This is a genomic window from Bacillus cereus group sp. MG16 (genome assembly GCF_040459875.1).
In the GTDB taxonomy this organism is placed as follows: domain Bacteria; phylum Bacillota; class Bacilli; order Bacillales; family Bacillaceae_G; genus Bacillus_A; species Bacillus_A paranthracis.
On sequence record NZ_JARVHE010000001.1, the window covers coordinates 173014 to 230684 of the forward strand.

Sequence of the window (57671 nt, forward strand, 5' to 3'; positions counted from 1 at the left end):
CGATTACAATCCAGAGAGCAATACCTATTAATAAGAGAGGTAAGAAGAACATGAGTAAATTCCCTCCTTCACGGTCTTTTCACCATTTGTTTTTTATAAATCAAACATTCATTTTATCCGGTTATTTGTGGGCTAATAATTAGTAGGGAGTAAGTAACTTCTAATGATTAAAGTTTCACTTTATAGTTTCACCGAAATAAACAGCTTTATTAAAAAATATGTTGTTGTATAACAAAAAACTGTTGACTGAATGCTCACTCATTATATAATGAAGGTAGGGGATAAAATTCAGAAAATTATATGTTTTTGAAGATTCTAAAAAAGAAAGAGGGCTTACAAAGAGAGGGGTAGCATAAAAATGAATAGCTTACTGATCATGAATTGGCTGGCTGCCATTGCTGTTATTGCTTATGCGGGATATTTGTTTGTGTATCTTATACGAACGAGGATGGCCTACATACAGTTAGGAAAAAAGATTGAATTTGACCGTCGTTTTAAAGAGCGTTGGGATCTCCTTAAGGTCAATGTTTTCGGTCAGAAAAAGCTGCTGAAAGATAAAAAGAGCGGCATTATTCACGTTATGTTCTTTTACGGATTTATTCTTGTCCAATTTGGAGCAATTGACTTCGTTTGGAAAGGACTCGCACCAGGATCACATCTTCCACTTGGACCACTATACCCTGCATTTACATTCTTCCAGGAAATTGTCACACTTGTTATTTTAATTGCAGTCTTTTGGGCTTTTCATCGACGTTATGTTGAGAAGCTAGTTCGTTTAAAACGTAATTTCAAATCAGGACTTGTTCTTATCTTTATCGGTGGCTTAATGATTTCTGTGCTACTCGGTAATGGGATGGGAATTATATGGCATGGCGAGGAGCTTTCATGGAGTGAGCCAATCGCTTCTGCAATCGCTTACGTTTTCTCAGGGATAAATGAAACCGTAGCCATTTCTGTGTTCTATTTCTCTTGGTGGGTGCATTTACTAATTTTGTTAACATTTTTAGTTTATGTTCCACAATCGAAACACGCGCATTTAATTGCGGGACCAGCTAACGTTTTCTTCGGCCGCCTTTCAAATCCAGGGAAACTTGAAAAGATTGACTTTGAAGATGAAACACAAGAAACATTTGGTGTTGGTAAAATCGAAGATTTTAGACAAAATCAGCTTATTGACTTATACGCTTGCGTAGAGTGTGGTCGTTGTACAAATATGTGTCCGGCAACAGGAACAGGTAAAATGTTATCGCCGATGGATTTAATTTTAAAACTTCGCGATCATTTAACTGATAAAGGAGCTGCAGTGACATCAAAAGCACCGTGGGTTCCAGTAGTTGCTTTTAATAATACACAAGGAAATCAGTTAGCGATGATGGCAGCTGGGAAAGGACAACAAGAATCTGCAGCTACAACACTCGCTTACGATCCGAGTTTAATCGGAGATGTTATTACAGAAGAAGAGATTTGGGCTTGTACAACGTGTCGTAACTGTGAGGATCAGTGTCCGGTTATGAATGAGCACGTTGATAAAATTATTGATTTACGCCGCTATCTCGTTTTAACAGAAGGAAAGATGGATGCGGAAGCGCAACGTGCGATGACAAACATCGAGCGTCAAGGGAATCCGTGGGGTCTAAACCGTAAAGAGCGTGAAACTTGGCGCCAAGGTGATGATGAAGTAACGGTTCCAACTGTAAAAGAAAAATCGAAAGCTGGCGAGGAGTTCGAATATTTATTCTGGGTTGGTTCAATGGGATCATATGATAATCGTAGTCAGAAGATTGTGATATCGTTTGCGAAGTTGATGAACGAAGCAGGCATTTCATTTGCGATACTCGGTAATAAGGAAAAGAACTCTGGAGATACACCGCGCCGCCTTGGAAATGAATTTGTCTTCCAAGAGATGGCGACAAAAAATATCGAGGAATTTGAAAAAGCAGGAGTGAAGAAAATCGTTACGATTGACCCTCATGCTTATAACACATTTAAAAATGAGTATCCGGACTTTGGCTTGCAAGCAGAAGTCTATCATCATACAGAACTGTTAGCTCAGTGGGTGAAAGAAGGGCGCTTAAAACCGGTTCATGCTATTGAGGAAACAGTTACGTACCATGATTCCTGCTACTTAGGAAGATACAACGAAGTATACGAAGCCCCGCGTGACATTTTGAAAGCGATTCCTGGTGTGAATCTTGTAGAAATGGCACGTAACCGTGAAACGGGAATGTGCTGTGGAGCAGGTGGTGGCTTAATGTGGATGGAGGAAACAACAGGTTCACGCATTAACGTTGCTCGTACAGAACAAGCATTAGCTGTACAGCCATCCATTATCGGTACAGGATGTCCGTATTGCTTAACGATGATTAGTGATGGGACGAAAGCGAAAGAAGTTGAAGAGAAAGTTCAAACTCTCGATGTAACAGAGATTTTAGAACGCTCAGTGATTGGACAGAAGAAAGAAGCAATCTAGTTTGTAGGAATGCATACAACTTTAGAAAGAGGTGCAATGATTGCACCTCTTCTCAACGTAGGAACACCGAGCGCCCGCTCAGTGATAAAAGGAAATGGGGGAAAGAGGAATGAGTAAAACAGTTATTTTAAGTGCAGCAAGAACACCGGTTGGGAAATTTGGAGGATCTTTAAAAGATGTAAAAGCAACAGAACTTGGAGGGATTGCAATTAAAGCGGCGCTTGAAAGAGCAAATGTTTCTGCTAGTGATGTTGAGGAAGTTATATTCGGAACGGTTATTCAAGGTGGGCAAGGGCAAATTCCATCGCGCCAAGCGGCGAGGGCTGCTGGAATCCCTTGGGAAGTGCAGACGGAAACAGTGAATAAAGTTTGTGCATCTGGGCTTCGTGCGGTTACGTTAGCGGATCAAATTATTCGTACTGGCGATCAATCATTGATTGTAGCTGGTGGTATGGAGTCGATGAGTAACAGCCCTTACATTTTACGAGGAGCAAGATGGGGATACAGAATGGGCAACAACGAAGTCGTTGATTTAAACATTGCTGACGGTTTAACATGCGCATTTTCAGGTATACACATGGGTGTTTATGGCGGAGAAGTTGCGAAGGAAGATGGAATTTCTCGCGAAGCGCAAGATGAATGGGCATATCGTAGCCACCAGCGTGCGGTTTCAGCACATAATGAAGGACGTTTTGAAGAGGAAATCGTGCCAGTAACGATTCCGCAAAGAAAAGGCGATCCTATTGTCGTTGCAAAGGATGAGGCGCCACGCGCGGATACAACAATTGAAAAGTTAGCAAAATTAAAACCTGTATTTGATAAAACAGCGACAGTGACAGCTGGTAATGCACCAGGCTTAAACGATGGTGGTGCTGCACTTGTATTAATGAGCGAAGACAGAGCGAAGCAAGAAGGAAGAAAGCCGTTAGCGACAATTTTGGCACATACAGCAATTGCAGTGGAGTCTAAAGATTTCCCGAGAACGCCAGGTTATGCAATTAACGCATTGCTTGAAAAAACAGGCAAGACAATTGAAGACATTGATTTATTCGAGATTAATGAAGCATTTGCAGCAGTAGCAATTGCAAGTACAGAGATTGCGGGAATTGACCCAGAAAAATTGAATGTAAATGGCGGCGCAGTGGCGATGGGGCATCCGATTGGAGCAAGCGGAGCGCGCATTATCGTTACACTAATCCATGCACTGAAGCAACGCGGCGGCGGAATTGGAATTGCTTCGATTTGTAGCGGTGGTGGTCAAGGTGATGCAGTGATGATTGAAGTTCACTAATTAAGATTAGACGGTATATAGTTTATTGAAAATTAAGGGGGAAGAAGAAATGAGTGTACAAAAAATTGTTGTAATTGGTGCAGGACAAATGGGATCAGGAATCGCGCAAGTATGTGCAATGGCAGGATATGACGTGAAGGTACAAGATTTAAAACAAGAGCAATTAGATAGAGGATTGGCGATCATTACGAAAAACTTAGCACGCCAAGTAGAAAAGGGGCGCATGAAGGAAGAAGAAAAGGAAGCGACATTAAACCGTCTTGCAGTAACGCTTGATTTAGATTGTGTGAAGGAAGCGGATCTTATTATCGAAGCAGCTGTCGAGAAAATGGATATTAAAAAGAAAATCTTTGCAAATTTAGATGAAATTGCTCCAGAACACGCAATTTTAGCGACAAATACGTCATCTTTGCCAATTACAGAAATTGCCGCGGTAACGAAACGTCCGGAAAAAGTAATCGGTATGCACTTTATGAATCCGGTTCCGGTTATGAAACTTGTTGAAATTATTCGTGGTTTGGCTACAGATGATGCGGTATACGAAACAATTGAGGATATTACGAAGAAAATTGGCAAAGTACCAGTTGAAGTAAATGATTTCCCAGGATTTGTATCGAACCGTATTTTATTACCGATGATTAACGAAGCAATCTATGCGTTATATGAAGGTGTAGCGACGAAAGAAGCAATTGATGAAGTAATGAAACTTGGTATGAATCACCCGATGGGTCCTCTAACGCTCGCTGATTTTATCGGTTTAGACACGTGTTTATACATTATGGAAGTGTTGCATGAAGGTTTAGGTGATAGTAAATATCGCCCATGTCCATTGCTACGTAAGTACGTAAATGCAGGATGGTTAGGACGTAAAACAGGTCGTGGTTTCTACGTTTACGAATAAATCCCCCTTTGTTACAAAATAGTGGTCTTACCAAATTGTTAAAAGGTTATATAGCAAATGGAGGCGGAGTATATGAACTTTCGTTTTAATGAAGAGCAGCAAATGATGAGGAAAATGGTTCGAGATTTTGCACAGAAGGAAATTGCTCCCTTTGTTCCTAGTATGGAACAAGGGGTGTTCCCAAAAGAGATTTTGCAGAAGATGGGTGAGCTTGGATTAATGGGAATTCCAGCGCCTGCAAAATACGGTGGTGCAGAAATGGATTTTATTTCTTACATTTTAGCAATTGAAGAAATTTCAAAGGTAAGCGCAACAGTTGGTGTAATTTTAGCTGTACATACGTCAGTTGGAATGAACCCGATTTTATATTTCGGAACAGAAGAACAGAAAGAGAAATACGTTTCTAAACTTGCGACTGGTGAATATTTAGGTGCATTTGCATTAACAGAACCAAATGCAGGATCGGATGCAGGAAGTTTGAAATCAAGAGCTGTGAAGAAAGGCGATCATTACATTATTAATGGATCGAAGGTGTTCATTACAAATGGTGGTGAAGCAAGTACATATATTGTATTCGCTTCTACAAATCCAGAGGCAGGAAAGAGTGGGATTTCTGCATTCATAGTAGAGAAAGATACACCAGGCTTAATTATCGGTAAAGATGAGCATAAAATGGGACTGCTCGGTTCTCGCACTGTACAACTTACGTTCGAGGATATGAAGGTACCGGCTGAGAATTTACTTGGTGAAGAAGGACAAGGATTTAAGGTAGCGATGGCGAATTTAGATGTTGGACGAATTGGAATTGGGGCGCAAGCATTAGGTATTGCTGAAGCGGCGCTTGCATGTGCGATTGATTATGCGAAAGAACGTGAGCAATTCGGAAAGCCAATTGCGGCGCAGCAAGGGATTGGCTTCAAACTTGCAGATATGGCAACTAGCGTAGAAGCGGCGCGATTACTCGTATATAGGGCGGCATCGCTAAGAGCGCAAGGATTACCATGTGGTAAAGAAGCATCTATTGCGAAATTATTCGCTTCTAAAACGGCTGTTGAAGTTGCGATTGAAGCAGTGCAAGTATTTGGTGGCTACGGTTATACGAAAGATTATCCAGTAGAAAGATTTTTCCGTGATGCGAAAATCACGCAAATATATGAAGGAACGAGTGAAATACAGAAACTTGTTATTAGCCGGGCTTTATAAAAGCACAAGGGGGAGACGGGCATGCATTTTAAACTATCAGAAGAACATGAAATGATAAGAAAAATGGTTCGGGACTTTGCTAAGAACGAAGTAGCACCGACAGCAGCTGAACGTGATGAAGAAGAGAGGTTTGATCGTGCGCTATTTGATCAAATGGCAGAGCTTGGTTTAACCGGAATTCCGTGGCCTGAAGAATACGGCGGAATTGGAAGCGATTACTTGGCGTATGTAATTGCTATTGAAGAATTATCACGCGTATGTGCTTCTACAGGTGTAACATTGTCTGCACATACTTCACTTGCTGGTTGGCCAATTTTTAAATTTGGAACAGAAGAGCAAAAGCAAACATTTTTACGACCGATGGCTGAAGGAAAGAAAATTGGTGCGTACGGCTTAACGGAGCCAGGGTCTGGATCGGATGCTGGTGGAATGAAGACGATCGCCAAAAGAGATGGAGACCATTATGTATTAAATGGATCAAAAATATTTATCACTAATGGTGGTATTGCTGATATTTATGTTGTTTTCGCATTAACTGATCCTGAATCGAAGCAGCGTGGCACGAGTGCATTTATAGTGGAAAGTGATACACCAGGATTTTCAGTTGGGAAGAAGGAGAGTAAATTAGGGATTCGCTCTTCACCAACAACTGAAATTATGTTCGAAGATTGCCGTATTCCTGTAGAGAATTTACTAGGGGAAGAAGGACAAGGGTTTAAGATAGCGATGCAAACATTAGATGGTGGCCGTAACGGTATTGCGGCGCAAGCGGTTGGTATTGCACAAGGGGCTTTAGATGCTTCTGTAGAATATGCAAGAGAGCGTCATCAGTTTGGGAAGCCGATTGCGGCGCAGCAAGGGATTGGCTTTAAACTTGCAGATATGGCAACGGATGTGGAGGCGGCGCGTCTTCTAACATATCAAGCAGCTTGGCTGGAATCGGAAGGGCTTCCGTATGGGAAAGAGTCAGCGATGTCAAAAGTATTTGCAGGTGATGCAGCGATGAAGGTGACGACGGAAGCGGTACAAGTATTTGGTGGTTACGGTTATACGAAAGATTATCCAGTAGAGCGATACATGCGAGATGCAAAGATTACACAGATATATGAAGGAACACAAGAGATTCAAAGGCTCGTAATTTCTCGTATGTTAACGAAGTAGGATCAAAGGCGTAGGTATTTTCCTACGCTTTTTCCTTCCAAAAAATAATAGAGAGGTGAAGGGGATGGTTAAACATAATGTGCATGCATCAGTGAAAGATGAAAAATTAGTCGCGTTAAGGCGTGAACAAATGATTAAAGGTGCAGTGCAACTGTTTAAACAAAAAGGATTTCCGCGTACAACAACGAGAGAGATTGCAAAGGCAGCTGGATTTAGTATTGGAACGCTTTATGAATACATTCGTACAAAAGATGATGTTTTGTATTTAGTTTGTGATAGTATTTATGAACATGTAAAAGAAAGATTAGAGGAAGTAGTTTGTACGGAAAAAGGAAGTGTAGAAAGTTTAAAGATAGCAATAACGAATTATTTTAAAGTGATGGACGAATTGCAGGAAGAAGTATTAATAATGTATCAAGAGGTACGCTTTTTACCGAAAGAATCACTCCCATACGTATTAGAAAAGGAGTTTCAAATGGTAGGAATGTTTGAGAATATTTTGGAACAGTGTACGGAAAACGGAACATTTACATTAAATAAAAAAGAAATACAGCTTCTTGCGCATAATATTTTTATACAGGGACAGATGTGGGGATTTCGACGTTGGGCGCTGCAAAAGCTATATACGCTCGAAGAATATACAGACATGCAAATTAGGTATGTATTGCAAGGGGCTCATATGCTTCCGAAATAAGGAATGGACAAATTATAAATTTATTACCTTATAAAAGTTTCCCGTTTTTTTTTGTAGCATATTTGTGCGACTTTTGTTTATAATGAATAGTATGGATTTTTTTAAGCAGGCCGTTATATATAAGGTTATATTTGATGAAAGGAAGTGCCGCATAAGTGGATTTTAAGCAATATTCACCAGAAGAGCTAAAAGAATGTTCAATGATTGAAGTTGTACATAGCGTTTTAGGGGATAAAAAACAAGCAACGACATTCAACGAGTTGGTTCAAGAAATCGCTCAAGTGCTGGGACTATCTCAAGAGCAAGTTAATGCGAAAATCGCACAATTTTATACAGACTTAAACATCGATGGACGTTTCATTAATTTAGGAGAAAATCGTTGGGGGCTACGCAGCTGGTACCCATACGAGCAAATTGATGAAGAAATCTTGCCTCAACCAAAACCGAAGAAGAAACGTAAAGTTGAAGAAGACGGTTTTGACGACTACATTGAAGAAGATGAAGATGACTTTGATGATGTAGACGGAAATGAAGACGAAGATGATGATGTAGAAGATTTGGACAAGGTTCTTGAAGACGAAGACGGAGACGACGATGATCTTGATGATTTAGATGAAGATGAAGATGACTTCGCTGAAGAAGAACTTGAGTATGATGAAACTGAAGAAGAAGAGGAAGAACTGTAGTTCTTGACTTTTCATTATCGTCCATGTAGAATCATTTTTGGGCTCTTTAAAAAAGGACGATAATACTTTTAAAGTGTAAATATAAAAGAAAATTGCTCCCTACTTATTACTTTATGTGATGAGGGGAGCAATTTTCTTTTTTGTTTTTTGTTTAGAAAATAAAAAGAGTCTAACAATAAGATGGATACAGTGTTATCTACATACGTTGCGCTTTGCAACGGTGATTATATAACAGCAAAATAGAAGGGAGCTTTTTCATGACTAAGTATATTTTTGTAACAGGCGGTGTAGTATCGTCTCTAGGAAAAGGTATTACAGCAGCATCTCTTGGAAGACTTTTAAAAAATCGTGGTTTAAACGTAACAATTCAAAAGTTTGATCCATACATTAACGTAGACCCAGGGACTATGAGCCCATACCAACACGGTGAGGTATTCGTAACAGATGATGGTGCAGAAACAGACTTAGACCTTGGTCACTATGAGCGTTTCATCGACATCAACTTAAACAAATACAGCAACGTAACAACAGGTAAAATTTACTCTTCAGTTCTTCAAAAAGAGCGTCGTGGTGAATACCTAGGAGGAACAGTTCAAGTTATTCCTCACATTACTAACGAAATTAAAGAGCGCGTATACCGTTCTGGTCGCGAAACAAACGCGGACGTTGTTATTACAGAAATCGGTGGAACTGTTGGTGACATCGAGTCTCTACCATTCTTAGAAGCAATCCGTCAAATTAAGAGCGACATCGGTCGTGACAATGTAATGTACATTCACTGTACGTTAATCCCGTACTTAAAAGCAGCGGGTGAAATGAAAACAAAACCAACGCAACATAGCGTTAAAGAGCTTCGCAGTTTAGGTATTCAACCAAATATTATCGTTGTTCGTACAGAAATGCCTGTTTCTCAAGATATGAAAGACAAGCTTGCATTATTCTGTGACATTGATACAAAAGCAGTTATTGAAGCACGCGATGCAGATACTTTATATGCAGTTCCATTATCTCTTCAAGAGCAAAATATGGACCAAATCGTTTGCGATCACTTAAAATTAGACAATCCAGCTGCAGATATGACAGAGTGGACTGCGCTAGTTGAAAAAGTGCGTAACCTTTCTAAGAAAACAAAAATCGCTCTTGTTGGTAAATACGTAGAGCTTCAAGATGCATACATTTCTGTTGTAGAAGCACTTCGTCATGCGGGTTACTCTTTCGACACAGATGTAGAAGTGAAATGGGTAAATGCTGAGCACGTAACAGCAGAGAACGTACAAGAATTAGTAGGAGACACAGATGGTATCCTTGTACCAGGTGGCTTCGGTGATCGTGGTGTAGAAGGTAAAATCGTTGCAATTCAATATGCTCGTGAAAACAAAGTTCCATTCCTAGGAATTTGCTTAGGTATGCAACTTGCATCAATCGAATTCGCACGTAACGTATTAGGATTAGAAGGAGCTAACTCTTCTGAAATCAATCCTGACACACCTTATGCAATCATCGACTTATTACCAGAACAAAAAGATGTAGAAGACTTAGGTGGTACACTTCGTCTTGGTCTATACCCATGTAAGCTTGCTGAAGAAACAAATGCTTACAACGCGTACAATGAGCCGGTTGTATATGAGCGTCATCGTCATCGTTATGAGTTCAACAATCAATTCCGTCCGGATATGGAAAAAGCAGGATTTGTATTCTCTGGTACAAGCCCAGACGGCCGTTTAGTTGAAATCGTTGAATTAAAAGATCACCCTTGGTTCGTAGCAGCACAGTTCCACCCAGAACTTGTTTCTCGTCCAAACCGTCCACAACCATTGTTCCATGACTTCGTAAGAGCGTCTATTACGAATAAAGAGAGCAAGTAATAAAAAAGCGCCTGAAATAGGGCGCTTTTTTTAATATTCATTTAACATTTCATCGATTGTAAATTTGATTCCGTGATATGCAAATAAAGCTATCATTAAGCTTGGGAATCCGTAGCGATTACCTTCATCGTCTGGAATAAGCCCTTTTAACAGTTTTGTATCAATATGTACATCTGTATATTGTTCTAGTGATTCATTGCCTTCTTGAATAGCAGAAATGCCGACAATAGAGTGTCCATCTGCTTGAAGTTTTTTTGCTATTGCTACAACTTCTTCATCTGTTGAAAAACGGCTAATAAGAAGTACACGATCTGCAGAAGTTACTTCTACTTCCTTACCATTTTCAAATAATCGTTTTGCTTGCTTCATTGGTTCAGTACCGAATAGCGCTTCAGCAACAACTCCCTCCATTTCATTTGTACCATGTAAATAAATGAAACCTTCGCCAACTAATGCTTGAGCAAGTAGACGGGCGCTATCTTCTATATTCATTTCCTCTTTTTGAGAAACTCTGGAGAAATAACCGCTTAATTGGGTTGAAAAAATTTTTAACATAATGTTACTCCCTTCGTACGTGTTTACCGGCTTTCATTATAGTTTATTTTTTTAGAAAGGTGAAATCGAAGGTGGCATAACAAAATAGGAAACGGTAAAATAAGAAAGAAATAGGAAGGAATTTGGTAAAGAATAGCGAAAATTAATCGTTAAGATATAAGAAGCTTTAAATCTTGTACTTACACAGAAAGGTTGGGAGTTATGGAAGGGAAAATTTTAATCGTTGATGATCAATATGGCATTCGTGTGTTATTACATGAAGTGTTCCAAAAAGAAGGTTATCAGACATTCCAAGCAGCGAATGGATTTCAAGCTTTAGATATCGTGAAAAAAGATAATCCAGATTTAGTTGTGTTAGATATGAAAATTCCAGGTATGGATGGTATAGAGATTTTAAAGCATGTAAAAGAAATTGACGAGAGTATTAAAGTGATTTTAATGACTGCTTACGGAGAGCTTGATATGATCCAAGAAGCAAAAGATTTAGGTGCTTTAATGCATTTTGCTAAACCATTTGATATTGATGAAATTCGTCAAGCGGTGAGAAATGAGCTCGCTGTAGAGGCTTAAAAATGAATTTTTTATAAAAAATATGGAAAAAAGCGTTTACATGGACTATTGTGCAGGTGAATACGGTTGAGTTTTTGAGTACAAGTTGTTATCCTATTGAGTGTAGAAAAAAGTCCGGTATGTAGATATACATATTTTACCTTATTCTGGTCATACTACCAGCGATAAGAACTTATCGGATACAAAAAACGTTTTTTAGGAGGATTCACCATGCCTTTAGTTTCTATGAAAGAAATGCTAAACAAAGCACTAGAAGGAAAATACGCAGTTGGTCAATTCAACATGAACAACTTAGAGTGGACTCAAGCTATCTTAGCTGCTGCGGAAGAAGAAAAATCTCCTGTAATCCTAGGTGTATCTGAGGGTGCAGCTCGTCATATGACTGGTTTCAAAACAGTTGTAGCTATGGTTAAAGCTTTAATCGAAGAAATGAACATCACTGTTCCTGTAGCGATTCACCTTGACCATGGTTCAAGCTTCGAAAAATGTAAAGAAGCAATCGATGCAGGTTTCACATCTGTAATGATCGACGCTTCTCACCACCCATTCGAAGAAAACGTAGAAACTACTAAAAAAGTAGTAGAATACGCACACGCTCGTAACGTATCTGTTGAAGCTGAGCTTGGAACAGTTGGCGGACAAGAAGACGACGTAATCGCTGAAGGCGTAATTTACGCTGACCCAGCTGAGTGTAAGCACCTTGTTGAAGCAACAGGTATCGATTGCCTAGCTCCAGCTTTAGGTTCTGTACACGGTCCTTACAAAGGTGAGCCTAACTTAGGATTCGCTGAAATGGAACAAGTTCGTGACTTCACTGGCGTACCTTTAGTATTACACGGTGGTACTGGTATCCCAACTGCTGATATCGAAAAAGCTATCTCTTTAGGTACTTCAAAAATCAACGTAAACACTGAGAACCAAATTGAGTTTACAAAAGCTGTTCGTGAAGTATTAAACAAAGACCAAGAAGTTTACGATCCTCGTAAATTTATCGGACCTGGCCGCGACGCTATCAAAGCAACTGTTATTGGTAAAATTCGCGAATTCGGTTCTAACGGTAAAGCGTAAGAATAAAATTCCGTTTTGGAAACCGTCTACTCTTTTAGACGGTTTCCTTTCGTTGTATAATGAAAGCGTGAACAAGTCTAAAGATTTTATCATTTTGTTTTTGAAATAGAAAATAATGTGCATAGTCCTATTAATAAATGTGATAACGTATCTAAATTGATAAAGTAAATTCGATAAATAGTTAATCTTTATCTTTTTGTATTACAGGAGAAATGAAGATAATGGTTTCCTATTTATTGAGTTTTGGCATGGAAAAGTAATTGAGATTCTTAAGGGGGAGCTTTCTATAAAAATATAGAAAGTAAATACATTCACAAGAAGGGAGCTCAATATGGAAAAATTGCTAATTGAAGGCGGAAGAGCTTTAAATGGAACAATTCGCGTGAGTGGTGCAAAGAACAGCGCCGTTGCACTAATTCCAGCGACAATTTTAGCAGATACTCCAGTAACTATTGGTGGTGTCCCTAATATTTCGGACGTGAAAATGTTAGGAGACTTACTAGAGGAAATTGGAGGGAGAGTGACTTATGGACAGGAGGAAGAGATGGTAGTCGATCCTTCTAACATGGTTGCAATGCCTTTACCAAATGGAAAAGTGAAAAAATTGCGTGCTTCTTATTATTTAATGGGTGCGATGCTTGGCCGTTTTAAAAAAGCTGTTATTGGGCTTCCAGGTGGATGTCACTTAGGACCGAGGCCGATTGATCAGCACATTAAAGGATTTGAAGCGTTAGGTGCACATGTTACGAATGAACAAGGTGCTATCTATTTAAGAGCAGATGAACTACGAGGGGCACGTATTTATTTAGATGTTGTTAGTGTAGGAGCTACGATTAATATTATGCTAGCAGCTGTACGAGCGAAAGGTAGAACTGTTATTGAAAACGCAGCGAAAGAACCGGAGATTATTGATGTAGCTACACTGTTAACTAGCATGGGAGCACGCATTAAAGGTGCTGGTACAGATGTAATCCGAATTGATGGTGTGGATTCATTGCACGGTTGTCATCATACGATCATTCCAGATCGTATTGAAGCGGGTACGTATATGATCTTAGGTGCTGCGTCAGGAGGAGAAGTAACAGTTGATAATGTTATTCCTCAGCATTTGGAGTCAGTTACTGCAAAATTAAGAGAAGCTGGTGTCCAAGTTGAAACGAATGATGACCAGATTACAGTGAACGGTGATAGAAGATTAAAAGTAGTTGATATAAAAACGCTTGTATATCCAGGTTTCCCAACAGATTTACAACAGCCATTTACAACACTTTTAACAAAGGCGCATGGAACGGGTGTTGTAACGGATACGATTTATGGCGCACGTTTTAAACATATTGATGAATTACGTCGCATGAATGCGCAAATTAAAGTAGAAGGTCGGTCAGCTATCGTAACTGGTCCTGTTTTATTACAAGGTGCAAAAGTGAAAGCGAGTGATTTGCGAGCTGGAGCAGCCCTTGTTATTGCAGGATTGATGGCGGATGGAATTACAGAAGTAACCGGACTTGAGCATATTGATCGTGGCTATGAAAATATAGTAGACAAGCTTAAAGGGCTTGGTGCAAACATTTGGCGAGAACAAATGACAAAGCAAGAAATTGAAGAAATGAAGAACGCATAAGTGATACTTCCGCGAGGGGGAAGCGAAGCATCACTACTTGCGGAAGTACACTTTATAGAAAAACACGGTTCACAAAATACGGCAGAAATATAAAGACTTAAAGGAGAGGGATTATCGTGGAAAGAAGTTTATCTATGGAGTTAGTACGTGTAACAGAGGCTGCAGCTTTATCATCAGCGCGTTGGATGGGACGCGGGAAAAAGGATGAGGCAGACGGTGCAGCAACATCAGCTATGCGTGATGTATTTGATACAATTCCGATGAAAGGTACAGTTGTAATTGGTGAAGGTGAAATGGATGAAGCACCAATGCTATATATCGGAGAAAAATTAGGTACAGGATATGGTCCGCGTGTAGACGTTGCAGTTGATCCTTTAGAAGGGACAAACATTGTAGCAGCTGGTGGATGGAATGCTCTTGCTGTTATTGCAATTGCAGATCATGGTAATTTGTTACATGCTCCTGACATGTACATGGATAAAATCGCGGTTGGCCCAGAAGCAGTTGGGGCGGTCGATATTGATGCGCCTATTATCGATAACTTACGTGCAGTTGCGAAAGCGAAAAACAAAGATATTGAAGATGTTGTAGCGACAGTTTTAAACCGTCCACGTCATCAAGCAATTATTGAAGAAATTCGTAAAGCTGGTGCTCGCATTAAATTGATTAATGATGGAGACGTAGCTGGCGCAATCAACACCGCATTTGATCGTACAGGTGTAGATATTTTATTCGGCTCTGGTGGCGCGCCTGAGGGTGTGTTAGCAGCAGTTGCATTAAAATGTTTAGGTGGAGAAATTCACGGGAAATTATTACCACAAAACGACGCTGAATTGGCGCGTTGCAAAAAGATGGGAATAGACGACATCAACCGCATCCTTCGCATGGAGGACTTGGTAAAAGGTGACGATGCAATCTTCGCAGCAACAGGTGTAACAGACGGAGAACTATTACGCGGCGTTCAATTTAAAGGTAGCGTAGGAACAACACAATCCCTTGTTATGCGCGCAAAATCAGGCACAGTACGCTTCGTAGACGGACGTCACAGCTTAAATAAAAAACCGAACTTGGTTATTAAATAAAAAGTGTAAGCGGCTCGTTCAGAATCGCAGGCTATTTAGAACTCTCGACCTTGAAGCGCTCTTTGCTTCGAGTGAGAGAGTGAAATGACCGGAGATTCTAGCCGCTGGAACTGGATTAAGTAAAAAGCGTAAGCAGTTCGTTCAGAATGGGAGGGGGATGGAGCTTCTTCCTACGAGGCGCTTTTTGCCTCGTAGGAAGAAGTGAAGCCACCGAACATTCTAGCTGTTGGAGCTGGATTAAATAAAAAGCGAAGACAAATTTTCTTGTCTTCGCTTCTTGTATTTGTGTTTCAACGTATTGATTAAAACTAGATAAAAGGGTTACAATAGTGAATATTACCCTACTTGAACTTATTGCCTTTCATTATTAATTATTTGCCTTCCGTATTTTTTCCCTTTACCCATGTGAAAAGAGAATAACGTTAAAGTGTGGTGTCTGAATGAATTTGTCAATTGCAGCATTAGAAAACATGAAATTAAAAGAGTTATACGAGCTTGCGAAAGAATTTAAAATTTCGTATTATAGCAAATTAACGAAAAAAGAGTTAATCTTCGCCATTTTAAAAGCTCGAGCAGAAAAAGAAGGTTTCTTCTTCATGGAAGGCGTATTAGAAATTATTCAATCAGAAGGATTTGGATTCCTACGTCCTATCAACTACTCTCCAAGCTCAGAAGATATTTATATCTCAGCTTCGCAAATTCGTCGTTTCGATTTACGTAATGGAGATAAGGTTTCTGGTAAAGTACGACCTCCGAAAGAAAATGAACGCTACTTTGGGTTATTACAAGTTGAAGCTGTAAACGGAGATGATCCAGAGTCAGCAAAAGAGCGTGTGCATTTCCCTGCATTAACACCATTATACCCAGATCGCCAAATGAAATTGGAAACGGAACCGAAAAAGTTACCGACACGCATCATGGATTTAATTGCACCAGTTGGATTTGGACAACGTGGTTTAATTGTCGCGCCTCCAAAGGCTGGTAAAACTAGTCTATTAAAAGAAATCGCACACAGTGTTACAACCAATCATCCGGAAGCTGAATTAATTGTCCTTTTAATTGATGAGCGTCCAGAGGAAGTAACAGATATTGAACGTTCTGTTAAAGGAGATGTTGTAAGCTCTACTTTTGATGAAGTACCGGAAAATCATATTAAAGTAGCAGAACTTGTGTTAGAACGTGCAATGCGTCTTGTAGAGCACAAAAAAGATGTTATCATTTTAATGGATAGTATTACCCGTTTAGCGCGAGCTTACAACCTTGTTATTCCGCCAAGTGGTAGAACATTATCGGGTGGTATCGACCCAGCTGCCTTCCATAGACCGAAGCGTTTCTTTGGAGCTGCACGTAATATCGAAGAAGGCGGTAGCTTAACAATTTTAGCAACAGCTCTTGTTGATACAGGATCTCGTATGGACGATGTAATTTACGAAGAATTTAAAGGAACTGGAAATATGGAACTTCATTTAGATCGTTCATTAGCTGAGCGTCGTATCTTCCCGGCAATTGATATTCGCCGTTCTGGTACACGTAAAGAGGATCTATTAATTCCGAAAGAACATTTAGACAAGCTATGGGGTATTCGTAAAACAATGCGTGATACACCAGACTTTGTTGAAGGTTTCTTACGTAAACTTCGTCAAACAAAGACAAATGAAGAATTTTTACAAAACATTGTTGCAGATTCGAAAAGATATGTAACAACGAAGTAAAGGGAAAAGATTGGGACTCGCTTATTTTATGGTAAGCGAGTTTTTTATGTTTTTTAGGTGATCTTAAAGAGAGATGAGTGGAAGGGCATTAGTTGGTTCTAGTTGGATGAGCGGCCTCCATTTTAAGATAATATCCAGCTCCATCCCCCTCCCATTCTGAACGAACCGCTTGTGCTTTTAAATGATATCCAGTTCCGGTGGCTAGCTCTTCGCATCTAAGAACCTTCCGCCCGAAAGGTAAAAAGCACCTTTAGGGCGGAAAAACCTTAGCTGGTCAGAGCTGAGCGAGCCCCCTCCACTTTTAAGATAATATCCAGCTCCAGCGGCTAGAATCTCCGGTCATTTCACTCTCTCGCTCGAAGCAAAGAGCGCTTCAAGGTCGAGAGTTCTAAATGCCCTGCGATTCTGAACGAGCCGCTTCTGCTTTTAAATGATATCCAGTTCCGGTGGCTAGCTCTTCGCATCTAAGAACCTTCCGCCCGAAAGGTAAAAAGCACCTTTAGGGCGGAAAAACCTTAGCTGGTCAGAGCTGAGCGAGCCCCCTCCACTTTTAAGATAATATCCAGCTCCAGTGGCTAGAATCTCCGGTCATTTCACTCTCTCGCTCGAAGCAAAGAGCGCTTCAAGGTCGAGAGTTCCAATGCCCTGCGATTCTGAACGAGCCGCTTCTGCTTTTAAAATTAAAAAGACAAAAACAGGTAGTTGCAAAATGAAGTTAGCCTTGTTATAATTTCATCATATGTGTTTCATCAATATAGTTGTGTATGCAGCTGAAGATGAAAAACTCTGTTTCGAAAATGATTCAGGGCGGAAGGAGATGAAAAGAATGAAAGCAGGAATTCACCCAGATTACAAGAAAGTTGTATTCATGGACACAAACACAGGCTTCAAATTCTTAAGCGGATCTACTAGAGGATCTAACGAAACTGTTGAGTGGGAAGATGGTAACACTTATCCATTACTAAAAGTTGAGATCAGTTCTGATTCTCACCCATTCTACACTGGACGTCAGAAGTTTGCTACTGCAGACGGACGCGTTGACCGCTTCAATAAGAAATACGGTCTTAAGTAATAAAAACATAAAACAGGCAAGTGTATCTATTCGCTTGTCTGTTTTTTTTGCGAAAATATTATACCTTTACCCTACTTTTAATTAAAAAGTAGATGAAAGGAGAGCTTCATGTACTTAATAAATCAGAACGGTTGGATTGAAGTGATTTGCGGTAGTATGTTTTCTGGTAAATCAGAAGAGCTTATCCGCCGTGTGCGTCGTACGCAATTTGCGAAACAACATGCAATTGTATTTAAACCATGTATTGATAATCGCTATAGTGAAGAAGACGTTGTATCACATAACGGATTAAAGGTAAAAGCAGTTCCTGTTTCAGCTTCAAAAGATATATTTGAACATATCACTGAAGAAATGGATGTAATTGCAATCGATGAGGTGCAATTCTTTGATGGGGACATTGTGGAAGTGGTGCAAGTATTGGCAAATCGTGGCTATCGTGTCATTGTAGCTGGTTTAGACCAAGATTTCCGTGGTCTACCATTTGGACAAGTTCCTCAGCTGATGGCGATTGCTGAACATGTAACAAAACTACAAGCAGTATGTTCTGCATGTGGATCTCCGGCAAGTCGTACACAACGATTAATTGATGGAGAACCAGCGGCATTTGATGATCCGATTATTTTAGTTGGTGCTTCAGAATCGTATGAACCACGCTGTCGTCATTGTCATGCAGTTCCTGCAAACAAAGATAAGTAAAACTCGCTGCGCAAGGCGGGTTTTTTTCAGAATAGAGAGTGTGAGTGGTGTGAGCTGCCTACGCTTTAAGTTGTGATATCTAGCTCCAGCGGCTAGCTCTTCGCAGGTTTTAAATATATTATCTAGCTTCAGCGGCTAGAATCTCCGGCCATTTCACTCTCTCGCTTGAAGCAAAAAGCGCTTCAAGGTCGAGAGTTGAAAGTGGCCTGCGATTCTGAGCAAGCCGCTTACGCTTTTAAATATAATTTGCGTTTTTTTGAGTAAGTACCATATACTATTTGTATTAGATACTAGGATGTAGAGGTGAATGATGTGTTAGATCGTTTGCAAGCTGTAGAAAATCGTTATGAGAAGTTAAATGAATTGCTAAGCGACCCAGCAATTATTAGTGATTCAAATAAGCTTCGTGAATATTCAAAGGAACAGTCTGATATACAGGAAACGGTAGAGGTATATCGTGAGTATAAGGATGTTCGTGAGCAATTAAAAGATGCGAAAGCAATGTTAGAAGATAAGTTAGACGCAGAAATGCGTGAAATGGTAAAAGAAGAGGTTTCTGAGTTAGAATCACAAGAAAAAACTTTATCAGAGCGTCTGAAAATTTTACTTGTACCAAAAGACCCTAACGATGATAAGAACGTTATCGTTGAGGTTCGTGGAGCTGCTGGTGGCGATGAGGCCGCTTTATTTGCTGGTGACTTATACCGTATGTATAGCCGTTACGCTGAGGTACAAGGTTGGAAAACGGAGATTATCGAGGCTAGCTATACAGAGTTAGGTGGATATAAAGAGATTATCTTTATGATTAACGGTAAAGGTGCTTTCGCGAAGCTGAAATTCGAGAATGGAGCTCACCGTGTACAACGTGTTCCTGAAACGGAATCTGGTGGACGTATCCATACATCTACAGCAACTGTAGCTGTATTACCAGAGGCAGAAGAAGTAGAAATTGATATTCATGAGAAAGATGTTCGTGTTGATACATTCGCTTCTAGTGGACCTGGTGGACAAAGCGTTAATACAACGATGTCAGCGGTACGTTTAACGCATTTACCGACTGGTGTAGTTGTATCATGTCAGGATGAGAAATCACAAATTAAGAATAAAGAAAAAGCGATGAAAGTATTACGCGCACGTGTTTATGATAAGTTTAGACAAGAAGCGCAAGCTGAGTATGATCAAAACCGTAAACAAGCTGTTGGTACGGGTGATCGTTCAGAGCGTATTCGTACGTATAACTTCCCGCAAAACCGTGTTACAGACCATCGAATCGGTTTAACGATTCAAAAGTTAGATCAAATCTTACAAGGTAAGTTAGATGATTTCATCAATGCCTTAGTAATGGAAGATCAGGCTCAAAGGATGGAGGCAGCTGAGTAATGCGTGTCTATGAAGCCCTGAAATGGGCTTCTTCTTTTTTACAGGAGAATGGACGAGATGAAAATGCGGGAGAAATTGTCCTTTGTCATGTATTAAAGACGAATAGAACAGGATTATTGATGAACATGCGTGAAGAAATAACTGCGGAACAAGAAAAAAGTTTTACAGAGTTTATCCACAAGCATGTAGAAGGTATTCCTATTCAATATATGATTGGTCATGAAATGTTTTATGGAAGATCGTTCTTTGTGAATGAAGAAGTATTAATACCAAGACCAGAAACAGAAGAGCTTATAGTAGGAGTGTTAGAAAGAATCGAGCGTCATTTTGGTGATGAGAAAATACATGTAGCAGATATTGGTACAGGTAGCGGAGCAATTTCGATTACACTTGCTTTAGAAAATAAAAATCTTCATGTGTATACGGTAGATATTGCGCAGGAGTCGATTGAAGTTGCAAAAGAAAATGCGAAAACTTTGGGCGCAGAAGTAACGTTCTATCATGGTGATTTATTATCACCATTTTATGAAACGGGTCAAAAGTTAGATGTTGTTGTTTCAAATCCTCCATATATACCGGAAGAAGATTGGCGTGGTCTTTCTCCCGTGGTGAAAGAGCATGAGCCAAAGAGAGCGCTTGTTGGTGGTGAAGACGGATTAGATTTCTATCGCCGCTTTATGGAAGAGTTGCCGAATGTGTTGCAGAAGAAAGCAATTGTCGCATTTGAAATTGGAGTAGGGCAAGGTGAGGACGTGAAAGGGCTGTTACAACAAGCATTTCCACATGCTCATGTTGAGGTTGTTTTTGATATTAATGGAAAAGATCGTATGGTATTTGCGGAGATGGAGTAAGGTTTACACCTTACTCTATTTTTTTGTGGAAAAATTCATATAGATTTTGAATTTAATAGTTTAGAAAGATGAAAGTCTGTCCACACTGTTTGTAGAAGGGACGGTGGAGGAAATGAAAAAACAAGTTATTGCTTATCTTCTTCTATTATTAATTGGTGCACAGTTACTTGTGCAGTTTGGATATATGAAAGCTGATGCGAAAGGGCCTTCAGTTATTCCGAAAGAGGCCGTTCGATTACGGATTTTAGCAAATAGTGATTCAGATAAAGACCAAGCGTTAAAGCGCAAAGTGCGTGATGAAGTAAAAGCACAAATTGATGGATGGGTAGCTGATTTAACTTCATTTGAAGAAGCGCGCAAAGTCATTCAAAGTCATATTCCAGAAATCGAAAAAACAGTAGCAAATACGTTGAAAAAAGAAGGAAGTAAAGATTCATTTCAAGTGAATTTCAGTAAAAATGTAAAGTTTCCTACAAAGGTATATGGGAATTTTATTTATCCGGCAGGGGAATATGAAGCAGTCTTAATTACAATTGGGGAAGGTGAAGGGGCAAACTGGTGGTGTGTACTATTTCCACCGATGTGTTTCTTAGATTTTTCAAGTGGTACAGCTGTAAGGAAAGAAGAACATGTTGTGAAGGCTGAATCTCCTGAAGAGGAGCAAGTGAAACAAATAGATGATGAAGAAGTAGTAAATGTAGAAGAGAAAAAAGGGGATGAGGTGAAGGAAAAGAAAGTTGTAAAGCAGGAAGTCGCAAAAAAAGTAACAGCTTCTGAAAAGAAAGTAGTAAAAAATGAAACGAAAGTAGAAGAACAACCTGTAAGTAAAGAGGAAACAAAAACTGTGGAAAAAGTGGAGAAACCTGTGGAACAAAAACAAGAAAAGCGAAATGAGTATGTAAAAGTAGAGGAGGAAGAAGAAAAGCCGGAAGTTAAGTTATTTATTGTAGAAGCTTTTACATCTTTATTCTCTAAATAGTACTATTCGTAAATCCCTTCTCATATATAAAAAAGAGGAGGGATTTATTATGAAGAAGGTATATTTTGCGACGAAGGCAGATGTGGAAAGATTGCATTCTTTTTTCGGACAAGCTAATAAAAAAGATGATAAAATAAATGAGTTGTACGCACAGTTTATGATTTTGGAAGAGGCGGAAGAAATACGGGCAGTCATTGGATATGAACAAAGTGAAGAAAACGCACTTATTCGTTCTTGTTTATTCACACCTAATGTGGATAAACAGACTTTCTTATATTTTTTTGAAATGTTTTTGCAGTATATGAAAGAAAAAAATATTCGACAATTGTACTTACTAACAAATCATCCACAATCTATAACGATCTTTCAGTTTTTTGACTTTGTTACGATAGAGAAAGAGGACGTACCAGAGGGAATTCGACAGTTAGAACACTTTTGTAAAAATATAAAAGAGCCAAATGCAATAATACTAAATTGTCAGCTATTCACAAAGTTATCCACGGATTAATTAGGTTTATCCACATTTTGTGGATAAACCTTGTTTGTCTTTTGGATAAATCTCATAGTAAACTAAAAATAGACAAGTATTTCAGGGTAGAAAAGGACGTGGGAAAAAATGCATACAAATATGTGGGTTGTGGATAATGTTGTGGAAAGAAAAAAATATTATCCACAGTTACAAGAAGCAGCAAAATTATTAAGGGAAAATGAGGCGATTGCCTTCCCTACAGAAACAGTATATGGACTAGGTGCAAACGCGATGAATGATGAAGCGATTGCGAAAATTTTTGAGGCGAAAGGAAGACCGAGTGATAATCCACTTATTGTCCACATCGGTACAAAATCGCAGTTAGATGGTATTGTGAAGGAAATTCCGCCAGTTGCAGAACAGTTAATGGAGCATTTTTGGCCGGGCCCTTTAACAATTATTTTACCTAGAAAAGAAGGGATTTCAGAGAAGGTAACGGCAGGACTTAATACGGTTGGAGTAAGAATGCCTGATCATCCGGTAGCTCTTGCTCTTATTGAAGAGGCAAATGTACCTGTTGCAGCACCAAGTGCGAATCGTTCAGGTCGTCCAAGCCCGACGTTAGCATCTCACGTATATGAAGATTTAAATGAGAAAATCGCAGGTATTGTAGATGGTGGTGCAACAGGAGTCGGTGTTGAATCGACTGTAATTGATTGTACGAGCGCTGTTCCAACGATATTACGCCCAGGTGGGATTACGAAAGAACAATTAGAATCGGTAATCGGCACGGTTTCTTTAGATCCGGCTTTAAAGGATGAGAAGGAAAAACCGAAATCACCTGGAATGAAATATACACATTATGCACCGAAAGCGCCGCTAAGTATTGTTGAAGGTTCAAGTGAATTTATTCAACGCCTTGTGGATGAGAAGAAGGAAGAAGGATTCAAAGTCGGTGTATTAACGACAGAAGAGTATCAGCATGTATATAGCGCGGATGTTGTATTATCTTGTGGTGTTCGAAGTGATTTAGCTAGCGTTGCGACTAAATTATATGATGTACTTAGAACATTTGATGCAAGTGAAGTGGATGTTATTTTTAGTGAATCATTCCCGAATGAAGGAATAGGGAATGCCATTATGAATCGTTTAACAAAAGCGGCAGGACATCAAATTATTACTGAATGATAAGGTACGATTAGCAAACAGAATATTTCTCCTCGGATAAGCATATTTTGAAGTAGCACGTCCGAGGAGGGACATGAATGACGTTTGAACAGATAATACCTTTAATAATTATGGCGTTCGCCTTAGGGATGGATGCGTTCTCGGTAAGTCTTGGTATGGGAATGATGACCTTAAAGATAAGACAAATCCTGTATATCGGTGTGACGATAGGGATATTTCATATTATCATGCCATTTATAGGGATGGTATTAGGTCGTTTTTTATCAGAGCAGTATGGAGACATTGCATATTTTGCAGGTGCTATTTTATTAATCGGATTAGGATTTTATATTGTATATTCATCTATCTTGGAGAATGAAGAGACTCGAACGGCCCCTATTGGAATTAGTTTATTCGTATTTGCATTTGGGGTTAGTATAGACAGTTTTTCAGTAGGTCTTAGTCTTGGTATTTACGGGGCACAGACAATCATTACGATATTACTTTTTGGATTTGTTAGTATGTTATTAGCGTGGATTGGTTTATTCATTGGTAGGCATGCGAAAGGTATGCTCGGTACATATGGTGAGATAGTAGGTGGTATCATTTTGGTTGGATTTGGATTATATCTCCTTTTTCCTATATAATTTTAAGGGGGAGGGTGTTATTTTACAAATTTCAATTTTAGGTTGGATTAGATTAATTCGCGAATGATAGGATAGTTCCTTTCTGTGCATAGTTTTGTTTGTACTATACTAATTACGCTAAAAAATTCCACATATAGAAAGGATGAGATGGATGACGAGATTGAAGCAAGTTTTTGGTATTATTATTAGTTTTTTTGTATTTTGGTTTAGTATGCTCGGTGTACAAATGTTTGCTGAGTTTTTAGATATTGAGTCATTGAAGTTTGTTGCGGGGAAAACGGAGGCAGCGCGTGCTTTTTATTCTCCATACCCGTTTTTAATTGTTTTTCTTATTACATTGCTTTCCCTTTACTTCTTCGTAATTAAGCTTGGGAAACCGAAAAAAGAGAAAGTACCTACTTTAGAGGAGCAGAAAGAAGAGATATAAGGGGGGATACTATGTCTAACATTTCTTTGGCAGAAGCTGTAAAATTAAAAAGTGTATTATCGAAAAGAATACATGAATTAGAAGAAGAGATGAACCAAATTGGATTTGTTGAAATTGAAAAAGGTGATACACTTCCAAAACAGACGCGTACATTGGTACAAGTTGAACAGGAACTAGATGAAGTTCGCGCTGATTTTCGTCTTTTAGATAAATTAATGTATGAAGCAAATATCCGAAATGAAGTGAATTTCAACGGAGAGAATATAACGATTGTTGAAGCGATAGAACTTGCAACGCAGTTACGTGCAAAAGCTCGAAAGTGTAAAGAGTTTGGCGTGAGTAAGAAAGAAGAACATGTATATTCTTACGGTGAAACATCATCGCTTGTAAAAGTAGCCATGTTTGATCCTGAAGTATATCGTGTAAAAGGTTTAGAGTTAGAGAGACAAGCTAATAGGTTATCTAACTTAATTAATGCGAAAAACTACGCCATTGAACTAGACTTTGATGGTGAAAAATACTTTTAAACCTTGAAGTGGTGAGACTCCGCTTCAAGGCATAGAAGAAGACCACTTTTGTAAAAATGAGATTTGTGATGGCCAAAGGACAACCAATCATCCAATAACCAATCACACTGTTACTTTTTACCGATGACCAATAATGGAAAAAGAGGTCGATGACCAATACTGAAAAATTATTTTTCTTCTTCTATGAAAAGGGTGTACCAAATTAATTTGGTACACCCTTTTATATTATTGTTACTTCTATTCTGAATGAGCTGTTTTCGCTTTTAGGTGTTATCCAGCTCCAGCGGCTAGAATGGTCGGTGGCTTCGCGTCTTCCTACGAGGCAAAAGGCGCCTCTACGTCAGAAGCTCCATCCTCCTCCCATTCTGAACGAGCCGCTTCCGCTTTTAGGTGTTATCCAGCTCCAGTGGCCAGCTCTTCGCATCTAAGAACCTCCCGCACGAAAGGTAAAAAGCACCTTTTGTGCGAGAGAACCTTAGCTGGTCAGAGCTAAACGGGCCCTTCCACTTTTAAACATAGCCAGCTCCAGCGGCTAGAATCTCCGGTCATTTCGCTCTCTCGCTCGAAGCAAAGAACGCTTCAAGGTCGAGAGCTCCAATGCCCTGCGATTCTGAGTGAGCCGCTTCCGCTTTTAGGTGATATCCAGTTCCAGCGACTAGCTCTTCGCATCTAAGAACCTTCCGCCCGAAAGGCAAAAAGCGCCTTTAGGACGAAAGAACCTTAGCTGGTCAGAGCTGAACGAGTCGCTTCCACCTTTAAATGGGCCTCACTAATTCAAATTGTTCTCCTAGTTTTGCGTAGTTGTGTCCTGCTAGGCGGCTTACTGGTTTGAGTCCTTCTGCGTGAATGCGACCTTTTTCGTATAGGTGTTCTGCGACGTGGAAACGAACGACGCGTCCGATTAGTAAATCGCAAGCTGGTGAGTCTTCTGTTCCGCCAAGAGGGATTGCGCGTTCTAGTACACATTCCATTCGAATATTTGCTTCTTTTACACCTGGAACGGAGATGACATCACTTTCAATGGGTGTTAATTTTGCTAATTCAATTTCACTTTCATTTGGAGGGAGATTTGCTGCTGTTTCGTTAATTGCCGCTACATATGATTCATCAGAGATATGTACGACAAATTCTCCTTTTTCAATTGCGTTTCGAGAAGTGTCTTTTCTTTCTCCAGCTTTTCGTTGTACAGAAACTGAGATAAGTGGCGGATTAGCAGCAACAATATTGAAATAACTATATGGTGCTCCATTTAATACGCCGTCTTTTGTTACAGAAGTAACGAATGCGACAGGGCGTGGAATAATACTTCCTGTAAGTAATTTGTAATTCTCTTTTTCCGATTGTTCATTTGGATTAATGGATAACATGATTGAAATCCCCTTTCTAAATATGACGACTTATTGTTTGTTTACAAGATGTTAGTGGAAAACTCCTGCTGAAAATAATATTTTTATTACATAAAAAGAACTTACTTCAACCACAATGAAGTAAGTTCCACCTAAATAATCTCGAATTCAAGATAAAAATTATAGTAAAACGTATGCGCCAGGACCGATTAAAGCTACACCGATAGCAACAGCGATTAACATTAAGTTATATTCATATCCATTTTGAGTTACCCAGTAACCGTTTTTTCCATGAACAGTGAAGATCGCCATTAACATTGTTCCAACGATAAATAATGAACCGATTGCAGTGAAAATACCTGATGCGAATAAGAAACCACCTAATAGTTCAGTTGCGCCAGCCATAAATGCCATAAATACACCAGGGCGTAAACCGATTGATTCCATCCAGCCACCTGTTCCTTTTAAACCGTAACCGCCGAACCAACCAAATAATTTTTGAGCACCATGACCCATGAATGTAATACCTATAATAAGACGAATAATAAGAAGACCGAAATCCATCATTTTTGAAAACCTCCTAAAAGTTATTAACTTACCTTACGTAAGTAATAATAAAATAGTTACTTACTTTAGTCAAGTGGATTTCGAAAAAAGTTTGAAAAAAATTTTACAAATTAACAACAAAAAATAAAATGTAGTAAAGACCTCTAGACAAGTTGGGTAAAAAAAGAGAAAATATAAGTAGAAGTTAACTTCTTATTGTTATTCAGACAATCAGAATTGACTGGAATTTTGTGAGACGCTACAATAAGAGTCTAGTAGTAATGACGTAATTTATTTCGAAAGCGTTTTTACAGTATAATATTCGAAGTATGAGGTCTTACGTTTATTCTGATCTTTAATAGAGATTGCCCTATAAACTTTTAGGTAAATTATAAGGAGGACTATCCTATGTTTAAAAAATTATTCGGTCTTGGTTCAAAAACAAATGAAGAAACAATCGTAGCTCCATTAACTGGAGCGGTGAAAAATATTGAAGAAGTACCAGATCCAGTATTCGCTGGTCGTATGATGGGTGATGGTGTTGCAATCGATCCTACTGAAGGTGTAGTTGTATCTCCAGTTGATGGCGAAATCGTACAATTATTCCACACGAAACATGCAATTGGAATTAAAGCGAAAAACGGTACAGAAATTTTAATCCACGTTGGATTAGAAACTGTAAAAATGGAAGGCGAAGGTTTTGAAGCTCACGTTTCTGAAGGACAAGCTGTAAAAGCTGGAGATAAATTAATCTCATTCGACTTAGAATTAATTCGTGAAAAAGCGAAAAGCACAATTACTCCAATCGTTATTACAAACACAGATGCAGCTGAGTCTATTAAGACAACTGTAGGTGTAACTGCTACAAAAGGTTCAACAGAAGTAATGAAAGTTACAATGAAATAATTATCACATGAAAGGAATCCGTTTCGTATGAAATGGATTCCTTATTTTGTTTTGTAGTCTGTTCCTTATATATGGTAAAATACTTTGGGCACTTGGAAATAGGGTTTCACATATATGTGGATAAGGCGCATTTTTCTTAGAAAAAATATAAGAGAAATGTGCCTTTCGTATATTCACATTTCTTTTGTTCTATTGTAATGTACGCTATGATAAAAGGAAGGAAATAGAGAAAAGGGGTGGGTTTAGATGAAACGAGTATTATTTGTTTGCACTGGAAATACATGCCGTAGTCCGATGGCTGAGGCGTTACTGCGCCATTATGGAGAAGGTAAGTTTGAAGTGCAATCTGCTGGTGTTTTCGCCTATCCTGGAAGTGATGCGTCGGTACATGCAAAGGAAGCTTTAGCTGAAAAGGGAATTGCAATCGATCATGCTTCGCAGCAGGTAAACGAAGCCTTAATTGATTGGGCAGATATTGTAGTAACAATGACGGAAAACCATAAGGAAATTATCCTTGGGCATTATCCAAGTGTTGAAGGGAAAGTAGATACATTATATGGAGTAACTGAGGGGATGAGTAAGGATATTTCAGATCCGTTCGGCGGCTCTCTCTCTATTTATAAAGAAACATTAGAAGAGATGGAAAAACTTGTACAAACTTTACTGAAAAAACATTCAGAAGGTTGATGTTTCGTGTATAATACGATATTGGAGATCACTTCGTCCCATTAAAGGATTAAGTGAGAATGAAGATAATGGATTGAAACTTTGGAGGGGTAAAAATGAAAGTAGTAGTAGCATCTGATCACGGCGGTATGAATATCCGTAAAGAACTTGTAAGTTTATTAGAAGAGTTAAATATTGAATATATTGATTTAGGTTGTGAATGTGAAGCTGGTTCTGTTGATTACCCTGATTTTGCGTTTCCAGCAGCGGAAATGGTAGCAAATGGCGAAGTAGATCGTGGTATTTTAGTTTGTGGGACAGGCATCGGCATGTCAATTGCTGCAAACAAAGTAAATGGTATTCGTTGTGCGTTAGTTCATGATACTTTCAGTGCGAGAGCAACGAGAGAGCATAACGATACAAACATGTTAGCAATGGGCGAGCGTGTAATTGGTGCTGGTCTAGCACGTGACATCGCAAAAATTTGGTTAACAACTGAATTTGAAGGCGGCCGTCACGAAAACCGCGTAGGAAAAATTAAAACATACGAAGCAAAGTAATAGATTCTAACTAGAAGCAGTAGGAAATATAATTTGGTGAACCAACCTGTGAAAGGAAGAGGCGTAATGACAGAAATCGTAAAGGTAAGAGAACAGCTACAAATTTCGCTTTCTGATTTCCAAGAACAAGCTTCATTACAAAGTGGTCAAATTTTTGTAGTGGGGTGTAGTACGAGCGAAGTGCTAGGAGAAAGAATTGGGACATCAGGAACGATGGAAGTAGCAGAGGCGATTTTTTCTGAGTTAAAACAATTTCAAGAACAAACAGGTATTGAGTTGGCGTTTCAATGTTGTGAGCATTTAAACCGTGCTTTAGTAGTTGAGAAAGAGTTGGCGATGAAATATCAATTTGAAATTGTAACAGTTACGCCTGTTAGATCAGCAGGTGGTGCATTAGCAACATATGCTTATCACAATTTGAAAGATCCGGTAGTAATTGAGTTTATTAAAGCAGATGCGGGAATGGATATTGGTGATACATTTATCGGTATGCATTTAAAGCACGTAGCTGTTCCGGTTCGTACTAGTGTGAAGGAAATTGGAAGTGCACATGTAACGATGGCAACAACACGTGGAAAGCTAATTGGTGGAGCACGTGCTGTTTATGCGGCGAAGGAAGAGACTATCACTTGCCGTTAAAGTTATGAATAAGGTATGTTGTCTGACTTTATTATAGAAGAAAGAAAAGACCGATTTTCGGTCTTTTTTTTCTTTTATGATATAGAAAGTCATGTTAGAATGTAGTTGAAAACATGAAGGTTCGAAAGAATTACAACCTGAATTTTCGTTTTTTCTGAATAAATAAGAAAAAACTGTTGGGAATCGATGTAATTCGTTCAGAAAAGGGGGATTTTGGTGGATCATTTAAAACGTCAAGATGAAAAGGTATTTGCTGCAATTGAGGCAGAACTAGGAAGACAGCGTTCGAAGATTGAGTTAATTGCTTCGGAAAACTTCGTAAGTGAAGCAGTAATGGAGGCGCAAGGTTCTGTTTTAACGAATAAGTATGCTGAAGGATATCCTGGGAAACGTTACTATGGTGGTTGTGAGCATGTAGACGTAGTAGAAGATATCGCACGTGATCGCGTAAAAGAAATTTTCGGCGCAGAGCACGTAAATGTTCAACCGCATTCTGGTGCACAAGCGAACATGGCAGTATACTTCACGATTTTAGAGCAAGGCGATACAGTACTTGGTATGAATTTATCTCATGGTGGTCACTTAACACACGGAAGCCCTGTTAACTTCAGTGGAGTACAATATAATTTCGTAGAATATGGCGTGGATGCTGAATCTCACCGTATTAATTACGATGATGTATTAGCAAAAGCGAAAGAACATAAACCAAAATTAATCGTTGCAGGTGCAAGTGCGTACCCTCGTGTTATCGATTTCAAACTATTCCGTGAGATTGCAGATGAAGTGGGCGCATACTTAATGGTTGATATGGCACATATCGCAGGTTTAGTAGCGGCTGGTTTACATCCAAATCCAGTGCCACATGCACATTTCGTTACAACAACAACACATAAAACATTACGTGGTCCACGTGGTGGTATGATTTTATGTGAAGAGCAATTTGCAAAACAAATTGATAAATCAATCTTCCCTGGTATTCAAGGTGGTCCACTTATGCACGTAATCGCTGCAAAAGCTGTTGCGTTTGGTGAGGCACTTCAAGATGATTTCAAAACATATGCACAAAATATCATTAACAATGCGAACCGCTTAGCTGAAGGCCTTCAAAAAGAAGGACTTACACTTGTTTCGGGTGGAACAGACAATCACTTAATCCTAATTGATGTTCGTAACTTAGAAATCACAGGTAAAGTAGCAGAGCACGTATTAGACGAAGTTGGTATTACAGTGAACAAAAATACAATTCCATTTGAAACAGCAAGCCCATTTGTAACAAGTGGTGTACGTATCGGTACAGCAGCTGTAACATCTCGTGGTTTCGGTTTAGAAGAAATGGATGAAATTGCGTCACTTATTGCTTACACATTAAAAAATCATGAAAATGAAGCTGCATTAGAAGAAGCGCGTAAGCGTGTAGAAGCGTTAACGAGCAAATTCCCAATGTACACAGATCTATAATAGATTGAAGAAGGCTGCTGAGACATAATTGTTTTAGCAGTCTTTTTTGTGGACATATATTGTTCTTTAAGTATGTATACAAATGATGAATAAATTTTGGCGATATAATGAAGGATACAGCTCCCATAATTGGTAAAGATACTAGATAGATTCATCGGAAATCATGACTTTTCCAAATTTGCCCTTGAATATTAGTAGCGTTTTCTTTACAATCGTAAATAGTGTAAAAAAGCGTGCAAACGCATGAATATCATCTAAAGGAGAGATTCACATGGGAAAACTGTATGTATTTGATCACCCGTTAATTCAACATAAGATTACATATATTCGCGACAAGAATACAGGTACGAAAGATTTTCGTGAATTAGTGGACGAAGTAGCAAGCTTAATGGCTTTTGAAATTACTCGCGACCTTCCACTTAAAGACATTGAAATTGAGACTCCTGTAAGCAAAGCGACAACAAAAGTGATCGCTGGTAAAAAACTTGGTTTAATTCCGATTTTACGTGCAGGTTTAGGAATGGTTGATGGAATTCTGAAATTAATTCCAGCAGCAAAAGTAGGACACGTTGGCTTATACCGCGACCCTAAAACATTGCAACCGGTAGAATACTATGTGAAACTTCCAACGGATGTAGAAGAGCGTGACTTTATCGTACTAGATCCGATGCTAGCAACAGGTGGTTCTGCAGCTGAAGCAATTAACTCTCTGAAAAAGCGCGGCGCAAAACAAATTAAATTAATGTGTATCGTTGCAGCTCCAGAAGGAGTAAAAGTAGTACAAGAAGAACATCCTGATGTTGATATTTATGTAGCAGCATTAGATGAGAAATTAAATGACCACGGATATGTAGTACCAGGTCTTGGTGATGCTGGTGACCGTTTATTCGGAACGAAGTAAGACAACTGACGAGAGGGGATTCCCCTCTCGTTTTTTTTGTATCTTGATGAGGTAGGGGAGGGGGATAAATATACATAGTATATACAACATAAGTTGCATACGCATCACATATAATATAGAAGTCTTACGTCTAAAGAGCACTATATTATGGAAGGAAAGCGTTATATCGTAAAAATATAATAGTGACAAACTTGTGAACATTTCCTTCTATTATAAAGAGAAAACTGTTAGAAATTGCATATCCCTAACCAGTATTTAGAAGGGGAACGTTTTCATTTTTGGGAGGAAATGACTAATACTCAAATTTTTTGATTTTTTACGATTTCTCGTTGACACTGTTAATACCCTATTGTATGCTAACAACGGGGATAGATGGTAGGGCTTTCAGTGACAAAAATACATCTATTCCGTGACGAAAATGTAAACTTTTTATTTTGTATAGGATTTATGCAAAAAAATGAGTTATTATTAACACATCGTGAATGAGGGTTACATATTGGAGGGATGAATCCTTGCAAAAAAACGATCGCAGCCATATAAAAGCTTATGCTTTAATGTCAGGTATTCTTGCTCAGTTAGTCGGTTCTATTCTTGTTGGAATCTTTGGTGGGCAGTGGATTGATAATAAGGTTGGAACGTTTCCATTGTTTCTTATAATAGGGTTATTACTCGGGTTAGGAACAGGGGTATACGCAATGATTCGACTCATTCGACATTACTATTCGGGAGAGCAATGATGATAGACGTACATGGACTTGTCCAAAGACAAAAGAAATATATGTACTACTTGCTTGCGCTTCTAGTGCTAGGATGGGGATTCACCTCTTACAAGGATGTATTTCTTGGACTGATTATCGGGACGATTTTCAGTTTTCTTAGTTTGCGCATCATTGCACGTAGAACAGACAAGCTGTTGGATCGCGTGACAAATGGAGAAAACGTGAAGTTTAAGGCGACAGCGGTAAGTACATATTCAAGATTCGCCACGATTGGGTTATTAATTTTATTTGCAGCCAAATATCAAGAGTTAATTGCGATGTGGGGCCTAGGTGTAGGATTGCTGACAGGATACCTTGTCATGATCATAGATTTTCTTTATTTAGAGTATAAGAGCAGGGAAGAGAGGTGAATTACTAGTGGAACACGGTAAATTAGTTGAATTTCTAGGTTTAACGTTCGATTTGTCATCAGTTATGATGGTTACTGTAGCAGCAGTTATTGTTTTCTTAATCGCTGTTATCGGAACTCGCAGCTTAGCTCTTCGCCCAACAGGAATGCAAAACTTCATGGAATGGGTGTTTGACTTCGTGAAAGGGATTATCAATAGTACGATGGACTGGAAAACAGGTGGACGTTTCTTAACGCTTGGCGTTACGCTTATCATGTTTATCATCGTATCGAACTTTCTTGGTTTACCATTCATGTATTCAGCAACTGAAGCTGGCGAACATATTGCATGGTGGAGATCACCAACGTCTGATCCAGCAGTTACATTAACATTAGCCGTGATGGTAGTTACCCTCACCCATTATTATGGAATTAAGATGAAGGGTACGAAAGAATACGTAAAAGGTTATTTCCAACCTATGAAATTCTTATTCCCATTAAAGGTTATTGAGGAGTTTGCTAACACATTAACGTTAGGTCTTCGTTTATTCGGTAACATTTATGCAGGTGAGATCTTATTAGGATTACTTGCTAAGTTGGGCGGAGCATCATTCCTTGGAGCATTAGGTGCACTTGTACCGATGTTAGCATGGATGGGATTCAGTGTATTCGTTGGATCAATCCAAGCATTTATTTTCGTTATGTTAACGATGGTTTATATGGCTCATAAAGTAAGCCATGACCATTAATATAATTTAAGTAAGAAAAAATTTATTTTTTTATAATACAAAGGAGGACAAATTAAATGAGTTTAGGTGTAATCGCAGCTGCAATTGCAATTGGTTTATCAGCATTAGGTGCAGGTATTGGTAACGGTCTTATCGTATCACGTACAATCGAAGGTGTTGCTCGTCAACCAGAATTAAAAGGCGCACTTCAAACAATTATGTTCATCGGGGTTGCTTTAGTTGAGGCACTTCCAATCATCGGTGTAGTTATTGCATTCATCGTAATGAACAAATAAGGGAGACTCCCCTTACATAGATGGCGAAGAGTGTTTTTCCGAACTTTCTTCGCCATTGCTTTATGAACGAAACGTATGTCTTTTTTTTTCATATGATCAATTTAGATATTTTGAAGGGAGTGAATCCTTGTGCCAACTTTATTATTAGGAGCTGCCATTCCATTTGGAACGATTGCTTACACATTGTTCATTTTCTTACTTCTATTAGTAATGCTACGCAAATTTGCGTGGGGTCCTTTAATGGGGATTATGAAAGAACGTGAAGAGCATGTTACTAATGAAATCGACGCTGCAGAAAGAAGTAACGCTGAAGCGAAGAAGTTAGTAGAAGAACAACGTGAAATGTTAAAACAATCACGTGTTGAAGCACAAGAGTTAATCGAAAGAGCGAAAAAACAAGCTGTAGATCAAAAAGATGCTATTGTTGCTGTTGCGAAAGAAGAAGCAGAATCAATTAAAGCATCTGCTGTACAAGAAATTCAACGCGAAAAAGAGCAAGCGATTGCTGCTTTACAAGAACAAGTTGCTTCTTTATCTGTTCAAATTGCTTCTAAAGTAATTGAAAAAGAATTAAAAGAAGAAGATCAAGTGAAGTTAATTCGCGATTATATTAAAGAAGTAGGAGAAGCGCGATGAGCAATGGGATTGTAGCAAAACGTTATGCTGTCGCTCTTTTTAAAATTGCTAAAGAAAAACACGTATTAGAAATGTTTGAAGAGGAATTACGCCTTGTACAAAACGTTTATGTAAAGAACGGAGAACTACATAGCTTTTTAACGCAACCAAACATTTCAAAGGAACAAAAGAAAACGTTTCTTGCAAACGTATTCGGGTCTGTTTCTGAATCTATTTTAAATACGTTATATATTTTAATTGATAACAAACGCATTGATATCTTACCTGAAATTGCAGATGAATACGTTGTTCTTGCTAATGAAGAACGTAACGTAGCGGACGCAACTGTATATTCTACTCGTCTTCTATCGGAAGAAGAGAAGCTTAACATTGCAGAAGCATTTGCAAAGAGAACAGGAAAAGATGCAATTCGCGTAAAAAATGTTGTAGATGAAGATTTACTAGGCGGCATTAAAGTACGTATTGGAAATCGCATTTATGACGGAAGTTTACAAGGAAAATTAGCACGTATTCAGCGTGAATTAATGAAGAATAGATAGGGGTGAAGCACATGAGCATCAGAGCTGAAGAAATTAGCGCACTGATAAAGCAACAAATCGAGAACTATCAGTCTGAAATCGAAGTTAGTGATGTTGGTACAGTTATCCAAGTTGGTGACGGTATCGCGCGTGCTCATGGTCTTGATAACGTTATGGCTGGTGAACTTGTAGAGTTCTCTAACGGCGTTATGGGACTAGCACAAAATTTAGAGGAAAACAACGTAGGTATTATCATTTTAGGACCTTACACAGAAATCCGTGAAGGTGACGAAGTTCGTCGTACTGGTCGCATCATGCAAGTACCAGTAGGAAAAGAACTAATTGGTCGTGTTGTAAACCCATTAGGTCAACCAGTTGATGGTTTAGGCCCAATCAATACAACAAACACTCGTCCAATCGAAAGTCCAGCACCAGGTGTAATGGATCGTAAATCTGTTCATGAGCCACTTCAAACAGGTATTAAAGCGATTGACGCTCTTGTACCAATTGGCCGTGGTCAACGTGAGTTAATCATCGGTGACCGTCAAACAGGTAAAACAGCAGTTGCACTAGATACAATCATTAACCAAAAAGATGAAGATATGATTTGTATTTACGTAGCTATCGGACAAAAAGAATCAACTGTACGTAACGTAGTAGAAACACTACGTAAGCATGGTGCATTAGAGTACACAATCGTTGTAACTGCATCTGCTTCTCAACCAGCTCCATTATTATACCTAGCTCCTTACGCTGGTGTAACAATGGGTGAAGAGTTCATGTACAATGGTAAACACGTATTAGTAGTATATGATGACTTATCAAAACAAGCAGCAGCTTACCGTGAGCTGTCATTACTATTACGTCGTCCTCCAGGTCGTGAAGCTTACCCAGGGGATGTATTCTACTTACATTCTCGCTTATTAGAGCGTGCAGCAAAATTAAGTGATGCAAAAGGAGGCGGTTCTTTAACTGCACTACCTTTCATCGAAACACAAGCAGGGGACGTATCAGCTTACATCCCAACAAACGTAATCTCAATTACGGATGGACAAATCTTCTTACAATCTGACCTATTCTTCTCTGGCGTACGTCCAGCGATCGATGCGGGTACTTCTGTATCTCGTGTAGGTGGATCTGCTCAGATTAAAGCAATGAGTAAAGTATCAGGTACACTTCGTCTTGACCTTGCATCTTACCGTGAGTTAGAAGCGTTCGCTCAGTTCGGTTCTGACCTAGATAAAGCAACTCAAGCGAAACTAAACCGTGGTGCTCGTACTGTTGAGGTATTAAAACAAGGATTACACAAACCGTTACGTGTAGAGAAACAAGTTATCATTCTTTACGCTTTAACACGTGGATTCCTAGATGATATCCCAGTAGTAGATATCACTCGTTTCGAAGAAGAATTCCATGCTTGGTTAGATTCTAATGCGACTGACTTATTAGAAGAAATCCGCACAACTAAGAAACTTGCGGATGACGACAAATTTGCAGCAGCAATTAACGGATTTAAAAAAGTATTCGTAGCTTCTGAGTAATAAAAGCGGAAGCGGCTCGTCCTGAATGTGAGGGGGATGGAGCTTCTGACGAAGAGGCGGTTTTTGCCTCGTAGGAAGAAGTGAAGCCACCGAGCATTCAAGCCGCTGGAGCTAGATAATATATAAGGCATCTCAATTTCTGAGATTGCTGACGGTTATGTAAAGGAAAAGAGTAGGTGCACCTATTCTTTTCCTTCAATCATGAGCAAGAATATCTTGCAACGTAGATTAGGAAGAGAATTCTTACTAATCGTGCCAACTTCCGGAAAAAAGGTGGTGAAAACCTGTGGCATCTTTACGCGATATAAAAGCGAAGATTAACTCGACAAAGAAAACGAGTCAAATTACGAAAGCGATGGAGATGGTATCTGCATCTAAGTTAAACCGTGCAGAGCAAAATGCTAAATCTTTCGTTCCGTATATGGAAAAGATTCAAGAAGTAGTAGCGAGCATTGCGCAAGGAAGTAAAGGAATTAATCATCCAATGCTAAATGCGCGTCCTGTAAAGCGTACAGGATACATCGTTATTACATCTGATCGCGGACTAGCAGGTGGTTATAACAGTAACGTATTACGTACAGTAAGTAACGTAATTCGTGAACGTCATAATATGGATTCAAACCAATATTCAATTATTGTGCTTGGACGACTAGGACGTGATTATTTAAAACGTCGCGGTTTTAACATCATTGATGAAGTAGTTGGATTATCTGACCACCCATCATTTACTGATATTAAAGACCTTGCTTCGCGAGCAATTGCGATGTTCGCAGATGGTGCTTATGATGAGCTGTATATTTACTACAACCATTACGTAAGTAAAATTTCACAAGAAGTAACGGAAAATAAAATTTTACCGCTTACTGATGTGGCGTCTGATAAACCGACGACAGCTTATGAATTCGAACCTTCTGAAGAAGAAATTTTAAAAGTACTATTGCCACAATACGCAGAAAGCTTAGTGTACGGTGCATTACTAGACGGTAAAGCAAGTGAACACGCAGCGCGTATGACAGCAATGAAGAGTGCTACAGACAACGCAATGGAAGTTATCGATTCACTTACACTTTCATTCAACCGTGCGCGTCAGGCAGCGATTACGCAAGAAATTACGGAAATCGTTGGTGGAGCAGCAGCGTTAGAATAGTAATAAAAAGCGTAGGCGGTTCGTTCAGAATGAGAGGGGGATGGAGCTTTTGACGTAGAGGCGATTTGTGCCTCGCAGGAAAAAGCGAAGCCACCGAACATTCTAACCGCCGGAGCTAGATTCAATAAAAAGTGGAAGCGGCTCGTCCAGAACAGGAGGGCATTGGAGCTCCTGACAAAGAGGCGTTTTTTGCCTCGTAGGAAGGCGCGAAATGACCGATTGTTCTAGCCGCTGGAACTAGATTCAATAAAAAGCGGAAGCGGCTCATTCAAAAGAGCCGCGTAAGCTTATAAACCAATAAAAAATTAAAAGCTAGCTGCTCGTAGAAAGTTGGCTAATTAAAAGAAAGCTAGGAGGGAACCCGATGAATAAAGGGCGCGTTACGCAAATCATGGGTCCGGTTGTAGACGTTAAGTTTGATGGCGGAAAGCTACCAGAAATCTACAACGCCCTTACGGTAAAACAGAGCAACGAAAACGGTGAACTTAACTTAACATTTGAAGTTGCACTTCATTTAGGTGATGATACAGTTCGTACAGTTGCGATGTCTTCCACAGATGGACTTGTTCGTGGCACAGAAGTAGAAGATACTGGTAAAGCAATCTCTGTACCAGTTGGTGATGCAACACTTGGTCGCGTATTTAACGTATTAGGTGATGCTATTGACTTAGATGGTGAGGTTCCTTCGGATGTACGCCGTGATCCAATTCACCGTCAAGCACCTGCATTCGAAGAATTATCTACTAAAGTAGAAATTCTTGAAACTGGTATTAAAGTAGTAGACTTACTTGCTCCTTACATTAAGGGTGGTAAGATCGGTCTATTCGGTGGTGCCGGTGTAGGTAAAACAGTATTAATTCAGGAGTTAATCAACAATATCGCACAAGAGCACGGTGGTATCTCTGTATTCGCTGGTGTAGGTGAGCGTACTCGTGAGGGTAATGACTTATACCACGAAATGAGCGATTCTGGCGTAATTAAGAAAACTGCGATGGTATTCGGACAAATGAACGAGCCACCTGGAGCACGTCAACGTGTTGCATTAACAGGCTTAACAATGGCTGAATATTTCCGTGATGAGCAAGGACAAGACGTACTTCTGTTCATCGATAATATCTTCCGTTTCACGCAAGCAGGTTCTGAAGTATCTGCCCTTCTTGGCCGTATGCCATCTGCGGTAGGTTACCAACCAACACTTGCAACAGAAATGGGTCAATTACAAGAGCGTATTACATCTACAAATAAAGGGTCTATCACGTCTATCCAAGCGGTATATGTACCAGCCGATGACTATACTGACCCAGCACCAGCTACAACGTTCGCTCACTTAGATGCAACAACAAACTTAGAGCGTCGTTTAACACAAATGGGTATTTACCCAGCCGTAGATCCATTAGCATCTACATCTCGTGCACTTTCTCCAGAAATCGTAGGAGAAGAGCATTATGAAGTGGCTCGTCAAGTACAGCAAACTTTACAACGTTACAAAGAGCTTCAAGATATCATTGCTATCTTAGGTATGGATGAGTTATCTGAAGAAGATAAGTTAGTTGTACATCGTGCTCGTCGTATTCAATTCTTCTTATCTCAAAACTTCCACGTAGCGGAGCAGTTTACAGGTCAAAAAGGTTCTTACGTACCTGTAAAAGACACAGTTCGTGGTTTCAAAGAAATTCTAGAAGGAAAATATGATGACCTTCCAGAAGATGCATTCCGCTTAGTTGGTGGCATTGAAGAAGTTATTGAAAACGCGAAGAAAATGATGGCGTAAGGCCTTAGGAGGGACGAAGTATGAAGACATTTCCAGTCAGTATTGTAACTCCTGATGGACCGGTTTACGAAAAAGAAGTAGAAATGGTAAGTGTAAAAGCAGAGAGTGGGGAAATGGGGATTTTACCAGGTCACATTCCAACTGTTGCACCATTAAAAATTAGTGCAGTTCGTCTGAAAAATGGTGGACACACTGATTATGTAGCAGTAAGTGGTGGCTTTATCGAAGTTCGTCCAGATAAAGTAACTGTATTATCATCATCTGCTGAAGAAGCAAACCATATCGATATCCATCGTGCAAATGAAGCGAAGCGTCGTGCGGAGCAACGTTTGCAAGATAAACAAGCACATGTTGACTTTAAACGTGCAGAAATGGCATTACAACGTGCTGTGAACCGTTTAAACGTTTCCGATATGAAATAAAAAATTCGTAAAGGCTTTGCCTTTACGAATTTTTTTTATGGATTTTATGGATAATTTTACAAAAATGGTATAATTACATCAGTGCTCGTATAAGTAGAGAATGTACAACAATTTATAAAGGGGATGAAGAAATGATCGGTGAAATGAAACGAGAAGCATTGCACTCTTTAAAAGGAAAATGGGGACTAGGTGTTGGATCAACGATTTTATATTTTATTTTAAGTTATGTTGTTTCAATGGCTGCAATGCTTATAATTTTAATTCCAGGAATTATTATATTTTTCTCATTTGCTGGTTTAACAGGTTCACTTGAAGAGGAAACAATGTCAATCGGAGCAGGTGTTACATTCGGGATTTTTTATTGCATTATGATAATTTTGAGTAACGCATCGTATGGGATTACATCATACGGTTATACAAATGTATTTTTACAGATTAGTAAACGAGAAGGTGCTAAAGTAGATCACTTATTCGAAGGATTTCGTGGCTTTAAAAGAATGATGAAAACAATGTGGGCAATGCTTGCGATTTTATTATATACAGGTACATGGATTCCGATGTTGCTAGTAGCCTTATTTGCATTTTTGGGTGAAGAAGGAAATACGTCGTTTGCTATTGCTTTCTTTGTACTATTAGCTATTTCAATCGTTGGGATGATTGTGATGTACTTTTCTTATGCAATGACGTACTATGTTATGGTTGAAAATCCAGAGTATAGTGTTTCGCAAGCAATGAAAGAAAGTAAGAATCTGATGAAGGGGCACAAATTAGATCTATTTCTTTTATGGTTAAGCTTTATAGGGTGGGCTATTTTAGCGATTTTTACACTTGGAATAGGTTTTCTATGGCTTAGTCCGTATGTGAGTACAACGACAGCGCATTTTTATCGCTACATTTCAAAGGGTGAATTGCAGTAGGAGTATGCTATACTAATAGAATTATTGTGTATAGGAGGCGAGGCTAAACATGATTAGTGATTTAAAAGGAGAAGCACTGGATTCATTAGAAGGGAAATGGGGCTTAGCTGTCGGGGCAACATTACTGATTTCGATTCTTCTTACGACCTTTAGTTTTAGTATTGAGTGGGTATTTTCTTCAATTTTTGATTGGAAAGAAACGAAAAATTCAATTTCAATAAATATCATTACATTTTTTGTTACTGGGCCTTTAACTTTAGGTGGATATTATCTTGCTTTAAATATCCTTCGTGAAAAGCAAGCTAGTATCGGTAATGTGTTCATTTGGTTTTCAGAGGGAAAGAGATTTTTAAAGTCATTTTTATTATATTTATTAGTAAATCTTTATCTTTTCTTATGGACGTTACTGTTTATTATTCCAGGCATTATTAAATCATTTTCTTATGCGATGACGTACTTTATAATAAATGATCACCCTGAGTATTCTATAAATCAAGCGATTACAGAAAGCCGTCGTATGATGGATGGGCATAAGATGGAGTATTTCATTTTATGTTTGAGCTTTATTGGTTGGTTTATATTAAGTTGTATTACACTCGGGATTGGATTCTTATGGCTAATTCCATATTTTTATACGACGTCAGCAGCCTTTTATGAAGAGATTGCAGAGGAATATTACGAGAAAACAATTCCGACACTATAAAGTGGGGCATCCCACATTGATGATTCGTTTTATAACCCCCCAGTATGAGTTATTGATTCATACTGGGGGTTTTTTGTAGAAATTTTATAAATTGATGACTAGTAAGTGGTTTACTGAAATAGTAACCTTGCATATATTTACAGTTATTCTTTTGTAGAAACTTAAGTTGTTTTTCTGTTTCAATTCCTTCAGCAACGACAGATAGGTTTAACGTATTTGCAAGAGAAAGGATAGTGGAAACGATGGCCCTTTCTTCAGGGCGATGATCGGCGAGTTGTGTAAATTCTCTCGGTACTTTTAATGTATCAATAGGGAAAATGGATAAATAAGCAAGAGAAGAATAGCCGGTTCCGAAGTCATCAATGGACGTTTGAATACCATATTCCTTTAATTGTTTTAGCTTGGATAACGTTTCCTTTTCATCGATCATTGCAATTCGTTCTGTTAATTCAAGTGTTACATCTTTTGGATCGACTTTAACGTCTGTTATTATTTGTAAAATGTTCTCGATTAAATTATTTTGCTGGAACTCTTTAGCTGATAAGTTAACACTTATTTTTAAATCTTTGTAGCCAAAAGTATGCCATATTTTTAGCTGACGACAAGATTCATTTAATACCCAATGACCAAGTGGAATGACTTGGGGAGTTTCCTCTACAATTGGAATGAACTCACATGGCGGAATGTCACCTAGCAGTGGGTGTTTCCAGCGTAATAATGCTTCGGCACCAATGATCTTTTTCGTAGTAATATCAATTTGTGGTTGATAGACGAGATAAAATTCTTCGTTTACTAAAGCGAGTGGTAAATCTTTTTCAATTCGAGCTTTTCGTTCCATTTTTTTATACAACTCTTTCGTGTACAGAGAGCTACCATTTTTCCCTTTATTTTTTGCTTCGTACATGGCCATATCAGCATGCTGTAAAATCGATAATGGATCTTCACCTGCTTCAGGGTATATGGCTATCCCGATGCTCGGTGAGATTTGTAAATGTTGATTTTCAATTTCGAATGGTTCGTTCATGGCTGCTACAATTGTATCAGCTATTTTTTTTACATCTGGCCTCTTTTTATAATTTTCGATAAGGATTGTGAACTCATCTCCAGCTAATCGGGCAAGCTTCATATTTGGTGTCGCTATACTTTCGAGTCTTTTTGCTACTGCAATTAATAGAAGGTCTCCTACCCTATGACCGAGGGTATCGTTAATAACTTTAAAGCGATCTAGGTCAAGAAACATAACAGCAAAAGGCATTTTTGATATTTTGGATCGCGCAATTGCTTGTTCTACATATTGATGAAATGCACGTCGATTTGCAAGCTCTGTTAGTGTATCATGATATGCTAGAAAGTTAATTTGTTCTTGTTGTTGTTTGCTTTCCGTAATATCTTTAATCATTAAATACACTCCAGAAATATGATCCTTTAAAAAGATAGGAACAGCTGTCACATGCAAGTAGTAAATATCTCTATTTTTATGATATGCCCGTATTTCTAAAGAAATAGATTTCCCCTTTTTTACGCGATGAAAGGCATTAATGATTTCTTCCAAATCTTCTTCATACGTAAGTGAATAGTAAGGCTGATTTAATAATTCATTCGTTTGATAACCGAGTAAAGTCGTACCAGCGTTATTCACTTTAAGAAAATTACCGTATAAATCTAATGTGAAGATTGGGTCTGGATGATGCTCGTATAAAGATTTAAACATTTGTTGGTTATGATATAGTTCATTTTTTTGTTCTACTAAATCTTCTGTACGCAGTTCAATTTGTTTTTCGAGTTCTGAGTTGAATTGCATTTGGGCTAATAATAATATTTTATTTTGTTTTCGAACTAAACTATGGCGTATGAGAACGAAGGAGAAAGTTATCATAAGCCCAATTACTACAATAGGCGCGAAAACATATTCGACTAATATGAAAACAATAAGCATTACGACAGAAATATAAGGTAATGATAACCTGATCGATTCCCCAAGTTTAGGTGTTAATAGCACTTGTTCTTGTCTTTCAGGTTCTTTTGTATGAAGAATACAGGCGATTGCTACTAGCACTAAAGTTACTTGATAGAGAGGAGTAATTGTAAACATAGAATATTCGGGTGTGAAGTATTTGATATAAGCATAAATCGCATCTGTAGTCGCATACAAAATTAAAGCACTACCAAGGAGCGCACCAACTTTTTTCGGTAATAAGGAAAGTGGTTTGAATAAAAGGTTAATTCCTATGAGAAAAAAGAGTAAATCGGTCATTGGATAGGTAAGTTGAACAAATATGTCGATATAGGATGTTGAAGAAACGTGAATGGTTCGTTCAATAAGTAAGTAGTAACTTAAAGTGAACTGTGCTGTAACAATAATGCAAATATCACATATCATAAAAAGCTTTTCTAATAAATCTCGGTTATAAATGATTTCATATAGAAAGGCAAATGCAAAGCTAATTAAAAAAAATAGATAAAAAAAATCAGACGGATCAACGAATGTATAGTAGTCCTTTAAAATTAAACGTTGATAGGCAACTACGATATCACCAATGAAATAAGAGAGGGTTCCAACACATAAAATGGTCCAAAATAAACGAGGTAACCCTTCTTTCAAGTTTGAAAAATAAAGTATATAACTACAAGCGATAATATCAATGAATAATGTACTCATACCAATTAATATTTGAAAAGGAAATGAGTATTCATATAGAAAAGGCATTGTCACGTAATGAATCATTATAGATAACAATATAATGCTTATAAGAATGCTTACATGTGTTTGTTTTTTCATTTATCTCACCCACGGTATATACATATAAATTCCTCTTTTTATTTTTTATAGTTTCTATACTTATTTTGCACAGGTATAGCCAGTTATAAAAATAGATTTTAATAATTCTCGTTTCTGTCCCCAACATATCGACATAGGAATTTGAAGTTTGCTATAATGATTAAAATAGTTGCATTATTTAGAAAAATTTAAAAATAATAATTACTGCAACTAGGACATATTGTTTACTAAGTGAACTTGTTCTTAATTTAGGGGGGAGGGTTTCACAATGGCAAGTGTATATGAAAATAGTTATATGATCGTTTTGATTTTCTTGCTATTAGGCATATTGCTTCCGGTAGTGGCTCTTACATTAGGAAGGATGCTGCGCCCAAATAAACCAAGTGCAGCGAAAGCGACGACGTATGAGAGTGGGATTGAGCCTTTTCATGATGCAAATATTCGGTTTCATGCTCGTTACTATATTTTTGCTTTATTGTTTGTCATCTTTGATGTAGAAACTTTATTTTTATATCCATGGGCTGTTGCATATGACAAGCTCGGTTTATTTGCATTGATTGAAATGCTCATCTTTGTTGTAATGTTGCTAGTTGGGTTAGCGTATGCTTGGAAAAAGAAGGTGTTACAATGGTTATAAATTTTGAGGAATTACATCCAAATGAGCGAGCGGAATTAGAACGAAATATCTTTTTTTCTACATTGGAACAGTTGAAGGGATGGGCGCGAAGTAATTCTTTATGGCCAATGACATTCGGACTGGCATGTTGCGCAATTGAAATGATGGGAGTAGGTTCATCACATTATGATTTAGATCGATTTGGGTCATTTTTTCGGACTTCACCAAGGCAATCGGACGTTATGATTGTATCGGGAACGGTAACGAAGAAGATGGCTCCTATTGTTCGGCGCTTATATGATCAAATGCCTGAACCAAAATGGGTTATTGCAATGGGATCTTGTGCGACAGCAGGGGGCCCGTATGTAAATTCATATGCTGTTGTAAAAGGTGTAGATCAAATTGTACCAGTTGACGTGTATATCCCTGGTTGCCCACCAAATCCCGCTGCTTTAATTTATGGCATTAATAAATTAAAAGAAAAAATTCGTTACGAGGCAAAGACTGGGAAGCAGGTGACGAATAAATGAGTGATCCAAACAAAGATTTAGAGGATTTGAAAAGAGAAGCGGCTAGGCGTGCGAAAGAAGAGGCGAGAAAGCGTCTCGTTGCGAAACATGATGTAGAAATAAGTAAACTTGAAGAAGAAAATCAAGAAAAAGAGAAAGCGCTACCAAAAAATGATGGAATGAATTTGGAAGAAGCGAAACGTCGTGCAGCAGCGGCCGCAAAAGCGAAAGCAGCGGCGTTAGCGAAGCAAAAAAGGGAAGAAACAGAAGAGGTAACGGAAGAAGAAAAGGCCAAAGCAAAGGCGAAGGCAGCAGCGGCCGCAAAAGCGAAAGCGGCGGCGCTAGCAAAACAAAAAAGAGAAGGAATGGAAGAAGTAACAGAAGAAGAAAAGGCCAAAGCAAAGGCGAAGGCAGCAGCGGCCGCAAAAGCGAAAGCGGCGGCGTTAGCGAAGCAAAAAAGAGAAGGAACAGAAGAAGTGACGGAAGAGGAAAGGGCCAAAGCGAAGGCGAAGGCAGCAGCAGCCGCAAAAGCGAAAGCAGCGGCGTTAGCGAAGCAAAAAAGAGAAGGAACAGAAGAAGTGACGGAAGAAGAAAAGGCCAAGGCGAAAGCGAAGGCTGTGGCGGCCGCAAAGGCAAAAGCAGCGGCGCTAGCAAAGCAGAAAGCTTCGCAAGGTGATGGGGATTCGGGAGATGAAAAGGCGAAGGCAAAAGCAGCAGCGGCTGCAAGGGCGAAGACGAAGGGTGCTGAAGGTAAGAAGGAAGAGGAAGCGAAGCAGGAAGATCCATCTGTGAATCAACCGTATTTAAATCAGTATGTTGAAGTTATTAAAGGAAAAGTAGGAGAGGATGCTTTAGTAGATTGCTACATTAATAAACTTTCCAAAGATGTACCAACTCTTGTAGTGGAGCCCTCAAAATATTATGAAGTAATGGAGTTACTGCGATCCCATGAGGAACTTGCATTTGATTATATGTCAGAGTTACATGCGACGGATTTTGTGACACATATGGAAGTGTATGTTCATTTATTTTCATATGGAAAGAAACAGTCAGTAGCGGTAAAGGTGAAGCTGGATAGGGAAGCGCCGCAAGTAGAATCGGTGACAGCGCTTTGGAAAGGGGCAGACTGGCCAGAGCGGGAAGCGTATGATTTGCTCGGCATTGTATTTAAGGGACATCCGAATTTATCGCGTATTTTAATGCCCGATGATTGGATAGGACATCCGCTTAGAAAAGATTATGAACCGTATGATGTGGAGGTGTAGCTAAATGATCCGTACGGAAGAAATGCTTTTGAATGTAGGTCCTCAGCATCCGAGTACACACGGTGTGTTCAGGCTTGTTATTAAAATTGACGGGGAAATTATTAAAGAAGCTACACCGGTTATTGGATATTTGCATCGCGGGACCGAAAAGATTGCAGAGAGCTTACAGTATACGCAAATTATCCCTTATACAGATCGGATGGACTATTTATCGGCTATGACGAATAATTACGTCATTTGCCACGCTGTAGAGACGATGATGGGGCTTGAAATCCCAGAGCGAGCTGAATACTTGCGAGTACTTGCAATGGAACTTGGAAGGATTGCGAGTCATCTCGTTTGGTGGGGGACAAATCTTCTCGATATAGGAGCGGTCAGCCCGTTTTTATACGCGTTCCGTGAGCGAGAGATGATTATTAATTTATTAAACGAATTATGCGGTGCCAGGCTTACTTTTAACTATATGAGAGTCGGCGGTGTAAAGTGGGATGCGCCGGACGGTTGGATTGAAAAAGTGGAAGAATTTGTTCCGTATATGAGAGAGCAATTGGCGGGTTACCATGATCTCGTTAGTGGCAATGAGATTTTCTTAAATCGTGTAAAAGGCGTTGGTATATATAGCGAAGAAGAAGCGATTTCGTATTCTTTAAGCGGAGCGAATTTGCGGTGCACCGGAGTAAACTGGGATCTTCGCAAGGATGAACCGTACTCCATTTATGATCGGTTTGACTTTGATATTCCTGTTGGAAGCGTGGGGGATGCTTGGGATCGCTATGTTTGTCGCATGAAGGAAATTGAGGAGTCGTTAAAAATTGTCGAGCAAGTCGTGCAGCAATTCCCGAAAGAAGGAGCAGTACTTGCGAAAGTACCGAAGATTATTAAGGCTCCTAAAGGGGAAGCATTCGTCCGTATAGAGTCGCCGCGAGGAGAGATTGGTTGCTATATTGCTAGTGACGGAAAGAAAGAGCCGTACCGCTTGAAGTTTCGCAGACCGTCTTTTTACAATTTGCAAATTTTACCGAAGTTATTGAAAGGTGAAAACATCGCCAATTTAATTACGATTTTAGGTGGAGTGGATATTGTACTTGGGGAGGTTGATGGCTAATGATTGAAACGCTCTTACAATCACCTTCTAGCTGGACGAATTTCTTCATTTTTTTCGGATTAGCGGTGCTCCTATTATTTGTAGTCCTTGGCTTCGTTACATATGGTATTTTGGCAGAACGGAAAGTGATGGGTTTTATGCAAGGGCGGATTGGGCCAAACCAAGTTGGCGGCCGGTTTGGTCTGCTGCAAACGGTAGCCGATGTTTTAAAACTATTATTGAAAGAAGATAGTATTCCGAAGGCGGCAGATAAACCGTTGTTTATATTAGCACCTGTCATTGCATTCGCACCAGCATTTATGGTGCTTGCAGTCATCCCGTTTACTGATAAATTTCAGTTCGCAGATATTGGCGTAGGCTTACTGTATTACATTGCTGTTTCTGGCATTACGACGATTGGCGTCGTAACTGGAGGATGGGCATCGAATAATAAATATTCCCTTTTAGGGGGGATGCGTGCAGCGGCGCAAATGATTTCTTATGAAATTCCGCTCGTAATGAGTGTAATCGGGATCGTTTTGTTAGCTGGTAGCCTAAATTTAAATGAAATCGTAGCAGCGCAGGAAAATGTTTGGTACATTTTCGTGCAACCAATCGGTTTCGTCGTGTTTTTAATCGCAGCGGTAGCAGAGTTAAATAGGACGCCGTTTGATTTACCAGAGGCCGAGTCGGAGCTTGTTTCTGGATATCATACGGAATACTCAGGGTTTCGCTGGGCGTTTTTCATGCTTTCAGAGTACGTATATTTCTTCGGGATGGCATCTTTAATTACTGTGCTCTTTTTAGGCGGATGGAATCCAGTTATGTTCCTTGGATTCATCCCAGGTGCCGTATGGTTTGCTTTAAAGTTTAGCAGTGTAGTCTTTCTATTAATTTGGTTCCGCGTTACGTTTCCACGTATAAGAGGTGACCAGTTAATGGAGTTTGGCTGGAAAGTATTATTGCCAATTGCACTTGCAAATATTTTCTTAACGGCATTGATTAAGGAGTTATTCTTCTAATCTATGAGGGGGGTGCCAGTAAGAGATGAAAGGACTATTTAAAGGATTAAAATATACATTAAGCAATTTGAGTAAGAAGAAGGTGACTTATGATTATCCGAATCAACCGTTGCCATTGCCAGATCGTTTTCGAGGGATTCAAAAGTTTTATCCAGAAAAGTGTATCGTTTGTAACCAGTGCTCCAATATTTGTCCGACAGACTGTATTCAGTTAACGGGGAAAAAACATCCGGATCCTACGAAAAAAGGAAAAATTATCGATACGTACGATATTAATTTTGAAATTTGTATTCTTTGTGATTTATGTACAGAAGTTTGTCCGACAGAAGCGATCGTTATGACAAATAACTTTGAACTCGCGGAATATTCACGGGATGACTTATTCAAAAATTTGCAGTGGCTTGATGAAAACGACGAAAACGTCAGGAAGGAGAATAAAGCATGAATGGCGAGTTTATAGCATTCTTTATACTATCCTTGTCTGCAATTATCGGCGGCGTTCTTATGTTGAATGTAACGAAGGTCATGCATATGATGCTAGCTCTCGTTCTAACATTTCTCAGCATTGCGGGTTTGTACTTTCTTTTATCAGCTGAATTTATAGGGGTTGCACAAATTTTACTTTACTCTGGTGCGATCACAATTATTATGATTTTTGGCATTATGTTAACGAAACATAACGCAGAAAATGAATCACGTCTTACTCTTCGAAAATGGATTATCTTCTTTGCGGTTGTAGCATTTGGGGCAGTTATGTATTTCGCTGTTAACAATATTGATTTTGCAAATGAAAGCGCACAAGGAAGTTTACCTCTCCATGAAAAAAACACACTTCAAATCGGTACACTTCTCTATTCAAAATATATTATTCCATTTGAGTTAACCTCAGTTATTTTACTTGTAGCACTTGTTGGCGCAATTATTCTTGCGAAGAAAGATGAGAAAGAGGAGGATTCCAATGAGTAGCGTACCTGCTTCTGCATATTTAACGCTTGCGATTATTTTGTTTTGCATCGGTTTGTTTGGAGCTTTAACGAAGCGAAATACAGTGATTGTATTAGTTTGTATTGAATTAATGCTTAACGCAGCCAATTTAAACTTAGTAGCGTTTAGTAAATTAGGTTTGTTTCCAAATGTAACAGGGCAAATTTTCTCTCTGTTTACGATGGCCGTAGCAGCAGCGGAAGCGGCGGTAGGACTCGCCATTTTAATTGCTTTATATCGTAATCGTACGACAGTTCATGTAGATGAAATGGATACGCTCAAAGGATAACATTGTGACCGAAAAGGGGGAAGGAAACAATGATCGATTATGCATGGCTCATACCGCTTTTCCCGCTTGTTTCGTTTTTGTTATTAATTATATTCGGGAAGAAAATTAGAGAAGGAAGCAGTGTACTTAGTATTTTCTTCGTCTTTCTCTCCTTTATATGTGCGGTACTTGTATTAATAGAAAGATTTACGACAGTACCAGTGAAGCATAAGTGGGTATGGCTTAGAGCTGGAGATATTGATATATCATTTGGCTTTGAAGTGACAGCATTAGGGGCTTTAATGCTGTTTATCGTTACCCTTGTGAGTTTACTTGTACACATGTATTCAAAAGGCTATATGAAAGGTGAGGAAAGATTACCGACCTTTTATGCTTATTTAGGGCTCTTTACATTTGCGATGCTCGGGCTTGTTATATCACCGAATTTATTACAGCTTTATATATTTTGGGAGTTAGTCGGCCTTGGTTCGTTCTTACTCATCGGTTTTTATTTCTTTAAAGAAGAAGCGAAGGCTGCTGCGAAAAAAGCTTTTATTATGACACGTATTGGCGATGTCGGTTTATTTATTGGGATGATCTTAATTTTCTGGCATGCAGGTAGTTTTGAATATGACGCAATTTTTAGAGCAATTCATACGGGTGATCTGACTCCGACAATGATTACAATAACGGCGATATTAATTTTTATCGGGGCGATGGGGAAATCAGGTCAGTTCCCGCTTCATACGTGGTTACCAGATGCGATGGAAGGGCCGACGCCTGTTTCGGCACTTATTCATGCGGCGACAATGGTCGCAGCTGGCGTATATTTAGTGGCAACGATGTTTCCGTTATTTTCAGCAAGTGCGGTGGCGATGCAGACGGTAGCAATTGTTGGAGCCTTCACTGCAATCTTTGCAGCTTCCATCGGTCTTGTACAAACGGATATAAAGAGAGTACTTGCTTATTCTACAGTTAGCCAGCTCGGGTATATGATGCTTGCATTAGGATCTGCCGGTTATGTAGCTGGTGTGTTCCATTTAACGACACACGCTTTTTTTAAAGCATTGCTATTTTTGGCAGCAGGAAGTGTCATTCATGCAGTGCATACGCAAAACATTAATAAAATGGGCGGTTTACAGAAGAAGATGAAAGTAACGGGTGCCTTATTTTTAATCGGTACACTTGCAATTAGTGGTGTGCCACTCCTTTCCGGTTTCTTTAGTAAAGATGAAATTTTAGCGGCAGCTTGGATGAACGGCAATTACGTTTTATTCGTCTTAGCGATACTTGCAGCATTCCTAACAGCGTTCTACATGTTCCGCCTATACTTTCTTGTCTTTACAGGGGAAGCGAAGACGAAGGAAGATGTGCATGAATCGCCCCGCATCATGACGTATCCGATGATTGTCCTTGGCGTTCTTGCAGTCGTGGCAGGCTATATAAATACACCGTGGTTTGGAACGTTTCTCGGAGATTGGCTTACGAAAGATGTAGCGTTTAAAGTGCGAGAGGCGCACGGGCCAGTTTGGATTATGATTGTTGCGACGCTCGTTTCTTTGACAGGGATTGCTCTTGCATATGTCATATATGGCAAGAAATCTATTGTTAGAGATTGGGCTGGTGGCGAGGACTCGCCTCTTTATAAACTTTTGAAAGAAAAATATTATGTGGATGAACTATACAATATGACGGTGCTTCCTATTACGAAAGGAATTGCTCATGTGCTTCGCCTATTTGAAGTGTATGTAGTCGAAGGACTTGCCGTTTTAATAGGGAGCTTAGTGAAAGGGATAAGCGGAATCGGCTCTAGACTCCAAAACGGAAATGTACAAGTGTACGGGACTGTAACAGCTGTTTCACTTGCAGTACTCTTCATTATTTTGCTCTATACGGGAGGGGATTTACGATGAATGATTTGTTATTAACGTTCTTCATTTTTTCCCCGCTTTTAGGAATTCTCTTACTTACATTAACACCGAAAAAAGAATCACGTACAGTGCGAGCGCTCGGTTTATTTGGAACGGTGCTTCCATTCGGAATGGCTATCGTCCTCGCTTGTACATATGCTTCTGGAAAGAGTTTGTCTCTATTTGATGAAAAAGTGAAATGGATTAAATTTGGGGATTTTGCAGCGGTGGATAAAAGGTGGTTTTCCATTTATTACGAGCTTGGTATTGATGGTTTATCGCTCGTTATGATGGTACTGACGGCCCTTCTAGCGATGCTTGCAGCAATCGCAGCATTTACAATTAAAAGGAATTTGAAAGCATTTTATATGCTGTTACTCATGTTAGAAATAGGGATGCTCGGTGTCTTCGCTGCTCAAAATTTAATGTTGTTCTTTGTCTTCTTTGAAATTACATTGCCGCCGATGTTTTTATTAATTGGGAAGTGGGGGAAATTGTCGAGTGAAAAGGCTGCTTATAGTTATTTAATATATAACGGTATTGGCTCCGCTATTTTGCTTATCGTTTTCTCGGTTTTATTTGCGAAAACAGGTACAACCAATATTACAGAGCTTAAAGAAATATTAACGAGTGTAGGTACTGGCGGAGGAATGGCTGTCTCAAGTAGCTTACAGTTCGGCTTGTTTCTTAGCATAATGATCGCTTTTGCGATTAAACTACCCGTTTTCCCGTTACATCGCTGGATGGTCAATGTACATATTGAAGCACATCCGGCTGTTGTTATGCTTCATGCAGGTGTTTTACTGAAGATTGGAGCATACGGTATAATCCGCTTCGGACAGGGACTATTCCCGGAATACTTTCGCGAGGTTGCAACGCTCATTGCGATTTTAGGAGTCATCAATTTATTGTATGGAGCCTTCTTGGCGCTCATTCAAACGGACTTCCGGAAGGTGCTTGCTTACTCTAGTATTTCACATATGGGTATTGTATTAATGGGCCTTGGGGCGTTAAATGCACCAGGTACACAAGGCGCTCTATTCCAAGTTGTTTCGCACGGTTTAATTGCAGCTTTACTCTTTTTCTTACTTGGTGTTATAGAACAGCGCTTTGGAACGTCGGATATTACAGCACTTGGCGGACTTGCAAAAAGTGTACCTGTACTTAGCGGATTCTTCTTAGCGGGAGGAATGGCATCGCTTGGATTGCCGGGGATGTCTGGATTTGTTAGCGAATTTCTTGCCTTTCTCGGTTTATTCCAAGGAGAGCCAGTCATTGCTGCGGCCGGAGTACTTGGCATCATTTTAACCGCTGTATACGTATTAAGAGCAACACTGCAAGTAACATTCGGCAAGAAAGAGTGGGAAGCGAAAGCTGATATACACGGATGGGAGTATGTCCCGATTTTGCTACTTATCTTCTGCATTATTGCAATTGGAGTAATGCCAGAAATACTAGGGGATCCGCTTCAAAATACATTGAAAACACTGGGGGTGAAGTAGGATGGATATGAATACGTTACTTAGCTTATCATGGCATCTCATGGTGCCGGAATTCATTATTCTCGGAGCTGCCATCCTTCTTTCCATATGTGATTTGTTTTTTAAGCTGAACCATAGATACGTAGCGCTTGGTGCCATCGCGGCGGTCGTATTAGCAATCGTGTCACTAATTACGCTATATAGCGAACCAGCAGGAAATATTTTAAATGGATCGTTTGTGTTAGATGGATTTTCAAAAGGATTTAAAACGTTGTTGTTAGGCGGTGCTGCCCTCATTTTATGCATCGCAATGAGCGATGATAAGAAAAATCCAATTGAAGATAAGGGAGAATATTATTACTTATTTTTAATGGCGCTCCTTGGGGCGATGTTTATGGCTTCTAGCGTTGATTTCATTACACTTTTCGTCGGTTTAGAATTGCTTTCACTTTCTTCCTACATTTTAGTAGGAATACGAAAAAAGAACCGTGCATCAAATGAGGCAGCAATGAAATATGTCATTAATGGAGGAATTGGAACGGCAATTACGCTCTTTGGAATGAGTTATTTATACGGCATTACAGGATCAACTAATATTGTGGATATGCAAAAGGTATTTGCTGGGGAACTGGCTGGTGGCATTCAATTATTGCTAGCTCTTGCATTTCTACTATTACTCGTTGGGCTCTCATTCAAAATTGCTACAGTGCCGTTTCATATGTGGGCGCCTGATGTGTATGAGGGAGCGGCTACACCTGTTACTGCTTTTCTTGGAACGATTTCTAAAATTGCTGGGTTCTTACTCATTATTCGTCTGTTCCTCATGGTTTTTGCAAGTGTATCGGTGCAAGGAGACATGCAATCTTTATACGGACGTATGAGCATATACATCGCTGTGCTAGTTAGTATTACGATGATTATTGGAAATGTAGTCGCATTAAAGCAATATAACGTAAAACGCTTATTTGCTTATTCAGGAATCGCGCATGCAGGATATTTACTCGTACCGCTTGTAGCATTATCGCCATTTACGATGGATAGCATGTGGTTTTACATGCTTGCGTATATGCTTATGAATATAGGCGCGTTTGCAATTATCCACGGCTTAATCTTACAAAGCGACAAAGAAAATATGACCATTTTCACTGGATTATATAAAAGGTCGCCATTTACAGCGATCGTGATGACGATTTTTATTTTATCGCTAGCGGGGATACCAGGAACAGCTGGTTTCATTGGGAAAATTAACATCTTTTTAGGGGCCCTTCATGTAGAGCCAGCTCATTACGTACTAGCTTCTATTATGATGGGGACGACAGTCATTTCATTCGTATATTATTTCCGTATTTTACAGCAAATGTTTTTCCGTACGGGAGAAGTAGAAGAGAAAATTCGTTTGCCACTCAATATAAAGGTTGTGATGAGCCTTTGCGCAATTTCGATTGTAATACTAGGGATTATGCCGATGGTTGGGTACAATTTCTTTTATGAATATTTTCCATTAATGAAAGATTTCTTCTTCTTAGGGAACGTGGTACAATAGTGAAAATAAAAGGTGTGGAGTCGTTACTCTGCGCTTTTTATTTTGTGTGAACTACGATTGAAAATGCATATAAGTATACGCTTTTAAAGAGAAAATTACGATGTAAAATGTAAGATGCTTATTTGTATTTGAAAAAGTGTGGCTCCTACTTATTATGGTATCGTTTTTATAGTATTTCGTAAGTAGTAGCTAGGTAAAAAGGAGTCGGTTTTTTGGCACATCTTTTAGGGCAACAAGCACTGATTGCCATCGTTTCGCATTTATTGTTTATTACCATTACGTGGTGGGCCTTACAAGGTATTCACATTGAGCGTTTAATGAAGCCTGGAAAGGTGATGCAGACGAGAGTATTACTCATCTTAATTACAATTGCAATTGGGACATCTGTAAGTAACTTTTTCCTTGATTATTTAGGCTATTCAAAGAGTTTAACGTATTTAGTAAAGTAAGTGTATAGAACCTCAAATCTCCGTTAACAATGGGGATAGGAGGGGATGAAATTGAAGCTTAAAGCCATTCTTATTGTTGCACTTAGTGTTGTTTTATTTTTGGTTGGATATAGAGAGATGAAACCAATAAGCGATGAACAGAAGATGGAGAACATGATCGCAGCTGTAGAGAAAAATGATGCTAAAGTAGAGAAATGGTCATGGTTAGCACGAGAAACAAAAACAATTTCTAATATACATACGTTTCAAAAGTTGTTAAACGATGTGAAGGATAAGGCGAATATTCAAAAGTGGGAATTAGAGCAATCTCCAGATGGATATAAAGCTACATCCTATAAAAAATTTTCTTCCTATGAAGAACGAGTAGTAGTAACTTGGAGTAAGGAAAATACTAAAGAAAACACTTTCATTATCTTTGAAGTAAGCGGGGCAAAATGGGACCCGAAGTATATTCAGAAAACGAATAAAATTTTTAGTGAAAAACCTATAATTTACACTTGTGTTCAAGGTGTACTGAATGATAAGATTGAAGGTGTTTTGCAAAATAAAACCAATCAGGTTTTGAAAGATCTTTCAGCAAGAGCGATCGAACAGATAGAAGAAAGAGCATTTGTGTCAGTCTCCGCATACAATAAAAAGTGGGATGACGCTCTTTCAACAAATAGAGAGAAAATAAATGTGCAAATAGCAATACGTTCTACAAACAACAAAGATACAATTGTGGTTGGCACACCGATCATAACTTCTGAGTATTGAGTGAATAGATACTGAAAAAAGGACACGGAGGGGAATAATTTGGAAAAGATCATCGTCCGTGGCGGAAAGCGGTTAAACGGCACAGTGCATGTTGAGGGCGCAAAAAATGCTGTATTACCTATAATCGCTGCAGCCCTATTAGCGAGTGATGGAAAGAATGTACTATCTGAAGTACCAGTTTTGTCTGATGTATACACAATTAATGAGGTATTACGTCATTTAAATGCTGAAGTCGTATTTGAAAATAACCAAGTAACAATCGATGCTTCTAAAGAGCTAAACATTGAAGCACCATTTGAATATGTACGTAAAATGCGTGCATCTGTTCAAGTAATGGGACCATTATTAGCACGTAATGGTCGTGCTCGTATTGCACTTCCTGGTGGATGTGCAATTGGTTCACGTCCAATTGACCAACATTTAAAAGGCTTCGAAGCAATGGGAGCAAAAGTACAGGTTGGTAACGGTTTTGTTGAGGCATACGTTGAGGGAGAACTAAAAGGAGCTAAAATTTATTTAGACTTCCCAAGCGTGGGCGCAACAGAAAATATTATGTCTGCAGCTACATTAGCAAAAGGGACAACAATCCTTGAAAACGCAGCGAAAGAACCAGAAATCGTTGACTTAGCTAACTTCTTAAATGCGATGGGAGCGAAAGTACGCGGAGCTGGAACTGGAACGATTCGTATCGAAGGCGTTGATAAATTATATGGTGCAAACCACTCTATTATTCCTGACCGTATTGAAGCGGGAACATTCATGGTTGCAGCGGCAATTACTGGTGGAGACATCTTAATTGAAAATGCTGTGCCTGAACATTTACGCTCAATTACAGCGAAGATGGAAGAAATGGGTGTTAAAATTATTGAGGAAAATGAAGGTGTACGTGTTATCGGCCCAGATAAGTTAAAAGCGGTTGATATTAAAACTATGCCTCACCCAGGTTTCCCAACAGACATGCAATCACAAATGATGGCATTATTACTACAAGCTGATGGAACAAGTATGATTACAGAAACGGTATTTGAAAACCGCTTTATGCACGTTGAAGAATTCCGTCGTATGAATGCTGATATTAAAATCGAAGGTCGTTCTGTTATTAT

General features: G+C 39.1%; 60 protein-coding genes and 1 pseudogene (2 of these 61 only partly in view). 56 read left to right on the forward strand and 5 right to left on the reverse strand.

Going from position 1 to position 57671, the window contains the following annotated elements; genetic code table 11:
• A protein-coding gene (gene cls, locus QCI73_RS00810) for a cardiolipin synthase (protein ID WP_353822352.1) crosses the window boundary here: on the reverse strand, nucleotides 1-52 show its 5' portion. The gene continues 1142 nt to the left of window position 1, outside the view; only the first 52 of its 1194 coding nucleotides appear in the window; it begins with the start codon at nucleotides 50-52; its stop codon lies beyond the left edge, outside the window.
• 306 nt (nucleotides 53-358) lie between these two features.
• Here cls and QCI73_RS00815 point away from each other — a divergent pair, with 306 nt between their 5' ends.
• From QCI73_RS00815 to pyrG, 8 genes and pseudogenes are all read left to right on the forward strand, one after another.
• A complete protein-coding gene (locus QCI73_RS00815) occupies nucleotides 359-2470 on the forward strand; it encodes a (Fe-S)-binding protein (RefSeq protein ID WP_353822353.1) in 2112 nt (703 codons plus the stop codon).
• 9 nt (nucleotides 2471-2479) lie between these two features.
• Nucleotides 2480-3761: pseudogene (locus tag QCI73_RS00820) on the forward strand (acetyl-CoA C-acetyltransferase).
• A 49-nt stretch (nucleotides 3762-3810) separates the two neighbouring features.
• On the forward strand, nucleotides 3811-4662 hold the full coding sequence (locus QCI73_RS00825; RefSeq protein ID WP_353822354.1) for a 3-hydroxybutyryl-CoA dehydrogenase: 852 nt from the start codon (nucleotides 3811-3813) through the stop codon (nucleotides 4660-4662).
• 72 nt (nucleotides 4663-4734) lie between these two features.
• On the forward strand, nucleotides 4735-5865 hold the full coding sequence (locus QCI73_RS00830) for an acyl-CoA dehydrogenase (RefSeq protein WP_001011168.1): 1131 nt from the start codon (nucleotides 4735-4737) through the stop codon (nucleotides 5863-5865).
• Between the two features lie 21 nt (nucleotides 5866-5886).
• Entirely contained in the window at nucleotides 5887-7026 is a 1140-nt protein-coding gene (acdA, locus tag QCI73_RS00835) for an acyl-CoA dehydrogenase AcdA (protein ID WP_000545533.1), read from the forward strand.
• A gap of 64 nt (nucleotides 7027-7090) precedes the next feature.
• A complete protein-coding gene (locus QCI73_RS00840) occupies nucleotides 7091-7720 on the forward strand; it encodes a TetR/AcrR family transcriptional regulator (protein ID WP_000238604.1) in 630 nt (209 codons plus the stop codon).
• 155 nt (nucleotides 7721-7875) lie between these two features.
• On the forward strand, nucleotides 7876-8406 hold the full coding sequence (gene rpoE / locus QCI73_RS00845; protein WP_353822355.1) for a DNA-directed RNA polymerase subunit delta: 531 nt from the start codon (nucleotides 7876-7878) through the stop codon (nucleotides 8404-8406).
• A gap of 257 nt (nucleotides 8407-8663) precedes the next feature.
• Nucleotides 8664-10271, forward strand: coding sequence for a CTP synthase (pyrG, locus tag QCI73_RS00850; RefSeq protein WP_000170453.1), 1608 nt, complete (start codon nucleotides 8664-8666; stop codon nucleotides 10269-10271).
• 30 nt (nucleotides 10272-10301) lie between these two features.
• Here pyrG and QCI73_RS00855 read toward each other — a convergent pair whose 3' ends face one another.
• Nucleotides 10302-10826 carry a DUF2529 domain-containing protein gene (locus tag QCI73_RS00855; RefSeq protein ID WP_000912424.1) on the reverse strand — a complete coding sequence of 175 codons (525 nt, stop codon included), beginning with the start codon at nucleotides 10824-10826 and terminating at the stop codon, nucleotides 10302-10304.
• Nucleotides 10827-11027: 201 nt separating this feature from the next.
• Between QCI73_RS00855 and spo0F the strand changes: the two genes are divergently transcribed.
• The 15 genes from spo0F (at nucleotide 11028) to QCI73_RS00930 (ending at nucleotide 25094) form a co-directional block, all read left to right on the forward strand.
• Nucleotides 11028-11396, forward strand: a complete 369-nt coding sequence (gene spo0F, locus QCI73_RS00860) for a sporulation initiation phosphotransferase Spo0F (RefSeq protein ID WP_000398594.1) — start codon at nucleotides 11028-11030, stop codon at nucleotides 11394-11396.
• Nucleotides 11397-11606: 210 nt separating this feature from the next.
• On the forward strand, nucleotides 11607-12464 hold the full coding sequence (locus QCI73_RS00865; RefSeq protein ID WP_001131850.1) for a class II fructose-bisphosphate aldolase: 858 nt from the start codon (nucleotides 11607-11609) through the stop codon (nucleotides 12462-12464).
• 331 nt (nucleotides 12465-12795) lie between these two features.
• Nucleotides 12796-14085 carry a UDP-N-acetylglucosamine 1-carboxyvinyltransferase gene (gene murA / locus QCI73_RS00870; protein ID WP_000413260.1) on the forward strand — a complete coding sequence of 430 codons (1290 nt, stop codon included), beginning with the start codon at nucleotides 12796-12798 and terminating at the stop codon, nucleotides 14083-14085.
• A 116-nt stretch (nucleotides 14086-14201) separates the two neighbouring features.
• On the forward strand, nucleotides 14202-15167 hold the full coding sequence (glpX, locus tag QCI73_RS00875) for a class II fructose-bisphosphatase (protein WP_000442333.1): 966 nt from the start codon (nucleotides 14202-14204) through the stop codon (nucleotides 15165-15167).
• Between the two features lie 440 nt (nucleotides 15168-15607).
• Nucleotides 15608-16879, forward strand: a complete 1272-nt coding sequence (gene rho, locus QCI73_RS00880) for a transcription termination factor Rho (protein ID WP_001053898.1) — start codon at nucleotides 15608-15610, stop codon at nucleotides 16877-16879.
• 826 nt (nucleotides 16880-17705) lie between these two features.
• Nucleotides 17706-17951 carry a type B 50S ribosomal protein L31 gene (locus tag QCI73_RS00885; protein ID WP_000643437.1) on the forward strand — a complete coding sequence of 82 codons (246 nt, stop codon included), beginning with the start codon at nucleotides 17706-17708 and terminating at the stop codon, nucleotides 17949-17951.
• 108 nt (nucleotides 17952-18059) lie between these two features.
• Complete coding sequence (locus tag QCI73_RS00890) at nucleotides 18060-18647, forward strand: thymidine kinase (RefSeq protein ID WP_262724296.1); 588 nt, start codon at nucleotides 18060-18062, stop codon at nucleotides 18645-18647.
• 312 nt (nucleotides 18648-18959) lie between these two features.
• Nucleotides 18960-20027 (forward strand): peptide chain release factor 1, encoded by a 1068-nt coding sequence (gene prfA / locus QCI73_RS00895; RefSeq protein ID WP_000887065.1) that lies wholly within the window; start codon nucleotides 18960-18962, stop codon nucleotides 20025-20027.
• Nucleotides 20027-20878 carry a peptide chain release factor N(5)-glutamine methyltransferase gene (prmC, locus tag QCI73_RS00900; protein WP_001267033.1) on the forward strand — a complete coding sequence of 284 codons (852 nt, stop codon included), beginning with the start codon at nucleotides 20027-20029 and terminating at the stop codon, nucleotides 20876-20878. The genes prfA and prmC overlap by 1 nt, the downstream gene beginning before the upstream one ends.
• Nucleotides 20879-20990: 112 nt before the next feature.
• Complete coding sequence (gene spoIIR, locus QCI73_RS00905) at nucleotides 20991-21857, forward strand: stage II sporulation protein R (protein ID WP_327923303.1); 867 nt, start codon at nucleotides 20991-20993, stop codon at nucleotides 21855-21857.
• A 49-nt stretch (nucleotides 21858-21906) separates the two neighbouring features.
• Nucleotides 21907-22365, forward strand: coding sequence for a GNAT family N-acetyltransferase (locus QCI73_RS00910; protein WP_048552890.1), 459 nt, complete (start codon nucleotides 21907-21909; stop codon nucleotides 22363-22365).
• A gap of 108 nt (nucleotides 22366-22473) precedes the next feature.
• Entirely contained in the window at nucleotides 22474-23514 is a 1041-nt protein-coding gene (locus QCI73_RS00915) for an L-threonylcarbamoyladenylate synthase (protein ID WP_353822356.1), read from the forward strand.
• A 77-nt stretch (nucleotides 23515-23591) separates the two neighbouring features.
• Nucleotides 23592-24140 carry a manganese efflux pump MntP gene (locus QCI73_RS00920; RefSeq protein ID WP_353822357.1) on the forward strand — a complete coding sequence of 183 codons (549 nt, stop codon included), beginning with the start codon at nucleotides 23592-23594 and terminating at the stop codon, nucleotides 24138-24140.
• Between the two features lie 151 nt (nucleotides 24141-24291).
• A complete protein-coding gene (locus tag QCI73_RS00925; protein WP_000197474.1) occupies nucleotides 24292-24567 on the forward strand; it encodes a DUF3935 domain-containing protein in 276 nt (91 codons plus the stop codon).
• Between the two features lie 11 nt (nucleotides 24568-24578).
• Nucleotides 24579-25094, forward strand: coding sequence for a hypothetical protein (locus tag QCI73_RS00930; protein WP_000065590.1), 516 nt, complete (start codon nucleotides 24579-24581; stop codon nucleotides 25092-25094).
• Nucleotides 25095-25849: 755 nt separating this feature from the next.
• Here QCI73_RS00930 and QCI73_RS00935 read toward each other — a convergent pair.
• Both QCI73_RS00935 and QCI73_RS00940 read right to left on the reverse strand, forming a co-directional pair.
• Nucleotides 25850-26461, reverse strand: a complete 612-nt coding sequence (locus QCI73_RS00935; protein ID WP_000949039.1) for a flavin reductase family protein — start codon at nucleotides 26459-26461, stop codon at nucleotides 25850-25852.
• Between the two features lie 159 nt (nucleotides 26462-26620).
• Complete coding sequence (locus tag QCI73_RS00940) at nucleotides 26621-27007, reverse strand: DoxX family protein (protein ID WP_000968618.1); 387 nt, start codon at nucleotides 27005-27007, stop codon at nucleotides 26621-26623.
• A 387-nt stretch (nucleotides 27008-27394) separates the two neighbouring features.
• On the opposite strand from QCI73_RS00940, the gene QCI73_RS00945 reads away from it, so the two are divergent.
• The 19 genes from QCI73_RS00945 to QCI73_RS01035 all read left to right on the forward strand — a co-directional run bounded on the left by QCI73_RS00945 (nucleotide 27395) and on the right by QCI73_RS01035 (nucleotide 41902).
• Complete coding sequence (locus QCI73_RS00945; protein ID WP_000473666.1) at nucleotides 27395-27892, forward strand: PTS sugar transporter subunit IIA; 498 nt, start codon at nucleotides 27395-27397, stop codon at nucleotides 27890-27892.
• 246 nt (nucleotides 27893-28138) lie between these two features.
• Complete coding sequence (locus tag QCI73_RS00950; RefSeq protein ID WP_000832384.1) at nucleotides 28139-28579, forward strand: low molecular weight protein arginine phosphatase; 441 nt, start codon at nucleotides 28139-28141, stop codon at nucleotides 28577-28579.
• Between the two features lie 95 nt (nucleotides 28580-28674).
• Nucleotides 28675-29118 carry a ribose 5-phosphate isomerase B gene (rpiB, locus tag QCI73_RS00955; protein WP_000869919.1) on the forward strand — a complete coding sequence of 148 codons (444 nt, stop codon included), beginning with the start codon at nucleotides 28675-28677 and terminating at the stop codon, nucleotides 29116-29118.
• Nucleotides 29119-29184: 66 nt separating this feature from the next.
• The gene (locus QCI73_RS00960; protein WP_000136362.1) at nucleotides 29185-29757 is read left to right on the forward strand and encodes a TIGR01440 family protein; all 573 of its coding nucleotides are present in this window, start codon (nucleotides 29185-29187) and stop codon (nucleotides 29755-29757) included.
• A 216-nt stretch (nucleotides 29758-29973) separates the two neighbouring features.
• Nucleotides 29974-31215 carry a serine hydroxymethyltransferase gene (gene glyA / locus QCI73_RS00965; RefSeq protein ID WP_353822358.1) on the forward strand — a complete coding sequence of 414 codons (1242 nt, stop codon included), beginning with the start codon at nucleotides 29974-29976 and terminating at the stop codon, nucleotides 31213-31215.
• A gap of 271 nt (nucleotides 31216-31486) precedes the next feature.
• Entirely contained in the window at nucleotides 31487-32116 is a 630-nt protein-coding gene (upp, locus tag QCI73_RS00970) for a uracil phosphoribosyltransferase (RefSeq protein ID WP_000517539.1), read from the forward strand.
• Between the two features lie 372 nt (nucleotides 32117-32488).
• A complete protein-coding gene (locus tag QCI73_RS00975) occupies nucleotides 32489-32602 on the forward strand; it encodes a DUF4024 domain-containing protein (protein WP_000232961.1) in 114 nt (37 codons plus the stop codon).
• A 26-nt stretch (nucleotides 32603-32628) separates the two neighbouring features.
• Nucleotides 32629-32853, forward strand: a complete 225-nt coding sequence (locus QCI73_RS00980; protein WP_001171223.1) for an AtpZ/AtpI family protein — start codon at nucleotides 32629-32631, stop codon at nucleotides 32851-32853.
• Nucleotides 32853-33245 carry an ATP synthase subunit I gene (locus QCI73_RS00985; protein WP_000567600.1) on the forward strand — a complete coding sequence of 131 codons (393 nt, stop codon included), beginning with the start codon at nucleotides 32853-32855 and terminating at the stop codon, nucleotides 33243-33245. The genes QCI73_RS00980 and QCI73_RS00985 overlap by 1 nt, the downstream gene beginning before the upstream one ends.
• Nucleotides 33246-33252: 7 nt before the next feature.
• Complete coding sequence (atpB, locus tag QCI73_RS00990) at nucleotides 33253-33972, forward strand: F0F1 ATP synthase subunit A (protein ID WP_000399870.1); 720 nt, start codon at nucleotides 33253-33255, stop codon at nucleotides 33970-33972.
• 56 nt (nucleotides 33973-34028) lie between these two features.
• Nucleotides 34029-34247, forward strand: a complete 219-nt coding sequence (gene atpE, locus QCI73_RS00995; RefSeq protein WP_000052064.1) for a F0F1 ATP synthase subunit C — start codon at nucleotides 34029-34031, stop codon at nucleotides 34245-34247.
• 129 nt (nucleotides 34248-34376) lie between these two features.
• Complete coding sequence (gene atpF / locus QCI73_RS01000) at nucleotides 34377-34883, forward strand: F0F1 ATP synthase subunit B (RefSeq protein WP_353822359.1); 507 nt, start codon at nucleotides 34377-34379, stop codon at nucleotides 34881-34883.
• Entirely contained in the window at nucleotides 34880-35422 is a 543-nt protein-coding gene (gene atpH, locus QCI73_RS01005; protein ID WP_000064683.1) for a F0F1 ATP synthase subunit delta, read from the forward strand. Before atpF ends, atpH begins: the two co-directional genes overlap by 4 nt.
• 11 nt (nucleotides 35423-35433) lie before the next feature.
• Nucleotides 35434-36942 carry a F0F1 ATP synthase subunit alpha gene (gene atpA / locus QCI73_RS01010; protein ID WP_000027518.1) on the forward strand — a complete coding sequence of 503 codons (1509 nt, stop codon included), beginning with the start codon at nucleotides 35434-35436 and terminating at the stop codon, nucleotides 36940-36942.
• A gap of 286 nt (nucleotides 36943-37228) precedes the next feature.
• On the forward strand, nucleotides 37229-38089 hold the full coding sequence (gene atpG / locus QCI73_RS01015; protein ID WP_000157696.1) for a F0F1 ATP synthase subunit gamma: 861 nt from the start codon (nucleotides 37229-37231) through the stop codon (nucleotides 38087-38089).
• Nucleotides 38090-38453: 364 nt separating this feature from the next.
• Nucleotides 38454-39860, forward strand: coding sequence for a F0F1 ATP synthase subunit beta (atpD, locus tag QCI73_RS01020; RefSeq protein ID WP_001032592.1), 1407 nt, complete (start codon nucleotides 38454-38456; stop codon nucleotides 39858-39860).
• A gap of 20 nt (nucleotides 39861-39880) precedes the next feature.
• Entirely contained in the window at nucleotides 39881-40282 is a 402-nt protein-coding gene (gene atpC / locus QCI73_RS01025) for a F0F1 ATP synthase subunit epsilon (RefSeq protein ID WP_000847211.1), read from the forward strand.
• 131 nt (nucleotides 40283-40413) lie between these two features.
• Nucleotides 40414-41199, forward strand: coding sequence for a DUF975 family protein (locus QCI73_RS01030; RefSeq protein ID WP_262724291.1), 786 nt, complete (start codon nucleotides 40414-40416; stop codon nucleotides 41197-41199).
• A 49-nt stretch (nucleotides 41200-41248) separates the two neighbouring features.
• Nucleotides 41249-41902, forward strand: coding sequence for a DUF975 family protein (locus QCI73_RS01035; protein WP_000622476.1), 654 nt, complete (start codon nucleotides 41249-41251; stop codon nucleotides 41900-41902).
• A 49-nt stretch (nucleotides 41903-41951) separates the two neighbouring features.
• On the opposite strand, the gene QCI73_RS01040 is transcribed toward QCI73_RS01035, so the two are convergent.
• Entirely contained in the window at nucleotides 41952-44681 is a 2730-nt protein-coding gene (locus QCI73_RS01040; RefSeq protein WP_353822360.1) for a putative bifunctional diguanylate cyclase/phosphodiesterase, read from the reverse strand.
• A 268-nt stretch (nucleotides 44682-44949) separates the two neighbouring features.
• On the opposite strand from QCI73_RS01040, the gene nuoA reads away from it, so the two are divergent.
• The 14 genes from nuoA to murA (QCI73_RS01110) all read left to right on the forward strand — a co-directional run.
• The gene (nuoA, locus tag QCI73_RS01045; RefSeq protein WP_000179273.1) at nucleotides 44950-45318 is read left to right on the forward strand and encodes an NADH-quinone oxidoreductase subunit NuoA; all 369 of its coding nucleotides are present in this window, start codon (nucleotides 44950-44952) and stop codon (nucleotides 45316-45318) included.
• Nucleotides 45309-45827 carry an NADH-quinone oxidoreductase subunit NuoB gene (nuoB, locus tag QCI73_RS01050; RefSeq protein WP_000236331.1) on the forward strand — a complete coding sequence of 173 codons (519 nt, stop codon included), beginning with the start codon at nucleotides 45309-45311 and terminating at the stop codon, nucleotides 45825-45827. Before nuoA ends, nuoB begins: the two co-directional genes overlap by 10 nt.
• Nucleotides 45824-47071, forward strand: a complete 1248-nt coding sequence (locus QCI73_RS01055) for an NADH-quinone oxidoreductase subunit C (protein WP_353822361.1) — start codon at nucleotides 45824-45826, stop codon at nucleotides 47069-47071. The genes nuoB and QCI73_RS01055 overlap by 4 nt, the downstream gene beginning before the upstream one ends.
• A gap of 4 nt (nucleotides 47072-47075) precedes the next feature.
• Nucleotides 47076-48176, forward strand: a complete 1101-nt coding sequence (gene nuoD / locus QCI73_RS01060) for an NADH-quinone oxidoreductase subunit NuoD (RefSeq protein WP_353822362.1) — start codon at nucleotides 47076-47078, stop codon at nucleotides 48174-48176.
• Entirely contained in the window at nucleotides 48176-49177 is a 1002-nt protein-coding gene (gene nuoH / locus QCI73_RS01065; protein ID WP_353822363.1) for an NADH-quinone oxidoreductase subunit NuoH, read from the forward strand. The genes nuoD and nuoH overlap by 1 nt, the downstream gene beginning before the upstream one ends.
• 25 nt (nucleotides 49178-49202) lie before the next feature.
• On the forward strand, nucleotides 49203-49622 hold the full coding sequence (nuoI, locus tag QCI73_RS01070) for an NADH-quinone oxidoreductase subunit NuoI (protein ID WP_000677191.1): 420 nt from the start codon (nucleotides 49203-49205) through the stop codon (nucleotides 49620-49622).
• Nucleotides 49619-50143 (forward strand): NADH-quinone oxidoreductase subunit J, encoded by a 525-nt coding sequence (locus QCI73_RS01075; RefSeq protein WP_353822364.1) that lies wholly within the window; start codon nucleotides 49619-49621, stop codon nucleotides 50141-50143. The genes nuoI and QCI73_RS01075 overlap by 4 nt, the downstream gene beginning before the upstream one ends.
• The gene (gene nuoK, locus QCI73_RS01080) at nucleotides 50136-50450 is read left to right on the forward strand and encodes an NADH-quinone oxidoreductase subunit NuoK (protein WP_000100082.1); all 315 of its coding nucleotides are present in this window, start codon (nucleotides 50136-50138) and stop codon (nucleotides 50448-50450) included. The genes QCI73_RS01075 and nuoK overlap by 8 nt, the downstream gene beginning before the upstream one ends.
• A 29-nt stretch (nucleotides 50451-50479) precedes the next feature.
• Nucleotides 50480-52342, forward strand: coding sequence for an NADH-quinone oxidoreductase subunit L (gene nuoL / locus QCI73_RS01085; protein WP_353822366.1), 1863 nt, complete (start codon nucleotides 50480-50482; stop codon nucleotides 52340-52342).
• A complete protein-coding gene (locus tag QCI73_RS01090; protein ID WP_327923293.1) occupies nucleotides 52339-53841 on the forward strand; it encodes an NADH-quinone oxidoreductase subunit M in 1503 nt (500 codons plus the stop codon). Before nuoL ends, QCI73_RS01090 begins: the two co-directional genes overlap by 4 nt.
• A gap of 7 nt (nucleotides 53842-53848) precedes the next feature.
• Nucleotides 53849-55363: an NADH-quinone oxidoreductase subunit NuoN gene (gene nuoN, locus QCI73_RS01095; protein ID WP_353824080.1), complete on the forward strand. Its 1515-nt coding sequence runs from the start codon at nucleotides 53849-53851 to the stop codon at nucleotides 55361-55363.
• A gap of 212 nt (nucleotides 55364-55575) precedes the next feature.
• Nucleotides 55576-55812, forward strand: a complete 237-nt coding sequence (locus tag QCI73_RS01100) for a DUF1146 family protein (RefSeq protein ID WP_000940742.1) — start codon at nucleotides 55576-55578, stop codon at nucleotides 55810-55812.
• Between the two features lie 51 nt (nucleotides 55813-55863).
• Nucleotides 55864-56568, forward strand: coding sequence for a YwmB family TATA-box binding protein (locus QCI73_RS01105; protein WP_410050855.1), 705 nt, complete (start codon nucleotides 55864-55866; stop codon nucleotides 56566-56568).
• 39 nt (nucleotides 56569-56607) lie between these two features.
• A protein-coding gene (gene murA / locus QCI73_RS01110; RefSeq protein ID WP_353822368.1) for a UDP-N-acetylglucosamine 1-carboxyvinyltransferase crosses the window boundary here: on the forward strand, nucleotides 56608-57671 show its 5' portion. Its footprint extends 241 nt past the window's final position; the window shows 1064 of its 1305 coding nt (coding positions 1-1064); it begins with the start codon at nucleotides 56608-56610; its stop codon lies off the right edge, out of view.

Excerpts from the sequence above, each read along its gene's own strand:
- QCI73_RS00815 (WP_353822353.1), top strand. The coding sequence starts at position 359 with ATGAATAGCTTACTGATCATGAATTGGCTGGCTGCCATTGCTGTTATT.
- QCI73_RS00825 (WP_353822354.1), top strand. The coding sequence starts at position 3,811 with ATGAGTGTACAAAAAATTGTTGTAATTGGTGCAGGACAAATGGGATCA.
- QCI73_RS00830 (WP_001011168.1), top strand. The coding sequence starts at position 4,735 with ATGAACTTTCGTTTTAATGAAGAGCAGCAAATGATGAGGAAAATGGTT.
- acdA (WP_000545533.1), top strand. The coding sequence starts at position 5,887 with ATGCATTTTAAACTATCAGAAGAACATGAAATGATAAGAAAAATGGTT.
- QCI73_RS00840 (WP_000238604.1), top strand. The coding sequence starts at position 7,091 with ATGGTTAAACATAATGTGCATGCATCAGTGAAAGATGAAAAATTAGTC.
- pyrG (WP_000170453.1), top strand. The coding sequence starts at position 8,664 with ATGACTAAGTATATTTTTGTAACAGGCGGTGTAGTATCGTCTCTAGGA.
- QCI73_RS00855 (WP_000912424.1), bottom strand. The coding sequence starts at position 10,826 with ATGTTAAAAATTTTTTCAACCCAATTAAGCGGTTATTTCTCCAGAGTT.
- spo0F (WP_000398594.1), top strand. The coding sequence starts at position 11,028 with ATGGAAGGGAAAATTTTAATCGTTGATGATCAATATGGCATTCGTGTG.
- QCI73_RS00865 (WP_001131850.1), top strand. The coding sequence starts at position 11,607 with ATGCCTTTAGTTTCTATGAAAGAAATGCTAAACAAAGCACTAGAAGGA.
- murA (WP_000413260.1), top strand. The coding sequence starts at position 12,796 with ATGGAAAAATTGCTAATTGAAGGCGGAAGAGCTTTAAATGGAACAATT.
- rho (WP_001053898.1), top strand. The coding sequence starts at position 15,608 with ATGAATTTGTCAATTGCAGCATTAGAAAACATGAAATTAAAAGAGTTA.
- QCI73_RS00885 (WP_000643437.1), top strand. The coding sequence starts at position 17,706 with ATGAAAGCAGGAATTCACCCAGATTACAAGAAAGTTGTATTCATGGAC.
- QCI73_RS00890 (WP_262724296.1), top strand. The coding sequence starts at position 18,060 with ATGTACTTAATAAATCAGAACGGTTGGATTGAAGTGATTTGCGGTAGT.
- prmC (WP_001267033.1), top strand. The coding sequence starts at position 20,027 with ATGCGTGTCTATGAAGCCCTGAAATGGGCTTCTTCTTTTTTACAGGAG.
- spoIIR (WP_327923303.1), top strand. The coding sequence starts at position 20,991 with ATGAAAAAACAAGTTATTGCTTATCTTCTTCTATTATTAATTGGTGCA.
- QCI73_RS00910 (WP_048552890.1), top strand. The coding sequence starts at position 21,907 with ATGAAGAAGGTATATTTTGCGACGAAGGCAGATGTGGAAAGATTGCAT.
- QCI73_RS00915 (WP_353822356.1), top strand. The coding sequence starts at position 22,474 with ATGCATACAAATATGTGGGTTGTGGATAATGTTGTGGAAAGAAAAAAA.
- QCI73_RS00920 (WP_353822357.1), top strand. The coding sequence starts at position 23,592 with ATGACGTTTGAACAGATAATACCTTTAATAATTATGGCGTTCGCCTTA.
- QCI73_RS00925 (WP_000197474.1), top strand. The coding sequence starts at position 24,292 with ATGACGAGATTGAAGCAAGTTTTTGGTATTATTATTAGTTTTTTTGTA.
- QCI73_RS00930 (WP_000065590.1), top strand. The coding sequence starts at position 24,579 with ATGTCTAACATTTCTTTGGCAGAAGCTGTAAAATTAAAAAGTGTATTA.
- QCI73_RS00935 (WP_000949039.1), bottom strand. The coding sequence starts at position 26,461 with ATGTTATCCATTAATCCAAATGAACAATCGGAAAAAGAGAATTACAAA.
- QCI73_RS00940 (WP_000968618.1), bottom strand. The coding sequence starts at position 27,007 with ATGATGGATTTCGGTCTTCTTATTATTCGTCTTATTATAGGTATTACA.
- QCI73_RS00945 (WP_000473666.1), top strand. The coding sequence starts at position 27,395 with ATGTTTAAAAAATTATTCGGTCTTGGTTCAAAAACAAATGAAGAAACA.
- QCI73_RS00950 (WP_000832384.1), top strand. The coding sequence starts at position 28,139 with ATGAAACGAGTATTATTTGTTTGCACTGGAAATACATGCCGTAGTCCG.
- rpiB (WP_000869919.1), top strand. The coding sequence starts at position 28,675 with ATGAAAGTAGTAGTAGCATCTGATCACGGCGGTATGAATATCCGTAAA.
- QCI73_RS00960 (WP_000136362.1), top strand. The coding sequence starts at position 29,185 with ATGACAGAAATCGTAAAGGTAAGAGAACAGCTACAAATTTCGCTTTCT.
- upp (WP_000517539.1), top strand. The coding sequence starts at position 31,487 with ATGGGAAAACTGTATGTATTTGATCACCCGTTAATTCAACATAAGATT.
- QCI73_RS00975 (WP_000232961.1), top strand. The coding sequence starts at position 32,489 with ATGGTAGGGCTTTCAGTGACAAAAATACATCTATTCCGTGACGAAAAT.
- QCI73_RS00985 (WP_000567600.1), top strand. The coding sequence starts at position 32,853 with ATGATAGACGTACATGGACTTGTCCAAAGACAAAAGAAATATATGTAC.
- atpE (WP_000052064.1), top strand. The coding sequence starts at position 34,029 with ATGAGTTTAGGTGTAATCGCAGCTGCAATTGCAATTGGTTTATCAGCA.
- atpH (WP_000064683.1), top strand. The coding sequence starts at position 34,880 with ATGAGCAATGGGATTGTAGCAAAACGTTATGCTGTCGCTCTTTTTAAA.
- atpA (WP_000027518.1), top strand. The coding sequence starts at position 35,434 with ATGAGCATCAGAGCTGAAGAAATTAGCGCACTGATAAAGCAACAAATC.
- atpD (WP_001032592.1), top strand. The coding sequence starts at position 38,454 with ATGAATAAAGGGCGCGTTACGCAAATCATGGGTCCGGTTGTAGACGTT.
- atpC (WP_000847211.1), top strand. The coding sequence starts at position 39,881 with ATGAAGACATTTCCAGTCAGTATTGTAACTCCTGATGGACCGGTTTAC.
- QCI73_RS01030 (WP_262724291.1), top strand. The coding sequence starts at position 40,414 with ATGATCGGTGAAATGAAACGAGAAGCATTGCACTCTTTAAAAGGAAAA.
- QCI73_RS01035 (WP_000622476.1), top strand. The coding sequence starts at position 41,249 with ATGATTAGTGATTTAAAAGGAGAAGCACTGGATTCATTAGAAGGGAAA.
- QCI73_RS01040 (WP_353822360.1), bottom strand. The coding sequence starts at position 44,681 with ATGAAAAAACAAACACATGTAAGCATTCTTATAAGCATTATATTGTTA.
- nuoA (WP_000179273.1), top strand. The coding sequence starts at position 44,950 with ATGGCAAGTGTATATGAAAATAGTTATATGATCGTTTTGATTTTCTTG.
- nuoB (WP_000236331.1), top strand. The coding sequence starts at position 45,309 with ATGGTTATAAATTTTGAGGAATTACATCCAAATGAGCGAGCGGAATTA.
- QCI73_RS01055 (WP_353822361.1), top strand. The coding sequence starts at position 45,824 with ATGAGTGATCCAAACAAAGATTTAGAGGATTTGAAAAGAGAAGCGGCT.
- nuoD (WP_353822362.1), top strand. The coding sequence starts at position 47,076 with ATGATCCGTACGGAAGAAATGCTTTTGAATGTAGGTCCTCAGCATCCG.
- nuoH (WP_353822363.1), top strand. The coding sequence starts at position 48,176 with ATGATTGAAACGCTCTTACAATCACCTTCTAGCTGGACGAATTTCTTC.
- nuoI (WP_000677191.1), top strand. The coding sequence starts at position 49,203 with ATGAAAGGACTATTTAAAGGATTAAAATATACATTAAGCAATTTGAGT.
- QCI73_RS01075 (WP_353822364.1), top strand. The coding sequence starts at position 49,619 with ATGAATGGCGAGTTTATAGCATTCTTTATACTATCCTTGTCTGCAATT.
- nuoK (WP_000100082.1), top strand. The coding sequence starts at position 50,136 with ATGAGTAGCGTACCTGCTTCTGCATATTTAACGCTTGCGATTATTTTG.
- nuoL (WP_353822366.1), top strand. The coding sequence starts at position 50,480 with ATGATCGATTATGCATGGCTCATACCGCTTTTCCCGCTTGTTTCGTTT.
- QCI73_RS01090 (WP_327923293.1), top strand. The coding sequence starts at position 52,339 with ATGAATGATTTGTTATTAACGTTCTTCATTTTTTCCCCGCTTTTAGGA.
- nuoN (WP_353824080.1), top strand. The coding sequence starts at position 53,849 with ATGAATACGTTACTTAGCTTATCATGGCATCTCATGGTGCCGGAATTC.